This window comes from Bradyrhizobium sp. CCBAU 11434 (assembly GCF_028128895.1).
GTDB classification, from domain to species: Bacteria; Pseudomonadota; Alphaproteobacteria; order Rhizobiales; family Xanthobacteraceae; genus Bradyrhizobium; species Bradyrhizobium zhengyangense.
Map to the genome: position 1 here is coordinate 1 of NZ_LBJX01000072.1, position 42,843 is coordinate 42,843.

Genomic DNA, 42,843 nt, shown 5'->3' on the forward strand with positions numbered 1-42,843 from the left:
ATCTCCGAATCTTCTCTTCGGAGCCAATGAATCACCGTCACCGGTCGGCGGCGAGCGCCTTTTTTCAACAGCCTGCTAGGCCAGCAACACATCGGCACGTAAATCTGATAGATCATCATGGTCTCTCCCTCTGCCGAACCGACCGGTGCGTCACCCAACCTAACATAAGTTTGGAATTGCCAGATTTTCCCGGCATTCATCAGATTCTTGTTGGCAAAAGCGAATCATCTTGGCATGCTCTTATGACCGGGGCTGGCACGTTCCATCCGCATCTATTTTGATCCCGGGTTCTGAAGCAACGGCAACGCTGCGGCAGGCGTTTTATTACGAGTTTTTTAGCGCACCTTGATGAACTCTGGAGGCCGCCTTTAGGTGGCCTCTTTGTTGAGCATTCAATTCTGCGGGGACATTGCAATGGCAAAACCAGCCGTTTCCCGAGATGCTTTTCGTGGTTTATTCGCTCTCTACGCGGCGAAAGCTCATCACGACCATAAAGCCGAAGGCGAGGAATGCCTTTTGAGGTTGTTCGGGTCTGCAGAATACATTCCCGATCGCCTCTTGCAGCAATGGTCGGCAACGGCTGATCTAGTCGGTCCAGAAATCGTCGGTGCTGTAGTGGAGCCGCGCGCTCATGAACTAGCGAGCGGCGGCGCGCGGTACGACCATGCGAGTGATTTTCTGCACGCGCTCCTGAGAGACATCGCGCGAAAAGTGCAGTGATCAGAGCGCAGATTTCGGCGTGGCCGCGCCTCTGATCAACTTTGGCCTCCTAGGGCATCTTCTGCCGCTCACGCAGGTTCGTTAGACCGATGCGTTCGCCTATTAGCCTCTCGATTTCAAGCCGCGCTCCCTCTCTGGGTGTGGGGGAAGTGCGTAGCGCCTCACGCTTCGAGGCGAGCGAGACCAGGCCATCGGTGGAATTTGATTTCGATACGGTGCAGCCAATAACATCTGGAATATCTCCCTGCTGGCTTTGTAACGAGCTGCAGCCCTGCTGCGCTCACTCCCCTTCAACAAAGGGTTGCCTGACCGGTCAATGACGGCCCATCGCCAACCACGACCGCGCCTCTGTATCGAAACATCAAAGAGATCAAAATCGCCAGCGTTCATCCGAAACACCTTCAAAGGCGCACCTGGAAATAGAGATAGACTAGACACATAACAAATTTGACAGAAGAACCTTCGGGCCGGGGTAGAGTTCCACCTTAGATAAGCTTGTTGTTAGTCGAAGCTTAAAACGTTTGAGCTCCTCGACGATCTCCGGTAGCTATCCATATAGAATGCGACCCAGATTTCTGTGTCGCGAATTTCGCAATGCTTCAAACCGCGACTTGCTCACCGAAAGCCAGATAGATGTCTCATTCACCTTCGGACAAGATCGCGCTCTTCATCGACGGGGCCAATCTTTACGCAACGGCGAAAACTCTCGGCTTCGACATCGACTACAAGCGCCTTCTGAAGGAATTTCAGAGCCGCGGGACGCTGCTGCGGGCGTTCTACTACACAGCGATCATCGAGGATCAGGAATATTCGTCGATCCGTCCGCTGATCGACTGGCTCGATTACAACGGCTACACCGTCGTCACCAAGGCGACCAAGGAGTTCATCGACGCCTCCGGCCGCCGCAAGGTCAAGGGCAGGGGGGGGGGGGGGGGGGGGGGGGGGGGGGGGGGGGGGGGGGGGGGGGGGGGGGGGGGGGGGGGGGGGGGGGGGGGGGGGGGGGGGGGGGGGGGGGGGGGGGGGGGGGGGGGGGGGGGGGGGGGGGGGGGGGGGGGGGGGGGGGGGGGGGGGGGGGGGGGGGGGGGGGGGGGGGGGGGGGGGGGGGGGGGGGGGGGGGGGGGGGGGGGGGGGGGGGGGGGGGGGGGGGGGGGGGGGGGGGGGGGGGGGGGGGGGGGGGGGGGGGGGGGGGGGGGGGGGGGGGGGGGGGGGGGGGGGGGGGGGGGGGGGGGGGGGGGGGGGGGGCGATGCCATGGAGCTCGCCGAACACATCGACCAGATGGTGCTGTTCTCCGGTGACGGCGACTTCCGCTCGCTGGTCGAGGCCGTGCAGCGCCGCGGTGTCAGGGTCACCGTGATCTCCACCATCGCCAGCCAGCCGCCGATGATCGCCGACGAGCTGCGCCGCCAAGCCGACGTCTTCACCGACTTGATCGAGCTGCAGTCCAAGCTCGGCCGCGACCCGTCCGAACGCGCGACCCCGCGTGAACGCGGACACGCTCCCAAATTTCTGCAAGATCCAAAGGGAAACGATCCCCTCTACAAAACGACCTAGGCGGCCGTCTCATTGGTCAGCTCGTTCTTTGTAAGGTCTCAGAGAGAAGGCCCCAGCTTTGGGCAATGATCGACAGCCGGCGTCGCTCACCTCAAGCCTTGGAGCCGGCAGCACTTAACCCTCCTCTAAGTTTCATGTTCCTAATTCCCCAGACACGCTGCATAATTCTTCCGGAATTTGAGCTGGTCATTTTATACGAGGTCTTTGCCATGTCCCCAGGCGTCGAAGATCTTCAGATGCTCCGTCTAATCAAAGCCTTCCAGAAACTTACAGGTCAAGACGCGCGACGGTTGGTCCTGAGTTCTGCTCGGGGAGGGAAAAGCTAGGCCGGACGGAGCACTAGGCCCGGGGAGTACGCTTTTTCACCTGCACGTTGAAGGACCGCTCAGCAATTCCAGTGGGGGAGCAAATGTTGACTGGATTTCTGATCGGGGTGTTAGCTTGTAGCGCTGCTTTAATCGCAAGTCGCGCACGGAAGCGCGTGCAAGCAACAACAATGGAGCATCGCGAATTCAAGACGAATATCTGGTCGCGAGACGTGGCGGCCACGGTTAGTGGGGTTGGTTCACAAGCGCCTCGAAGGTTGCATTTTCGTTTGGCCAACGATGGCGGACGGCGTGATGCGGATGTCGCGGGAAGTAACTGCTTGCCGCCCTTCTTGTTCGCGTTCGCTGTTGACCAGCTTGCTCGGGGTGTGCCCATCCGGGCCCGGCGGCCGCGGCTCCTTCGTGGCTTCACTGCAACCGGAATTAGGGTCTCGTCGATCAATGCGCCCCGCACAGCGCCAATACTCGCTCTAGGTGCAGGATCTCGGCGAACAGCTTCTCGTCGAGACGGCCCGGTGCGACGCCTCACGGAAGCGCCAGATCGTCGTATGATCAGGGATCTCGTCGCTAAGCACAAAGCCGCAGAAATCGTGGACCGAGGCGCATCGAGCGCTTCTTCAAGCTCCGGATCGGACAGCCCGTACCATTGCTGCAGCAGCAGTCCCTTGAACATCCTAGCCGCGGATAGGGTCGGCGAGCCGCGCTCCAGTCCGGAAGACCGCCCTGCATGCGCTCCACAGAATCCAGTCAGCCAATTCGCAAATCAGTCTCAGCACCGGGTTTCCTTTCCACCGTTGACGCGACACCAACGCGTGGGCGAAGCTCGGTCGCCCAACCTGCCCATACCACTCCAAGTCCCCTCTAAAGCCTGGTCCTAGAGAATCGCAGATCCACTTTGTGCAACGATCTTTCAAGTGGGAGGGGCCTCACCCCCGTCATGCTCGGCGGCGTATTTCGGCTCGAGTTTGTATCTCGATGAGGGGCGCACCACCGCAGCGGCGGACCTCGCGCTCAGTATCACTATTGTGCTTCTGGTCCAATCCGTCTCCGCGCTCCCAATATCCCGGTTTCGGCATCGTCCCTGGGGTTGACCCACGCTGGGTGATATGGCCAAGAGAAGGCAGGAATGCGCTTCGTTCGGCCCTCTGTGCGCATCCAAAAATTTCGATGCTGCGGGAACAAGGTTGGCCATGACTCAACGCATTGCTCTCATCACCGGCGTGACCGGCCAGGACGGCGCTTATCTTGCGGAACATCTGCTGTCGCTCGGCTATGTCGTGCACGGCATCAAGCGGCGCTCGTCCTCATTCAACACCGCGCGCGTCGATCACCTCTACCAGGACCCGCATGTCGGCCACGTGCCGTTCCTGATGCATTACGGCGACATGACGGATTCCACCAACCTGATCCGCCTGGTGCAGCAGATCCGGCCGACCGAAATCTACAATCTCGCCGCCCAGAGCCACGTCGCCGTCAGCTTCGAGAGCCCGGAATACACCGCCAACGCCGATGCCATCGGCGTGCTGCGCCTTTTGGAGGCGATCCGCATCCTCGGCATGGAGAAGGAGACGCGGTTCTACCAGGCCTCGACCTCCGAGCTTTATGGCCTCGTGCAGGAGATCCCGCAGAAGGAAACCACGCCGTTCTATCCGCGCTCGCCTTATGGCGTCGCCAAGCTCTATGGCTACTGGATCACGGTGAACTACCGCGAAGCTTACGGCATGTTTGCCTCGAACGGCATCTTGTTCAACCATGAGAGCCCAATCCGCGGCGAGACCTTCGTCACCCGAAAGATCACCCGCGGCGTCGCGCGGATCGAGCTTGGGCTTGAGCAGACGCTCTATCTCGGCAATCTCGAAGCCAAGCGCGACTGGGGCCACGCCAAGGATTATGTCGAGGGCATGCACATGATCCTACAGGCCGACAAGCCCGACGACTTCGTACTCGCCACGGGTGAGATGCACTCGGTGCGCCAGATGGTCGAGCTGGCTTTCGCGCAGGTCAGCCGCCGCATAGAATGGCGCGGCGCAGGCGTGGACGAAACCGGCATCGACGCGAAGACTGGCAAGACCGTGGTGAAAATTGATCCTACCTATTTCCGCCCAACCGAGGTCGATCTCCTCGTCGGCGACGCCAGCAAGGCGCGCGAGGTGCTGGGCTGGAAGCCGAAACGCACCTTTGCGCAGCTCGTCGCCGAGATGATGTCTAGCGACCTGGTGGAGGCCAAGCGGGACCTCGCACATGGCAAGCGCGTTTGAGGCGAAGGACGGAAGCGTCGTCGGCCAACGTGGCGGTCGATATCTCCTGCCAGAGTTGGCGCAGGAGGAAGTCGAGCCCTTAAGCTAAAGGGTTGCTCTAGCCAGCTATCCAGCCTGCCGCGAGGATGACGCCGCGGCCCAAAATGTAAAGCCACGGCCATAGCGACGCTGACGCTCACAAAGAAGCCCACGACGACGATATGGTCGTGCACTGATTTGTGATTGTTACGTATTTCCGAGGCGACGAGATCGGCTTCACGTTGCATTTTCCACGCACTCCAGCGGAAGGGAGGTCTTCAAGAGTGTGTGGTCCCAATATTGCAAGCCATTGACAACAAGACGCGGACCTCGCGGCGGCATCAAGGCGCAAGGGTGATTTGGGAACAAAAGCGCCGATGATGCGCGGGAGCGCCATATCGGGGGCAAATGTGAACCCAATCTAGTAGCGGTGTATGGCGTTCGATCCCCAGCTTCGGACAACGAGTCCAAGTAGGTAGCCGCTGCCAATGAGGGCGGGTTCTGGCTACCTATCGATGAGAAATACGCTAGAGTTCCAATACTTCGCTCTCTTAGGTGCGTTGATCAGCAGCCTCATCCTTTGAGATATCCTTGAGGTGCTCGACAAGCAGTTCGTTGATCATGGCTGCAACAGACATGCGCCTAGCTTTAGCAGCCCTCTCTGCTGCAGCTTTAACGTCGTCGGGACTCGGAGAGACGTGGCTGAATGTTTCGGCATGTCGCCACAAGCTTGTTTTCCGACAGCTACCCCTCATGCCCCACAGGGATTTGCTGCACAACGGGAAAGTTGTGAAAATTATTTCGCCGCGGGCTGGGCCGCGGAGCAGTATGTTGACGGTTCTGCTGATCAGGCTCGCGCTAGGAAACGTCAATCTAGCTGGAGGTGGCGGTCTACGTCTCTTCTGGTACTACAGACAAGGAAGGCTTTTGATCCATCCTCAGATGTTCAAAGCCTCGCATGGCGTCTCCTGAAAATGCTCGGGCCACTCGATTGGATTGCAGAAGAGACCCCGGTGCTCGATCTCCCTAAGTAGATTGTCGGCGCGGCGCTTTGCGGGCGGGCCCACGAGCCGGGCGCCGGATAAGCTGTCAGCTTGGACCTCCTGCCGGATGAATTCGTACATCCGCAGAACAAAGTGATCGGATAGGCCACCAAATTCGCTCATTGCCGATACGCCTAACTAAAATACCAGGCGAGAAGAATGTGAAGGGGCTGCCAGGCGACCCAACCGATCGCCGCGAACCAAAGGGCTGTAAAGAGAATGGCAGCTACGCCGAAACAAGCGGGAAAGACCAAATCAAATAGACCAGGTCGCTCGCGCGGCTCGGAGGCTTGATCTGCAGTTAAATCGGACATTCGGGTCTCCCTCTCGCAAGGACATACCGAACCCATTGAGCGTCGCAAGCCGTCCTGAAGATTAACCTGAGCAGTAAACCTTAATCGCTTTACTTTACTCCTCCGAGCTGAGTGCTGCTTCCGTTCGCTGCTCTTGGGGCTGCAGAGCCCGCAAATTAGCGAGCAGCCGCTTCTCTAAGTTGAAGAGGCCGCCAATCGATGCGGCCTCTAAACTCGCGAGCAGTTCTGCTTGGCGAACTCAGAAGGGCGGCTGCCCCGGTCCCGAGCCCGGGCCGAACGGGCCGCGCAGGTTGCCCGGGCCCTGCAAGCCGCCGAAGATCAGTCCGCCGACCCACTCGGCGGCATCCCTGATGGCGCCGCCGATGGCACGGAAGGCGTCTCCGAGCCAGTTGCCGCCGACAACCGCTTCGAGGTCCGCATCATTCAGTTCGATGATTTCAGGGTTGGCACGTTTTGGGTTCAGCATGTTGGCCGCTCCTTTTCAAATGTTGATGTGATGAAGGGTTTGAACGCTTGGTCTTTTAGCGGTGGAAGATGCCACCTGGCAGCCAGGGATTCGGGCCCATGGGCTGATGGGTCGTGATCTTCCCATCCACAATCCACGGCCCAATGCAGCCTCCGTCATTGATGAAGCCGCCGGACACGGAGCTCAATTCGCGGTCGTCCAACTCTCTACGGTCTTGATTGCTACGCTCGGTCATTTGTGTCTCCCGTTGTAGTGGAGGGTCTATCCCCTCTCATCTCGTGGCCACAGGAGTACCCCGGCCCGCGTGGATAGACCGTGAGAGGGGTCACACAGGTGCAATTGAGTGAAATTAGGGGGGCACCGCGTCCGACCTTGAGAGGGTCTTGAATCTCGTCAGACCGGTGGTCCTTTCTAACAATGACTTGAGCCAGCCGGGTCGTTGCGCCCAGCAGCTCAAAGCCGGGAGCGAATGGAACTCAAAATCCCAGTCGTCGCATCAACAACCTGAAGGGCCTGCTGGGATTTTGCCACCGCAACAGCCGATCGGGTGCATTGATCGGGAAGTTGCGCAATCTTTTTACGCTGGCTGGACAGAATATTGGCCGACTGCTCAATGGCAAACTTGACCACATCGCGCGTGGGGTCATTCTCGCCGACGTTGGTCAGCTCCTTCTCGATCGTAATCAGATACTCGTAACTTGAGAGCTCCTGGGAAATCTCGACCAGATTTTGCACGGTGGCTTTGACGCAATCTGCGTCCACAGCAGGAATGTCGGTCCGTTTGGAGGTTTGGACGAGGTCCGCCATCAAGCCGGCGAACATTGGCCTGAGATCTTCGACGCGCTTCAAGTCGGCGGGACTCAAGACACCGGCCACGCACATTTTCGTTGCGACCAGCAACCCCAAGCATGGCCACGCCAGTCGGGTGGCTATCACACGAACCGGTCCGGCACGTTTCACGCTGTCCGCTTGCCATATCATCGAGACGCTCGAATTTTCTGCGTCAACAAGCCCGCCGTCCTCAAGGCCGACAATAGCGCCGCACAATGGAACCCTCAATCCTATTCTTTCCATAAGCCTTGCACGCGCGCCGGGAATTCGGAACCGTTGTAGGAAAATCGTCTCCTATGTATCATTGGCGCGTGCGCCGGTCTTTTCAGGCCCATCTTTGACGAACTGAAAGTTATTGCGCCGAGATCGTTGCGAGGGATTTGAACCGTGACCGACGGCCCCGAACGTATTTTCCGTGCAAGCGCGTTGCAACGCGCGGCATCTCCGGACGAACTCGACCATCTCGTCGCGATTACCAAGCCGGCCGACTGGATCCTGGCCGTCGTCGTAACGGTCGCTCTGATTGCGGCGCTTATCTGGGGGATCTACGGCCGGATTCCCTCGCGCGTGTCGGGGCAAGGAATTCTGGTCGGTAGCGGCCGCGTTGTCGATGCAGTCTCTGCCGCGGAAGGGCGGCTCGCTTCGCTCGGCATTTCCGTCGGGGACCATGTTGAGCGTGGTCAGATCATTGCGCAGATCTCGCAGACCGACATCGAGCAGAAATACGCAAACGCGGTCGAGGCCTACAAAGAGCGCCAGCGTGAGCATGATGACATGGCCGGCAAGGTGAGGTCGGAGCTCGCCGTCAAGGCCGCCAATCTCGATAAGCTCGAGGCGGCCTTCAACAAGGTCATCGAGGCAACCGGGCAGCGCGTTCAGTCCCTGGACATCGACGTGAAGAATCTCGAGCAGCTCATGGCCAAGGGCCTGACGACGCGGAAGACGCTGGAGGATCGTCGTCTCGAGTTGACCGAGGCGCAGCAGCGACGAACGGACTCGCAGAACGAGATCCTCAAATTGCATGCGCAGCAATCCGACCTCGAAACCCAGCGCGAGCACGAATTGCAGCAGGCCGAATTCGCGGCCAACAACGCGCGCCGCGAGATGCAGGCACTCGCCGGGACCCTGGGGCGCAATTCGCAGGTCATCAGCCCGATCACGGGTCGCGTGCTGGAGATCAAGATATCGACCGGTTCGGTCCTCGCCGTCGGCACGGCGGTCGTCGCGATTGAAGATGAGGGCTCGAAGCTCGAGGCGGTCATTTATATCCCCGCCGAGCAAGGCAAGAGCGTCAAGCCAGGCTCTCAAGTGCGCATCGCGCCCAGCACCGTCAAGCGCGAGGAGTTCGGCATGATGATCGGGACGGTCTCCAGCGTGTCGGAGTTTCCCGTGACACCGCAGGGAATGACCGCGGTGCTTCACAACGATCAATTGGTCAAGGTGTTCTCCCACGACGGCGCGCCCTATGCCGTCACCGTATCCCTGGAAAAGGACGACTCGACGGCGAGCGGCTATCGATGGGCTGTCGGTCAAGGACCTCCGGTGCACCTGACCAGCGGCACGCTGGCCCAGGCCGAGATCACCACCCGGAATCGGCGTCCGCTGGATCTCGTTGTTCCTCTCATCAGGAAGCTGACTGGGATCGATGGATAGTTCTGCCAAGCCTAGTCCGGGAGTCAAGAAAACACCCACCGTCCTGCAGATGGAGGCGGCGGAATGCGGCGCGGCCTGTCTCGCCATGGTGCTGGCGCATTATGGCAGGTGGGTGCCGCTCGAGCAGTTGCGTGTCGAATGCGGCGTGTCACGCGATGGCAGCAAGGCCAGCAACGTCGTCAGGGCCGCGCGGCGCTTCGGCCTGTCCGCCAAGGGATTCCGGCAGGAAATCGCGACGCTGCGCGCGACGCCGACGCCCTGCATCATCCACTGGAACTTCAATCATTTCGTTGTTCTCGATGGGATCGATGGAAAGTTCGCCTACATCAACGACCCGGCCTTCGGGCGCAGGCGAATTGGCCTCGACGAGCTGGACAGGAGTTTTACCGGCGTCGTGCTCACCATGGAGCCGACGGCGGCGTTCATCGCGCAGGGAAGCAAGCCCGGCGGACTGCGCCTGTTGGTCCGCGAGCTGCGCGGCTCAAAGGCGGCAGTGGGGTTGCTCATCCTGCTCAGCTTCGTCATGGTCCTTCCGGGCCTCGTCGCCGCGAGCTTCTCGAAAATCTTCATCGACGACGTCCTGATCCAGCATCTGGACGGGTGGCTGCGTCCGCTCCTGGTCGGCATGGCCGTCACCGCTCTGATCCGCACGATCCTGACGCTGCTTCAACAATCATTGCTGTTGCGGCTGCAGACGAAGCTCTCGGTGGTGATGATCAGTCGCTTTCTCTGGCGGGTGATGGCGCTACCGATGGAGTTCTTCACTCAGCGCCACGCCGGCGATATCGCAACGCGCGTTGCGGCCAACGAGCAGATTGCGCGGCTGCTTGCGGGCGGCATTGCGGCCAACGTACTCAACCTCACCTCGGTCGTGTTCTTTGCGTTTGCGATGGTGGTCTACGATCCGTGGCTTGCCACGATCTGCGTCGCCCTGTCGATGCTCAACGTCCTATCCTTGCGCCTGTCGCACCGGCGCCGGGAGGACCTCAGCCGAGGGCTCTCGCAAGAGCGTGGAAAGTCTTTGGGAGCGGTGGTCAGCATCGTCAGGACCATCGAGACGATCAAGGCAAGCGGTCTTGAAGACGAGGCTTTCGGACATTGGTCCGGTGTCCACGCCAAGCTTCTCAATGCCGAGCGCGAGCTCGCCTCGTCATCAATCCTGCTCGATATGATCCCGACCCTCATCTCCGGATTGAGCATGACGGCGATACTTATCCTCGGAGGGCTGCGGGTGATCGAGGGCTCGCTGACGCTTGGCAGCCTCGTCGCCTTCCAGTCGCTGATGGCAAGCTTCTCGGAGCCTGTCGCAACGCTGGTCAATCAGGCCAGCGGCTTTCAGTTGATCCGGGGCGCCCTCGATCGCCTCGAAGATGTCTACAACTATCCACTGGGCGACAAGCCGAGCCGGCACGGATCTGAAAGACGCTTTCCCGCCAAGCTTGCCGGGCGCATCGAACTCAGGAATGTGCAGTTCGGCTATTCACTGCTTGAACCTCCCCTCATCTCCGAGCTTTCGATCAACATCAGCCCGGGATCACGCGTTGCGATTGTGGGCTCGTCCGGAAGCGGTAAATCGACGCTGGGACGCCTGATTTGCGGCCTCAACAAGCCTTGGGCCGGAGAGATAATGATCGACGGGGCTCTGCTTTCGGACGTTCCTCCCGAAATCCTCGCCAACTCCATCGCCTATGTGGATCAGGATATCTTCCTGTTCGAGGGCACAGTGCGCGACAATCTTACGCTCTGGGACCGGACTACGCCGGATGCCGAGCTCACCAGAGCCCTGAAAGACGGGCAAATCCAGGACGAGATCGCCATCAGGGCTGGCAATTACGACTCCTATGTGAGCGAGGGTGGAACGAATTTCAGCGGCGGGCAGCGACAGCGCATCGAGATCGCGCGCGCCCTCGTCGGCCGTCCCTCCGTTGTCGTTCTCGACGAAGCCACGGCTGCGCTCGATCCGGTCACCGAAAAGGCAATCGACGAAAATCTGCGCCGTACCGGCTGCACCTGCATCATCATCGCACATCGCCTGAGCACGATCAGGGATTGCGACGAGATCATCGTGTTGAGGCAGGGCAAGATCGTGGAGCGGGGGACGCATGAGAGCCTGCTGGCGCACCAGGGCGAATATGCGAGGCTGGTGTCCCAGGAATGATCCGTCCGGCTGAAAACATTGTGTCTGGTGCGAGCCTCGTCAGGTCGGCGGAATTCCCGATTGATATGACGCTCGATGGTCGCTGCCCCATTTTGCTCGATCACCACGGCTACGTGTTCGAGGTCGTTGCCGGTCATCTCGATATCTTCGCGGTCGATACCGACGAGGGCGAATACGGGAAGAGACACCATCTCTTTCGGATCGAAAGCGGCGACATCGTTGCCGATCTCCCGGAGATCGCCGTCTCAACGGAACGTGGCGCAGGCTTCATTGCAGTGGGGACCGAAGCCACGCGTGCGTCTGCACGGTCCAGATCCGATCTGCCTCCCGCGCAGGTCATGCGCTGGATCGAACGGCTCGCGCGCTTCGTCGCGGGGCCAGCACCGCTGTGGCAAATGCCCGAGCTGCCGGAAGGCAAGGCCGAACTTGCAGCGAACGAAGCTGGCCGCGGTCTCATGCGTGGTCTGCTGTGGCTGACCGTCGAGCGCGGCGACCTCAGATTGATGGGCATTTCCCCGCCATACGCAGCCGGAAGCCAGCCTCTGCCGCTCACATCAGGCTTGTGGGTCGAGGCGGGCGCGGAGGGCTGCGGCGTGGTCGCAGACGGCGCAATGCCGGCCGCGATCTGGCCGGCGGTCGATCAGTTTCACCAAAGCTTCGCTGCCTGCGTCCAACGCATTCTGGTTCACGAGAGGCAAAGCGAGAGCGAGCGGCTGATGAGCCGGAATGCACTCGCGGCGTCGCAGTCCATGGAAGCCTTCGATCGCCTCTCCGGCATTATCGTGCGGCGCTTCGATCATGAGGCAGCCGATGCATCCTATTCCGATCGACTTGCGGGCGCCTGCCAGCTCGTCGGAAGCGCGATGCGTATGCCGATCGCGATCTCTGGGCGGGCGGATGGCAGCCGGCAGGAATTCGCTGGGCTGACGCAGATCGCGCTGGATTCTCGGCTGCGGCTCCGGCAGGTTCTGCTCAGGTCGGACTGGTGGAGAACCGATGCAGGCCCGCTGGTCGGCTGGTTCGGCGAGAAGCGCGAGCCGGTCGCCCTGGTCTATGAGCCACGCCGTGGCTACGTGATGATCGATCCGCTGACGAAGGCGCGCCTGTCGGTCAATCGCAGCGTGGCGGCACAAATTGCTCCGGAAGCGGCGATGTTGTATCCACCGCTGCCGTCAAGCTCGCTGAAGTTCAGGGAGCTTTTGCAATTTGCCCTGCGCTATGCGCGTGGCAGCGGACTGCGTATCGCCCTGGTGGTCGTGGTGATCGGGCTTCTGTCCTTGGTGACGCCCTTCGTCACCAATTTGCTGATCAGTTCGATCATCCCGAGATCCGAACTCGACCAGCTGGTCTTTTGTGGCCTCGCGCTAGGCTTGACGGCCCTTTCGGTCGCCGGCGTCCAGGTCATGCAGGGCCTTGTCATGCTCCGCATGGAAGCCTTGATCGACTGGCGATTACAGTCAGCGATGATCGATCGCATACTCAGGCTGCCAACTGCCGTCTTCCGAAAATTCACGACGGGCGAGCTGGTCGACCGCGCGACGGGCATCGACGCCGCACGTCGTGCCCTGACGGGCCACGCGGTCCGCGGCATGATCGCCGGCCTTTTCTGCATCTTCAGCCTCGGCTTGATGATCTACTATAGTCCGAAACTGGCGCTGCTCGCGATTGGGCTGACATTCGTCAGGGCGGCCGCCATCATCTCGACCAACCTGCTGCGGCTCTATTTCGAGAACAAGCACTTCAACCAGCAGGGCAAGGTCAGCGGATTCGTCCTCCAACTGCTGACGGGTGTCGGCAAATTGCGGGTGTCCGGGGCAACCGGGCGCGCCCTCGGGATCTGGTCGAGGCAGTTCGCGACGCAAAAACAGTATTTCGTGTCGTCGCAGCTCGCCAGCAACGGCCTTGGCGCGTTCGAGACGGCATTTCCGACGATCGCGACGCTGATCATCTTTGGTTATGCGTCCTATTCGAACAGCAATCTGCTGACGGATCTCGGCAGATTCTTCGCCTTCTTTTCCGCCTTCGGGCAATCCATGGGTGCCGTCGGCTCCTGGGCGGGCGGCGTCAGTGAAGCGCTGATCGCGATACCGCCACTGCTCCGGTTGCGTCCCCTCATCGCCAGCCCGACGGAGATCTCCGACGACAGAAAGGCGCCGGGAGAGCTGTCGGGTTCGGTCGAGCTTGCGCGCGTTTCGTTCCGGTATCTGTCCAGCGGCCCGCTGGTGCTCGATAATGTCTCATTGAAGATCGCACCGGGCGAATATGTTGCGATCGTCGGGCCGTCCGGAAGCGGCAAGTCGTCCTTGTTTCGACTGCTGCTCGGTTTCGAGTGGCCGGAGTCGGGTGCGGTGTTCTACGACGGAAAATCAATCGAGACGCTGGATGTGAGTGCTTTGCGGCGGCAGCTCGGCGTTGTCTTGCAGAGCGCGCGGCTCGCGAATGGCAACATCTACGAAAATATTTGTGGTGGACTTCGGCTTCCGCTCGACCAGGTGTGGGACGCCGCCCGACTTGCGGGAATTGAGGAAGACATCAAGGCCATGCCGATGGGCATGCTGACCCAGATATCCGAAGGTGTCAGTACTCTCTCCGGGGGACAACGGCAGCGCATCATGATCGCGCGCGCCATCGCGCGACGGCCGCGCGTCCTGCTGTTCGATGAGGCGACGAGCTCACTCGACAATCGATCCCAGGCCATCGTCAGTGATGCGCTGGAAAATTTGAACGTCACCCGAATCGTCATCGCTCACAGGCTGAGCACCGTCAGGAATGCCGACCGCATCATCGTGCTGGTTGACGGCAAGATCGTCGAAGCAGGGACGTTCGAGGAATTAACCGCCGCAGCTGGTGCCTTTGCAGCGTTCGCGCAGCGGCAGATGCTTTGATCCGCCGCAGAGCCACTCTCTCACTCCCCAGAAGCAAGTCGAACCAGTGTTTAGGCCTCAGAGCCTAACTCAACGCTGGCCTTCCGGACCTGTACCATAATGGCGCCCGCTGGAACTGCACTGCGGAACCGGGCCTTCGTTTGCCCAAAAAATCCAGTCTCTGGGCTCTGTGACCCGCCTCACGGTGTTAGCGCGCGGGCCGCGGTACTCCTGTGGCCACGAGATGAGAGGGGATGGACCCTCCACAACAGCGGGAGACACAAATGACCGAGCGTAGCAACCAAGACCGTAAAGAGTTGGACGAGCGCGAATTGAGCTCTGTGTGCGGCGGCTTCATCAATGACGGAGGCTGCATCGGGCCGTGGATTGTGGATGGGAAGATCACGACCCATCAGCCCATGGGTCCGAACCCCTGGCTGCCCGGTGGCATCTTCCACCGCTGAGAACCACGCATTCAAACAATCCATCACATCCATCATTTGAAGAGGAGCGACCAACATGCTGAACCCAAAACATGCAAAACCTGAAATCATCGAACTGAACGATGCGGAACTCGAAGCGGTCGTCGGCGGCAACTGGCTCGGTGACGCCTTCCGTGCCATCGGCGGCGCCATCAAGGACGCCGTCGAATGGGTCGGCGGACTGATCTTTGGCGGCTTGCAGGGCCCGGGCAACCAGCGCGGCCCGTTCGGCCCCGGCTCTGGCCCGGGACAGCCACCGTTCTGAGTTCGCCAGCGCAGAGTAGCTTGCAAATTTGGAGGCCGCCTCGTTAGCGGCCTCTTTCGCTTCGACGGACGGTTGCTTCCGCTCGCCACTCGACGAAAGGCCGTTACCCCAGCGGCGCTCCAGGATGAATGGGTCCGCAAGCAACCGCTTCCGGGACTTCGGCCCAGCCAATATCGAAGAGCCGCCTGTAGTTCGCTTGTGCGCGTTTATCACCCTGTCCTTCCCTGTAGGACGTCGAGAAATTCCTGGTTCTCTCGTGTCACCACCGCTATCGCGACTGGTGTTTATCGAGCATTTCGGGTCTTTCGAATTGGACACCTCCCGGCTGTGTGCCATGCTTTCGCTGTTCATTTCCCTGATTGCAGGGAATAAGATAGGCGCTGATCCGATTTTTCCAGGATGGCGGAGTTGTCAAAGCGAAACTGGGAGTGACTGCGGATCGTGACCAATGGCGACGATTTTCACTGCATCCGCAGCGGCTCCCTCGCCGCGACCATCAAGGCACAGGGCGCCGAGATGTGCTCGCTCAGGCACAAGGACGGTATCGAATTCGTGTGGCAGGCCGAACCGGTCTGGCCGCGCCATGCGCCCTTGCTATTTCCGATCGTCGGGCGTCTCGCCAATGACGAATTGCGCCATCGGGGCAAGACATACCGGATGACCCAGCACGGCTTTGCGCGCGACAGCCGATTTGTATGGGGGGCACGTGAAGAGAACAGGTGCACGCTGGTGCTCGAAGACAGCGAGACGACACGCGAGCGATATCCGTTCGCGTTCCGGCTGACCGCGACCTATGCGCTCGATGATGCCGGTCTCGATCTCACACTCGCGGTCGAGAACACCGGCAACGAGACGCTTCCGGTGTCGCTCGGTGGCCATCCCGCTTTCAACTGGCCGCTTCAGGCTGGGATGCCGAAGGAAAGCTATGCGCTGACGTTCACGCAGGAGGAGCCGTCTCCGATTTGCCGTGTCGAAGGCGGGCTCCTGCTTGCGGCTGCGGATCCTAGTCCGGTTCAGGGCACTGTGCTCCCTCTGTCGGAAGCCCTGTTCACCAATGACGCCGTCATCCTCAATCCCGTCAACAGCTCTGCGGTCCGCTATGCGGCCGGGCAGGGCGCCGGGCCTTGGCTCAAAATGTCATGGCGCGGCTTTCGCGAGCTCGGAATCTGGTCGAAGCCGTCGGGCGCGCCGTTCGTCTGCATCGAGCCCTGGCGCGGTTACGCGAGCCCCGTCGGCTTTGACGGTGAGTTCACCGACAAGCCGGGCCTGATGCACATGGCGCCCGGCGCGGAGGAGCAGCTCTCGTTCCGGATGGAGGTCGGAACGGCGTAAGCTCTCAAACCTCGATGCGCGTGAGGTCTTCGCCGAGTACGACGGGACCCGCATAGTCCTGCCTGACGTCCGCGAGCAGCGCGTTCAGCATGGCATCGTCGGTGCGGGGACGGTGATGGGTCAGCGCCAGCTTCTTGACGCCGGCCTTGGCTGCGACCTTGCCGACCGTGTCACCGCAGGCGATCGTGTATTTCGCCAGCCGCCGGAAATGCTCATTGTCGATCTCCGGCGTCGCCAGAACGCAGACCTGCACGAGCAAGTCGGCGCCCTCCGCCAGCCGCTCGAGGCCGGGGCAGGGGACGGTGTCGCCTGAAATGGCAATGACCTTGCCTTCCGCTTCGAAGCGATAGCCGAGGCACATCCAGCGCGCGAGAAACGCCGGCGACATGTCGAGCCCATCGCCATGTGAAACGAGCTCGGCGCTGATCTTCCAGCGGCCGGTGTCGAGGACGGGGCCGGGAATGATGTCGGTCGCAACGACCGGCTTCCACCCGCCGAAAGTCGGCTCGCCCTGATCGCGCCAGGCGATGTCCTTGTCGTACACCTGCGTCACCAGCGTGTTGACGAGCCGTTCGGTGTCCGGAGGCCCAAAGATCCGCAGATCGTCCTTGCGCCCATCCATCCACGAATTGAGCATCACATCGTAGAGGTCGCCGATGTGATCGAAATGATGATGTGTGAGAAAGACCGTGTTGATGGCGCCGAGCGGCACACCGGCCTTGCTGAGCTGCACCATGACGCCGCGGCCGGCGTCGAACAGGATGTTCTCCTCACCGAGCCTGATCAACGTGGTCGTTGCCATGCGGCGCGGGTCCGGGCGCGGGCCTCCGGTGCCGAGCAGAATGACTTCCATGGCGTCTGTTCCCGCGTGAGGTCGGTCGATTGGTCACACTAGGATCGAAGATAGCAGCGCGGCAAGCTGCATCGGCCCCCGGAGCGCAGCGCTCGGCGCATGCCGGGATCCTGTCCGGCCCGCTCGACCAAACGTCAGGTCGCGCGCGACGAGAGCGCGTAGTCCAAGACGAAGGCTGAGGTCGAAGCCTTCCCGCGCGCTAGTCAGTGGTTGGATAGAAATTCGAATAAGCAGAATTTGTCGGTGCCGGAACCCGCCGAGTTGTTCTACTGGGATATCGATGCGCTGAATGAGAAGTGTGGGGCAATTCATAGTAAATACTTCAGTACCGTGACCTATATTGTTTGCGCGGCACAACACGCCTAGTATTCGGCAGTCAATTTCGGGGGCTCGAACAAGCCGTGAATGTTCGTTCACAGGACAGCGCATCACGCGGCCACTTGAATTTTCAAGCCCAGTCGCAGGCACACAGGACATCCAGCACCGTGGCTGATTCCACACTTCAGGAATTGCGGCCGGTCGGGCGCGAGCGGCTGATCGTCGTCGAAGACGATCCCGTGACGCGAACGATGCTGGTCGGTTACTTCAGCGAAAATAATTTCGATGTGGTCGGCGCGGGCACCTGCGCCGAATGCCGCCAGGCGCTACGCGCGCACACCGACCTCGTCTTCCTCGACCTGCAATTGCCCGACGGCGATGGCTTCGAGCTCGCCAAGGAGATCCAGGCGACCAGCAACGCCGGCGTCATCTTCGTGACCCGCCGCGACACCGACGTCGATCGCATCCTCGGCCTCGAGATCGCGGGTGATCATTACGTCACCAAGCCGATCAACCTGCGCGATCTCCTCGCGCGTGCGCGCAGCGTGCTGCGGCGGCGCTCGATCGACCGCAAGGCGGCGCGCAGCCACAATTCGATCGCCTTCGGCGACTGGATCATCGACCTGACGCGGCGCGAGCTGCTCGGCAGCGACGGCAAGCCGGTGGCGCTGACCCGTGCCGAGTTCGACCTGCTCGCTGCTCTTGTCGGCGCCGACGGACGGCCTCTCAGCCGCGACTATCTGATCGAGGTCGTCAGCAACCGTCAGGCCGAGGTCGACATCCGCACGGTCGATGCGCTGGTGGCGCGGCTGCGCCGCAAGCTCGTGGGCAGCGGCACGCCTGTCATCGCCACAGTCACCGGCGTCGGCTACAAGCTCGCTCTCAGCGAGCGCCTCTAGGCACGAGTGATCAAGGGCGCGTCGTGCCGGCCAAGGGCCGGCCGGCACCGTTTGCTTCAGCCGCTGAACCCGACCAAAAACCGGATGGCGATGAAGGTCGAGGTGGCCACGGCCGCCGTTGCGAAGATCGCAAACAAAACTCTCAAACTGCTGTGCATGGTCTTTATTCGGGTTACGCAAAAAACTGTTGGCTTAATCGCTGCAGCTGCCCCGAAAAGGGGAGCATCCGTAGTATTCCATCGACCATGACGGTCTCGTCAAGAGCCGGGTCCGCTTTGTGACGAACGACCGTTAACGCGAGGCCGTCCGCTTCCACCTTGCCTCGATCCGGGCCTTGATGCGGCTGACCCTGGCCTCATGCGCGGCCCAATAGGCCCGGCTTGCGGCGGCCGTGCCCCTGATGTAGCGGGCATAGACGTCCTTCGGCCGTGCCGCCCTGGGCTGCGTCCGCGGCTTTTCAGTTTTGGCTGATGTTGTTGCCGGTACGGGGTCCGCCGCGGGTGCCAGCGGTGTAACGGCCGCAGCCGGGGTGATCGCTGCCGTCGAGCCCATCGCGAGCAGCCGGTTGCGGGCGCGATTGCAGTAGACCTGCGAACGAGGGGTCATCTCTTCCTCGTCGTGGCTGGCTCGATATTTCATCAGCGTGCGGCAGAGGTCACCGCCGGCGAGGCGCCATGCACGGCTGAGATGAAGCACACCGTAGTGGATGTTGATGTCAGGCTCGGCGAGCTCGGCGGCGTTTCCTTTGAACCCGAGCGTCGCCGCGGTCTCGAGCCGCAGCTGCATCAGGCCGAGCTCGCCGGCGCTGCCGACGACCGCCGAGTTGTAGCCGCTCTCGACGAAGACGACCGCCTCCGCAATGTCGGCGGGCAGATTGGTCCTCGCCGTCTCGCGCTCGATGATCTTGCGGATCTCGGCGCGCGACGTCACGGTTTCGCCGGCGCCGAGGTCGGCATCTTGAGCCCGCGCGCAGGTCGAGGCGGACAACAGCAACGCGGCCACGACGTGCGTCCACGTCGCGCTCGGATTTCGTCGTGCCGGGCCCCTCAGCATGGAGCCCGTCCTACATCTTTCGAGTTAACAACCGATGTGCCCGCCGACGCTCCCTGCGCGCCACGAGGGCTATCGCGCACGCGAGACCTGGTCCGTGGCCGTTCCCTGCGCGCTGCCGGAGGCGAGTTGGTCGTCGACCGCATAGAGCGTGCAGGTCGGCGACCATTTCATGCAGGCCGCGAGCGAATCGCGTTGCGCATCGTCCACGGTGTTGCGCCCCGAACGCCAGCCGTAGCCGCCATTCGGCGACACCGCGAAAGCCTTGTGCGGCATGGTGCTGGCGAGATAGCGCGCGAACTCGGCTTTCGCCGCGTCGTTGAAATGGTCCGGCGGCGGCAGCGGATCGGGCGCGCTCAGCGCGTCGTGGCCGAGCCCGCGCTCGCGCAGGAAGGCGTCGATGTAGGGCGTCCATTGCGGGCGGGCCACCACGGAATAGAGATAATGGCCGTCATCGCCGTAGGCCGGCGCCGCAATGAATTTCGCGTTGCCGCCGCCGGAGCGAAATCCGTCATAGAACCGGCGCGCCAGATCGGGCCCGAAATACAGGTCGTTGGTGGCGTAGACCCACAGCATCGGCACGCGCGAGGTCTTGCCGAAGGTGGCGATGGCCTGCACGAGCCCGTCCGGATTGCAGACGTCGTCATCGTCGCGCGAGCCGCGGCCGCCGGCGAAGCTGATCGCGGCGACGAGGCCGCTCGGTGCCTGCGCGGTCAGCGCAACGGTGGCGAGCCCTCCGGCGGAATGGCCGGCCGCGATCATGCCTGACGTGGTGACGTCGGTCCGCCGGGCCATCGCATCGATCGTCGCGCGCAAATCCGCAACCGCGACCGCGGCCGCCGGCAGATAGGCGGCGTTGGTGCAGCCACCGACGCTGTCGACGCGTCCGCCGGGCGAGGTGCCATAACCGCGCCGCATCACGATCAGCGCGGCAAAACCGCGCCGGGCATATTCCAGCGCGATGCCGTAATATTTGTGCGCCGACATCGTGGCGCGGTCCTCGAAGCTGCGTGGTGAGCCGTGGCTGAGCAGCGCCAGCGGATAGCGCTTGGTCCCCGCGGGGCGGACCAGGAACGCTTCCAGCCCCTGCGGTCCGGCCTCCGCCATCGGGATGCGCAGGTCCTCGGTGTAGAACTGGGCGGCGCGCGCCGGTGTGCCGGCCAGGGTAAGGCCCAAGCCAAGGTCCAACACGCCAAGGCCCAACACGCCAAGACCCAACACGCCAAGGCTGGCGATCAGCAAGGACAGTAGCTTGCGCGAAAGAGCCATGGGACGATTCGAGGCGGTCGGAACACGCGAACCATAGCATGTTCCCAAGACCGCCGGCGCGGTCGGAGCTGGGAAAGACGCCGCCGATTGCCGTCAGCGCGTGATGGCAGGAGGGGAGGACGCTGCTGTGCTGTCCGATGCGGAGCTGTGGAGCGCCCGCTCGATCCGCCGCTTCACCTTGGCGAGGTCGTGATCCACCGCCGCATAGCCCAGCATCGGGTTGCGCTCGACGTCGGCCGCCCTGACATGGTCTGGCGACGGGGATGCCAAGGAACTGGCGAGCAGTACGGCCGCTGCGAAAATGATCATGCCTGCATTGACGGACCAAAATGCGGCCATTTGTTGCCGTGGTTGACCCCAAGGGCTTTTGGTGGCGTAGACCCACAGAATCGGCACGCGCGAGGTCGTTCGGATCGGTCTACCGTCCGCCCCGATCGTTCACTTCAGCGTCTGAAGATAAGCGATGACATTGGCCCGATCTGCGGGGTTCGGTAGCCCCTTGAAGAACATCTTGACGCCATGGACGTCGCCTCGGGGATCGGCGAGATAGGCCTCCAGCGCTGTCGGCGTCCAGGCTTCCTTGTTGGCCTTCATGGCATCAGAATAGGCGAAGTCCGGAACGGCGGCAGGCTTGCGGCCGACGACATTCCAGAGACTTGGGCCGACCTTGTTCACCCCGATCACGGCCGCGTGGCAGTTCTCGCAGGTTCGCTGGAATACGGCCTTCCCCGCGGCCGGATCGCCCTCCGCGGCGGAGGCGGACGATGCGGCGCCGGCCAGCATTAGCGTGAAAATCAAACGTCCAATCATGGTGATCGCCCCACTCACGGGATCTGCCGGTGAATCCTGCAAGTCCCCGCGTTCCGTCATCAAACGGGCAGCATCGTGCTCCACGCCAGGCAACGACGTCCTTGTCCTGCATCAACCGAGACTCGGCACCAAAGTACGAGATCGCCCTGTGCAATTTCCGATGGATCGCTCCGTGGAGGATCGGCGTTGTCGATTGATCGTTGACCGGGGCGTGGCATCTGACCGGTCCGCCAATTGGCTTGGCGGCGGGACGGCCGATGCTATGGTGGGGCTGCAATCTGTTCAGGACAGGACGAGGATATCCAGTGGCTGATGTTCATCCCGCGGCGGGCAAGCTGGTTTCGCCGGACGCGCTCGCCAACATTCCGCGGCTCGTGACCGCCTATTTCGCCGGCAAGCCGGACGCGGCCGATCCGGCGCAGCGGGTGGCGTTCGGCACGTCGGGCCATCGCGGCACCTCGTTCAAGAACACCTTCAATGAAGGCCACATCCTGGCGACCACGCAGGCCATCTGCGACTACAGGAAAGAGAAGGGGCTGACCGGTCCGCTCTTCATCGGCATCGACACCCATGCACTGGCCGAGCCGGCGCTCGCGAGCGCGGTGGAGGTGTTCGCGGCGAACGGCGTCGAGGTCATGATCGACAAGGATCACGGCTACACGCCGACGCCCGTCATCTCGCATGCGATCCTGACCTACAACAAGGGCCGCGCCAGCGGCCTCGCCGACGGCGTCGTCGTCACGCCCTCGCACAATCCGCCCGAAGACGGCGGCTACAAATACAATCCGCCGCACGGCGGGCCGGCCGATACCGACGCGACCTCGGTCATCGAGAAGCGCGCCAACGCCTATCTCGCCGATGGCCTCAAGGGCATCAAGCGGATCGACTATGCCAGGGCGCTGAAATCATCGACCGTTCATGGCTATGACTACATCACGCCCTACGTCGCCGATCTCGGCAACGTCGTCGACCTCGAGCTGATCAAATCCGCGGGGGTCAACATCGGCATCGATCCGCTCGGCGGCGCCGCCGTGCATTACTGGCATTCGATCATCGCGCGCTACGGGTTGAAGGCGACCGTGGTGAACGAGGCGATCGACCCGACCTTCCGCTTCATGACGGTGGACTGGGACGGCAAGATCCGCATGGACTGCTCCTCGCCTTACGCGATGGCGAGCCTGATCGCGATGCGGGACCGTTTCGACGTCGCCTTCGCCAACGACACCGATGCCGACCGACACGGCATCGTCACCCGCACCGGCGGGCTGATGAACCCGAACCATTATCTGGCGACCGCGATCTCCTATTTGTTCGCGCATCGCCCCAATTGGGGCAAGGATGCCGCGATCGGCAAGACCGTGGTGTCGAGCTCGATCATCGACCGCGTCGCCAAGAAGCTCGGCCGCAAGCTGGTCGAGACGCCGGTCGGCTTCAAATGGTTCGTCGATGGTCTCCTCACGGGCGGCTTCGGCTTCGGCGGCGAGGAGAGCGCAGGGGCCTCGTTCCTGCGCCGCGACGGCACGGTGTGGACCACCGACAAGGACGGCATCATCCTCGGTCTGCTTGCCGCCGAGATCATGGCCAAGACCGGCCGCGATCCGAGCCAGCTGTTTGGCGATCTCACCGCCGAGTTCGGCATGCCCCATTACGCCCGCATCGATGTCGCCGCGACCGGGCCGCAGAAGAACATCCTGAAGTCAGTCACGCCCGAGCAGCTCGGCCTCAAGGACCTCGCCGGCGATCCGGTTCGCTCCACGCTGAGCAAGGCGCCCGGCAACGGCCAACCCTTCGGCGGCATCAAGGTCGAAACGGACCATGGCTGGTTCGCGGCGCGCCCCTCGGGGACGGAGGACGTCTACAAGATCTACGCCGAGAGTTTCCGCAGCACCGAGCACCTGAAGCGGATTCAGGAAGAGGCGCAGGCCGGGCTCGCGAAGGTGTTCGGGGCTTAACTGCCGACGCGCAGCGCTGACGCTTCTCCTCCAAGGAGGCTTGCCGTATCGATAGGTGTCATCGCCTGCCTTGTGCGCGCTTGCGTACTGGATTCCCCGCTTTCGCGGGAATGACAGCGAGTCCATACTGTATACATTTTAGCACAATTGGGTATTATGGTAAGCTAATTTTAGCCTTGATGGTCGTCCATCTCGTCTGTATTGTATACATAACGCATACAGCAGCCTGGGAGACCGCCCATGACAAAACCCCTCCCCATGAACGCCTGGTACGCCGCCGCTTGGGACGCCGAGGTGAAGCCGGCGCTGTTGCCGCGGACGATCTGCGGCAAGCACGTCGTGATGTATCGCAAGGCCGATGGTTCGGTGGCCGCGCTGGAGGATGCCTGCTGGCACCGCCTGGTGCCGCTCTCCAAGGGCCGGCTCGAAGGCGACACCGTCGTCTGCGGCTATCACGGCCTGAAATACAATGCGCAGGGCCGCTGCACCTTCATGCCCTCGCAGGAGACCATCAACCCGTCCGCCTGCGTGCGCGCCTATCCCGTCGTCGAGCGTCACCGCTACATCTGGCTCTGGATGGGCGATCCTGCCTTGGCCGATCCGGCGCTGGTGCCCGACATGCACTGGAATCACGATCCGGCCTGGGCCGGTGACGGCAAGACCATCCGCGTGAACTGCGACTACCGTCTCGTGCTCGACAATCTCATGGACCTCACCCACGAGACTTTCGTGCACGGCTCCTCCATCGGCAACGATGCGGTGGCCGAAGCGCCGTTCGACGTCACCCATGGCGAGAAGACGGTCACCGTGACGCGCTGGATGTGCGGCATCGAGGCGCCGCCATTCTGGGCGAAGCAGCTCGGCAAGCCCGGTCTCGTCGACCGCTGGCAGATCATCCGCTTCGAGGCGCCGTGCACCATCGCCATCGACGTCGGCGTGGCGCCCACAGGCACCGGCGCGCCTGAGGGCGACCGCTCGCAGGGCGTCAACGGCTTCGTGCTCAACACCATCACGCCGGAGACCGAGAAGACCTGCCATTATTTCTGGGCCTTCGTCCGCAACTACCAGATCGGCGAGCAGCGTATCACCACCGAGATCCGCGAGGGCGTCTCCGGCATCTTCCGCGAGGACGAGCTCATCCTCGAGGCACAGCAGCGCGCGATGGACGAGAACCCGGATCGCATCTTCTACAATCTCAACATCGACGCCGGCGCGATGTGGATGCGCAAGCTGATCGACAAGATGGTGGCGAAGGAAAACGGACCGCAGCATCTGCAGGCCGCGGAGTAGGGGCATGGCCGAGGTCGACCGCTCCGTCTCGCAGACCGTGAAGGCGCAGCTCGCGCTGCGCGACCAGATATTGTCCGGATCGTTGCGTCCGGGCGAGCGCATCTCCGAGCTTCAGGCGGTGGAAACCACAGGCGCCTCGCGGACGCCGGTGCGCATGGCGCTGGTGCGGCTGGAGGAGGAGGGCCTCCTGGAGGCGATCCCCTCTGGCGGCTTCATGGTGAAGGCGTTCTCCGAGCGCGACATCTCCGATTCCATCGAGCTGCGCGGCACGCTGGAAGGCCTCGCCGCGCGCTTTGCCGCCGAGCGCGGCGTTTCCGCGCGCGAGCTCGAGCCGCTCAAGGAGTGTCTCGCGGCGATCGACGAATTGCTGCGGCAGGTGCCGATCTCGATCGAAGCCTTCTCGTCCTATGTCGCGCTGAATGCGCGCTTCCATGCGCTGCTCACCGAAATCTCGCGCAGCCCGCCGCTGGTCCGCCAGATCGACCGTGCCTCGGCGCTGCCGTTTGCCTCGCCGAGCGGCTTCGTGATGGCGCAGTCGGCGCTGCCCGAGGCGCAGCAGATCCTGATCATCGGGCAGGAACACCATCGCGTCGTGATCGATGCCATCGAGAACCGCGAGGGCGCGCGGGCCGAAGCGATCATGCGCGAGCACGCCCGGCTTGCCGTGCGCAATCTCCGCCTCGCGCTGCGCAATCGCACCCATCTCGACCTCTTGCCGGCGCTCGCGCTGATCAAGACCGCAACCGATTGAGGGCACCATGCGCTTCATCGAAACCTGGATTCCCGCAACGCTGGTCGCGACGCGCGATCTGTCGCCTGATATCCGCGAATTCCTGATCAGGCCCGACCAGTTCGATGGTGCCGCCTATCCGGTCGGCAGCCACATCAATGTCAGCGTCACCATCGACGGCCAGCCGGAGACGCGGTCCTATTCGCTGGTCGGTGAAGCGACCTCGCAAGGCTTCAGGATCGCGGTGCGCCGCGCCGAAGATTCCCGTGGCGGCTCGCGCTACATGTGGCAGTTGGCACCGGGCGCGCGGCTCGACATCACGCGGCCGGCTTCGCTCGTCGCGGTCGACTGGGAGCGCGAAAACTATTGCCTGATCGCCGGCGGCATCGGCATCACCCCGATCCTCGGCGCCGCGCAGGCGCTGGCGCGCCGCGGCGCTGATGTCAGGCTGCACTACGCCGTGCGCGGGCGCGCGGATGCCGCCTATCTCGATGACCTCGCAAGCCTGCTGGGCGACCGGCTGGTCGTCCATGCCAGCGATGAGAGCAAACGGCTCGATCTCGACGCCCTGTTCGCCTCGCTGCCGAAGGGCACGCTGACACTGTTCTGCGGCCCGATGCGCATGCTCGATGCCGCCCGCCACGCCTGGATCGGCGCCGGCCATCCGCTCGCCGATCTTCGCTACGAGACGTTCGGCTCCAGCGGCACGCTGCCGACCGAAACCTTTCGCGTGCGCCTGAAGGATTCTGACATCGAGCTCGAAATCCCGCGGGAGCGATCGATGCTCGATGTCCTCAACGCCAGCGGCTTTGAGGTGATAGCCGACTGCAAGCGCGGCGAATGCGGCCTCTGCGCCATCGACGTCGTCGCCGTCGACGGCGAGATCGACCACCGCGACGTCTTTTTCAGCGACCATCAGAAGCAGAGCAACGCGAAGATCTGCACCTGCGTCTCCCGCGCGCGGGGCACGATCACGGTGGATACGCTGCTGCGGGCGGATGCGGTCTGAGGATGTCTACGCCGCAAAAATCGCCCGAAGCTTCCTCGTATCCAACAGCGCCCGCACGGCATCGGCCGACACCGGTCGGCCGATCAGATAGCCCTGCACTTCGTCGCAAGCGATCTGCCTGAGATAGTCGAGCTGGTCGGCGGTCTCGACGCCTTCGGCGACGACCTCGATGTTGAGGTCGCGCGCCAGCGAGACCACCGATTTCACGATTGCGGCGCAGTCCGGCTGCACCAGCATGTCGCGGATGAAGGATTGGTCGATCTTGATGCGGCTGAACGGCAGCTTGCGCAAATAGGTCAGCGACGAGAAGCCGGTGCCGAAATCGTCCAGCGCCACGGTGGCACCCAGCTCCAGCAGCGCATTCAGGATCGAGGCGGCCGAGCCGTATTTCGACAGCAGCATCGATTCCGTGATCTCGATCTCGAGTCTATCAGGGGCGACCTTCGCATCGGCCAGCGCCTGCACGATGGTCTGGAGAATGCCGTTGTTTTGAAACTGCGCCGCCGAGAAGTTCACGGCGACGCGGATGTCCTCCGGCCACTCCTTCAGCGTCGCGCAGGCGCGCCTGATCACCCATTCGCCGATCTCGTGGATCAGTCCGGTTTCTTCAGCGATCGGAATGAACTCGCTCGGCGGCACCAGGCCGCGCGAGGGATGCTGCCAGCGCAGCAGCGCCTCAAAACCGGTGATGCGGTTTTCGTCGAGATCGAGGAACGGCTGGAACACCAAAAACAGCTCGTCGCGCGCGATGGCGCCGGCGAGGTCCGCCTGCAGCGCCTTGCGGTCGCGCGAGACCTTGTCGTCCGCCTCCTCGAAGAAGCGGACCGTGCCGGGTCCGGCCTTCTTGGCGCGATAGAGCGCGGCGTCGGCGTTCTTCATGATATCGAGCGCCGTATTGCCGTCGCGCGGCACGAGCACGATGCCGACGCTGGTGGCACCAACGAACTCGCAGCCCTCGATCAGGAACGGTTCCGTGAAGGCCGCGACGAAGCGCTCGGCGATCTCGAGCGCATCCTCGGGCCGCGTCAGATTGGCCATCACCAGTGCGAATTCGTCGCCGCCGATACGCGCGACGTGTTCGGCCGCGCGGGTGCAGCGTTGCAGCCGGCTTGCGACCTGCACCAGGAATTCGTCGCCGGCAGGGTGGCCGAAGCGGTCGTTGACCTCCTTGAAACGGTCGAGGTCGAGCAGCAGCACGGCGAATTCCTCGCCTGATAGCGTGAGCCGCCTCAAGGCGGCATCGAGCGTCTCGTTGAAGGCGAAGCGGTTGGGCAGATGCGTGAGCGGATCCTGCCGTACCGTGCGCTCGGCCTCGATCTGCCGGATGACGCGCCGGGCGAAGTTGAACGAATTGACGAACACGCCGCGCAGCAGCACGCTGCCATAGACCACGACGAGGAAGGCGATCAGCAGGAAGGCGAGGTCGCCGTTTCTGCCGAGGCAAATCGCGATGCCGACGAAGATGGGAGCGGTGAAGGCGATGGCCGCGATCGGGATGGTGGCAAAGGCGAGCGCGCCGCCGGCCAGCATGCCCGAGCACAGGCAGGTGATGACGAGCTGACCGCCGGTCGAGGCGTCCGCGAAGAAGGCGACAGGGACGATACCCCAGGCGATTCCGAGCACGAAGGCGTTGCGGACCAGCCGATGGATGGCCCGGCGGGAGACGAATTGCGGCTTCGTGATCCGGCGGGAGGCATGGGACTGCACGCCGAACGCGATCGCGGCGCCGGCGACGATGATCGCCCAGATCGCGGCGAAGGTCCGGTCGGGCGACTGCCACAGCGCGATCGCGAGCACCGTGGCATTGCAGGCATTGGCCAGCATGATGCCGACCGAATAGCCGAGCACCAGCGACATCTGTTCGGCGCGAATATGTCCGGCGACGGTTTCGTCGGTTGCGGGACCGCGAAAGGCTGACAGATCGCCGGCAAACAGCCGCGCGAAATAATTGGTCAGTTGAATCCGCATTCCAGAGCCTGCAGCAGCATCGGCCGTTTGTCCGGCTCGATCGGGAGAATTCGCCGCAAATCTTTGACGAACTATGAATTATCCCCGATTGCTGCTGTCGCCGCGACCACTTCTGCGTGTTCGATCGCGTATATCGATAACAAATCGATATAAATGCGGCGCCGTGCGTTACGGCTGTAACGGCGCGAAGAATGTACACCACTCATTCGGCTGTTATGCCGGGCGATGACAGCGGTGCGTTTGGCGCATCACCGCCCAAGCTGCTTCGGGTCGTAAAAGAACCTCTCCTCGATCAGCTTGTCGCCTTGCCAGGTCTGCCAGGCGATCTCCTCCAGCGTTCGTGTCACGCCTTCGGCGTTGGTGAAGCTGAAGATCCAGCGCGAGGCGACGTTATCGCCTTCGATCAGGCTCGGCCCGACGCGCACGGCCTTGACCTCTTTGGAAGCCGCCAGCACGCCACGCTCCTTGGCGACGAGATTGTCGCGGCCGACCGTTGGCGCGGCGTTGTTCTCATAGGTCGCGGCATCGGGCGTGTAGTACTGCTCGATCGCTTCGACGAACTCCCCGTCCTCCAGCCGCCTTGCAAAGGCTTCAACGACGTCACGGCTCGGCATGGACCACCTCGCATTAAAACCGACTGCTAGTCGGTAAATACCGACCGATAGTCGAAAAGTCAACTGGTGGCGCGGAGTGAATTCGATTAGACCAAATTCATGGCCAAACAAGCGGAGCGGCGAGCAGCAACAACAGAGGCGATTCTGACGGCGGCGCGCCGGCTGTTCGGGACGCAGGGCTTTGCCGCCACCACCATGGACGAGATCGCCGAAGGCGCCGGCATCGCCAAGGGCGCGGTCTATCATCATTTCAAGACCAAGGAAGCCGTGTTCGAGGCGGTGTTCGACCTGGTCTCGCGCCATCTCGTCGTCGAGATCGACAGCGCCGCGCGGGCCGAGAAGGACGTGCTGGCCGCCATGGTCGCCGGCACGCAGCATTACTTTGCCGCGACCGCCAAGGGTCCGGCCGGCCAGATCATCTTGCGCGACGGACCTGCCGTGCTCGGCTGGGAGCGCTGGCGCGAGATCGATGCAAAGCACTTTGGCGGCAAGATGCCGCGTGCGATTGCCGCTGCCATGGAGGCCGGCCTGATCGCAAAGCAGCCGGTCGAGCCGCTGGCGCGGTTGCTGCTCGGCGCAGTGACGGAGGCCGCGGTCGCCTGCGCCGGTCGAACCGATATCGCAAGGGCGGGCGCGGAATATGCCCGTGCGTTCAAGTCGCTGGTCGAGGCGCTGCGTCTGCGCGCATGATTGTGCTAGTCATACAGCGGGAACGCTCACACCAAGAAAAAGAACCATAGCGCATGAACGCAAATTCCGCCCTCGCACCGTCAGATCCCGAATTCGATTACATCATCGTCGGCGCCGGCTCTGCCGGCTGCGTGCTCGCGAACCGGCTCTCGGCGAGCGGCAAGCACAGCGTGCTGCTGCTCGAGGCGGGCCCGAAGGATTCCAACATCTGGATCCACGTGCCGCTCGGCTATGGAAAGCTGTTCAAGGAGAAGTCCGTCAACTGGATGTACCAGACCGAGCCGGAGCCCGAGCTGAAGGGCCGGCAGGTCTTCCAGCCGCGCGGCAAGACGCTGGGCGGATCGAGCTCGATCAACGGCCTGCTGTATGTGCGCGGCCAGCACGAGGATTACGACCGCTGGCGCCAGCACGGCAATGCCGGCTGGGGTTATGACGACGTGTTGCCCTATTTCAAGAAAGCCGAGAACCAGGCGCGCGGCGCCGATCAATATCACGGCACCGGCGGGCCGCTGCCTGTCTCCAACATGGTCGTGACCGATCCGCTGTCGAAGGCCTTTATGGATGCCGCAGTCGAAACCGGTCTGCCCTACAATCCTGATTTCAACGGCGCCACCCAGGAAGGCGTCGGCCTGTTCCAGACCACCACCCGCAACGGCCGTCGTGCTTCGACGGCGGTCGCCTATCTCGGCCCTGCGAAGACCCGCGGCAATCTCAAGGTCGAGACCGAGGCGCTGGGCCAGCGCGTGCTGTTCGAGGGCCGCCGCGCCGTCGGCGTCGAATATCGGCAGGGTGCAACCGTGCGCCGAGCCCGCGCGCGCAAGGAGGTCGTGCTGTCGAGCGGTGCCTACAACTCGCCGCAGCTGTTGCAGCTCTCCGGCGTCGGCCCCGCCGATCTCTTGCGCAAGCACGGCATCGATGTGGTGCTCGATGCGCCGGGCGTCGGCCACGATCTCCAGGACCACATGCAGGTCCGCATCGTGATGAAATGCTCGCAGAAGATCACGCTCAACGACACCGTCAACAATCCGCTCCGCCGAACGCTGGCCGGTGCGCGCTATGCGCTGTTCCGCAAGGGCTGGCTGACGATTGCGGCCGGCACCGCAGGCGCGTTCTTCAAGACCAATCCGCGGCTCGCTTCGCCCGACATCCAGGTGCACTTCCTGCCGTTCTCGACCGACAAGATGGGTGAGAAGCTCCACGACTTCTCCGGCTTCACGGCGTCGGTGTGCCAGCTCCGGCCCGAAAGCCGGGGCTCTTTGCGCATCCGAAGCGCGGACCCGACCGTGCCGCCGGAAATCCGCATCAACTACATGTCGACCGAGACCGACCGCACCACCAATGTCGAAGCCATCAAGATCCTGCGCAGGATCCTGAATGCGCCGGCATTGAAGCCGTTCGTGGTCAGCGAGTACGATCCCGGCACGAAGGTATCCACGGACGCCGAAATCCTGGATTATTGCCGGGAGCGCGGCAGCACCATCTACCATCCGACCTCGACCTGTCGTATGGGCAACGACGCGCTCGCGGTGGTGGACCAGCGGCTGAAGGTGAAGGGGCTCGAGGGCCTTCGCGTCGTCGACGGCTCGATCATGCCGGACCTCGTGTCGGGGAACACCAACGCGCCGATCATCATGATCGCGGAGAAGGCGTCCGATATGATATTGCAGGACGCGCGTTAATTCGCGGCTCGAAAGGACAATGGCTTGGCTACGCGACTGAAGATCGGCACCCGCAAGAGCGCGATGGCGCTGGCGCAGACAGAAGAGATTGCGCGCCGCCTGACTGCGGCCGTGCCCGGTCTCGACGTCGAGATCATCAAGTTCGACACCACGGGCGATCTCGACCAGACCAGCAAGCTGTTGCCGCACGGCGGCAAGGGCGGCGCCTTCGTCGCGCAGATCCGCGCTGCCGTGCTCGCGGGCGAATTGCAGGCCGCGATGCATTCGCTGAAGGACATGCCCGGCAACGAGGACACGCCGGGCCTCGTCATCGGCGCGACCTTGTCGCGCGATCCGCCCGGCGATGCGCTGGTGTTGCGCGCCGGTGTGACGCTGGAGGCGCTGCGCCAGTCCCGCGGCAAAGGCTTCAAGATCGGCACCAACGCCGTTCGTCGCGCGGCTTATGCGCGGCGTCTGTTTCCGGATGTCGAAGTGATCCACTTCCGCGGCGCCGCCGACACGCGCGTGCGAAAGCTCGATCATCGCGAGATGCAGAAGCTGCCCGACGGCGGCGCGGTCGGGCCGGCCGATGCGTTGATCATGGCGCGCTCCGGCCTCGATCGCGTCGGGCTCGCCGATCGTATCGCCTACGAGTTCACCGCGGCGGAGATGCTGCCCGCCGCAGGGCAGGGCATCGTGGCGGTCGAATGCGCAGCGCAGGACTGGCCAACGCGACAAATCCTGTCATCGATCGACGACCCCGCCGCGCACGCCTCTGCCGATGCCGAGCGCGAGGTGCTGTGGGTGCTGAACGGTCACTGCAATTCGCCGGTGGCCGGTTTCTCGACCATCTCAGGCGATCAGATGTCGCTGACCGCTTCGGTGCTGGATCTTTCCGGCAACACCATCATCGAAGCCTCGCGCACAGGTCCTGCGAACCGGCCGCGCGAGCTCGGCCGTGCCGTGGGACTGGATCTGCTCGGCAAGGGCGCCGCCGAGATCATCGAGCGCAGCCGGCCGCGCTAGGCCATGTGCCCATGAGTTCAAGGGCATGTGAGATACGCGGATAGCGCGCTAGCGCGATATCAGCTCAGGGTCGCAAGCTGACGAATGGCGCAATGGGCCGTAGGCCAGACATTCGGGCGTGTCGTCAGCCGTACGGATGTTCGCCCTTGGCTACCATCAGGTGATGCTGCTGGTGATGCATCCCGCGTGTCATGGTGCCAATGAAGCCAAGCGCCTTCAACTTATCCATATCCTGCGGCGGCACGCGGACTTCAAAGATGGAACCCTCGTCAGTGTCCTTCGCGACGAAGTGCCAGCCACCCACGCCGTCCATGGTTGCCGCGTGTGCTGACGTCATTCGCCGGATGGAATCGCGGACAGCACCGTTACCTGTGACGACAAATTTCATCCCACCATCGATTGCTTCGTTGCTGACATGGGCTGCCAGAGTGACGTTATTCATGTCGATCAGGTGCTGGCGTAGGGCTTCGATGTTGACCTTCGACCAATCCGTTTGCGGATCATCTTCCAGAATTTGAACGATCTCCTGAATTGCTGCGAAGGCGGACTGTCCCGGCTCGGTCGGCCCTCGGGTGCCTTTGTGCGCATCCGTTTCGTTGATGCTCCCACTGTGCATCATCTGCATATGGTTCATCATTTGCGTCTGGCCCATCGGCATGGGCTTACCGGACATACTCTCGCCGCGCATCGAATGTTGGTGCTGTTGCTCAGGCTGCTGGGCCAGTGCTGCCATTGGAAGGAGCAAAAGTGCGAATGCGAGCAGGCGCATGGAGGACTCTCCTGTTAAGGCATCTTGCCACAGCGGTCGTTTCAAGAACATGATTGCTATCATGTTCTCCGATCTTGCCCCGCTACTGAACGGCCTCGACCGACGCCAATTAGGCTTTCAGCCCGGCGAGACTGTATTCCGCCAGGGGGACCCGGTCCGGTATATCTTCATTGTGACCGGCGGGGCTATCGATCTGGTGCGACATCAGGCGTCCGGAGCCTCACTTGTGCTCCAGCACGCTGGACCGGGGACAATGCTCGCGGAGGCGTCAATCGATTCCCCGACATATCACTGTGCCGCAGTCGCGGTTTCGAGTTCAACAGCTTGGGCCGTCTCGAAGAGAGAGTTCCTGAACCGCCTCGCGCAAGACCCCACACTTGCATTGGCTCTCATCCGACACTTCGCTCATGAGCTTCAAAATGCGCGCTTCCACGCGGAGATCTTGTCCATGAAAACCGTTGCCGAGCGCCTCGATGCATGGATTGCGTGGCGCGGTCCTCTCCCATCCAAGGGGCAGTGGGTGCGCCTTGCTGCCGAACTGGGTGTTAGCCCCGAGTCGCTGTATCGCGAAATCGCCAAGCGCAACTAGCCATACCCCTCTTGGCGGCTGCGAGGACCAGCGGCCGAAGGTCCGCAACGAGGTCAGAGGCTGCCCTCGGCAGCCGCCATGGTGCGGAGAACGCATCTGAGACGATTAAGGCCGCCTCAGTTGGCGGCCTCTTTCGTATGTCCAATACGTATTGCGTCCCGAAAATCCTGCGAACGTGAAACTCGTACTCATTCTTATCGCGCGATACTTGAGCGATGCCTTTATAATGAATGGTATCGCCTCTCTGCTGAACTAAGCATTTTGACCACCTAATCGACGACTGGTCCTCCTGATTTAACGGGATCATCGCTGGTACGCCGCGCCAGCGAGCGATGACTCTCGTCCGCGGCTAATCTAAAGGAACGGAACAATGCCCACGATCACGACGACAGACGGCGTAAACATCTTCTACAAGGACTGGGGCTCAGGCCAGCCGATTGTTTTCAGCCACGGCTGGCCGCTGACAGCGGACGACTGGGACGCCCAGATGAGCTTCTTCCTTCGCCACGGCTACCGGGTGATCGCCCACGACCGGCGCGGCCACGGCAGGTCCGACCAGCCCGGCACCGGCAACGACATGGACCACTGGGTTGCCGACCTCGCGGCCCTGACTGAGCACCTCAACCTGCGCGGCGCGATCCATATCGGCCACTCCACAGGTGGCGGTGAGGTGGCTCGCTATGTCGCTCGCCATCAGGAGCGCGTTGCGAAGGCGGTGCTGGTCGCTTCACTGACGCCGAACATGTACCGGAGCGAAGGCAACCCATCCGGTCAGCCGCCGGAGTGGTTCGAGGCGATCCGGGCAGGCGTGCTGGGCAACCGGTCGGAGTTCTATCGTTTCGTCCCCGAGAATCCGTTCTACGGCTACAACCGAGAAGGGGCGAAGCCTTCGGAGGCGATCATTGCGAACTGGTGGCGCCAAGGCATGGCCGGCGGTGCCCTCGCTCATTATGCAACCGTCGACTCCTGGCTCGAAGATTATACCGAAGACCTCAAGAAGATCACCGTGCCGGTGCTGGTGATGCATGGCGAGGCTGATCAAGTCGTCCCGTTCGCAAGTTCAGTGCCGCGTGCGGTCAACCTGCTCAAGAACGGGTCGCTGAAGACCTATCCGGGCTATCCCCATGGCATGCTCACCACGCATGCGGATGTCCTCAACCCCGACCTGCTCTCGTTCATCAGGTCTTGACGACATCTCTCATGCATTATCGCCGATGGTAGACATTTATGGGCGTATATTGAGGAGGGGTCCGCGTTTCGCCGTAGTGACGAAGGAACGAACAGAAGCTCAAACCCTCCTCAAGAATTCATCGGCCAAGGTCTCGATCGAAGCGGCGGCCTTGGCAGCGTTGCTCGGCCTCGAGGTCACTCCGCGTTTGCTCATGGGCGAGATGGACTCGCTGAGACTGAGCCACCTCGTGCTCTCTTGGACGTCCGCTATGGGGCACTTCAAGAGATCGCCCGCTGGGTATAGAGAGGACCATCGTCCACCCGGAGAACAGCAAGTGGGCCGAATAGCAGCCTTCCTATGCATCCTAACGACTTTCACAATCATTGTGGTCGCCGCTCCACTCCGGGCTCAGGCAACACCGGAATCGTCAGCGTGCGGATACCTCGCTGGTCTGATCGACAAGGCAGCGCCGTCAGGGCCGTTATTCCTGCCCAGCTATCCGACCGTCGAATCGGGGCCTCTCCATGGCGCCGCCTACCTCTATGATAATGCGGTAGCCGCCATCGCATTGGTCGGTTGCGGCGAGCGAGACAAGGCGCATCGAATTGGCTCGGCGATTCTCTCGGCCATCGATAACGACCGCACCTGGCATGATGGGCGGCTCCGGAACGCATACGCCGCGGGTGCGGTGGCCAGTGGCTCCGCCAAACTTCCGGGTTGGTGGGACAATACGCAGAACAAGTGGTTGGAAGATCGATATCAGGTGGGCAGCGATGTCGGTAACATGGCATGGGCCATGTTGGCGTTGCTGTCGATTGATGATGTGAACACCGGCTCTCGGTTCCGCGAGGGTGCGGCACGGCTGGGCACCTGGGTCGCGCAATGGGCCGACGCGCGCGGCACTGGCGGTTTCACGGGCGGTACGTTTGGGCACGAACCGACGCCCGAGTTGCGGACATGGAAATCAACCGAGCACAATACTGACCTCGCCGCCGCGTTTGGCCTTCTTGCAACCCGCACCGGCGATCCGCGCTGGCGTGATATGGCGACAGCTGCTGAGCGCTTCGTCGATACGATGTGGGATCCGGCATGCGCCTGTTTCGCCGCAGGGACCGCTGAAGACGGCGTCACGCGCAATCCGATTTTGGCCCTTGATGCTCAAGTCTGGCCGTTAACGGCGCTCCCCGGAGCGGCCGAGAAATTTGCACCGGCAATTACGACCGCCGAACAGCGAATGAGTGTCGACAAGGGCTTTTCCTACGGTGAAGACCGCGACGGCGTGTGGACCGAGGGGACGAGCCAGATGGCTCTCTTGTTGAAATTGCTCGGCAGGACTGGGAGGGCAGAGTCGTTGATCGCGGTCATAGAATCCCAGAGGTCGCCGGATGGCGGGTTCTTTGCCACAAGTGTCCGCGCGCTACCGACTGGGTTCATGTTGGATACCGATCCGGCCAGGCCACGCCTCTATTTCCGATTGCCACATCTTGGCGCAGCTTCGTGGGCTGCCCTCGCGGAACGTGGGTTCAATCCCTTTACGGCGACAAAAGGACTTCCGTAGTTGAGGCCGCGCTGCGTTTCTCGGCCTCTCCGATCTTCTTGATTTCGATATGTCGGCTACAGGTCTTGGGTGTGTGCAAACGGATAGGTCGGCACGCTGCCGTGGTCGCTAATCGTTGCAGGCGGCCGATGTCTCGCGTCGGAGCGTCCAATGACCGGCCAAAGTGGGGTACCGCGACGCGATATTGCGCTTTTGGAGGCACTTTCCGGCCTTCAGGCGGCGCGGATGGCTGCAATCAGGCGCGGTTTGCCGACGATGTTCATCACCCGTGTGAGGTTATAGGCCAGAACATGCAGCGCCATCTCGGCGGCGACATTCCGTAGGCGCTTCATCAAGAAGTGGGTCGCACCCATACGGGCTTTGATCGTGCCGAAGGGATGCTCGACCGTCTCGCGCCGCGTCCGCATGGCGTCGGGATTGGAATCGAGCCGTCTCTGGACCTCCTCGACCACATGCTCTTGCTCCCAGCGCGTGATGCGGCGCTCCTTTGACGGCGTGCATTGGCTCTTGATCGCGCAGCCTTGGCACGCTGCTGTCGACCAGTAACGGCGCAGCGTCATTCCGTGCTCGATGTTGGTGTAGTGATAGGGCAGCAGCTGGCCGGACGGGCAGCGGTAAACGTCCTCATCAGGCAGGTAGGCGAAGTCCTGCTTGCCGAACCGACCCTCCGCCTTGGCGTTCGACGTCATGGGCTTGGGCAGCGTGACTGCCACGCCAGCCTCTTTGCAAGCCAATATCTCCTCTCCGTCGAAGTAGCCACGGTCAGCGACCGCCTCGAGTTTGTCCACTTCGAGCACTTCTTTGGCTTGCTTCGACGTCCGAGCAAGCTGCCCACGGTCGTTGCCGACGTTTATGACCTCATGCGTAACAATCAGATGGTGTTCGGTGTCCACCGCGGGGGACCTGGACATTGTAGCCGACGACACCCGATCCGCGTCCGCTGGTGGCCATCGAACGGGCATCCGGGTCGGTCAGCGATATCTGTTGATCCGGCGTGTTGCGCATCTGCGCATCAAGCACTTCCAGGCGGCTCATCTCCTGCTTCAGCCGAGCGATCTTTTTCTTGATCCTCGTCGTCTTGATGCTGATCGCTTCCGATGGCTCCTGCCGATCGGCGCTATCGAGTTGGCGCAGATACCGCAGATGAATTCTTGCGTTACCTTCAGGACCTCGCTGATGGGGCGCCGGATTCAGTCAAAGCCTGTGCTAGTCGCATTTATGGAATTTTGTAAGTCGTTAAGATTCAATCGTACCAATCTTTTCGGTCACGCGGCAGCACGCGACCACGCGCGTAGCCTGGCGAAGCAAGCTCCTCTAGCCGCCGCTCAAGAAATTCGTTGGCAACGATCAAGGCTTTGACAGCTTCACGCGCGTCTCCGCCGCAAGCTTCTATCGCCTGATCGGCCGCGGCTTCGAGGTGGTCGGAATCGGGCTGGCTCGAAGCGGAAACAGGCATCCGAGGAGTGTACCAGTTTTGTTCATGTTCGCAATATGTTCTTATGAGAGGTGGGGCGCTGGCCTATTTCCGAGCGCAGTGATCTGCCTCACGGCACGTTGCGCGGTGGGGCATCTAGTCTCCTCAACCGAACGAGGCGGGTGGTCGCTTCGTTGAACAACAGGAGACAGAGACATGGAACGCGAAATCAATCTGCTTTCGTGCGACGAACTGGAAATGATTTCGGGCGGGGAACCGAATCTTCTCCTCCAGATCCATATTCCTGGGTTTGATTTCAAGTACTATGATAACGGGTCAGGAATAGGCTATTCGTGGGGGCATGTGTGCGCCACCAACGGATCAAGCATAAGATGCGATTAGCAGATAAATGGGCGCTGAAAGAGGCCGCCTCAGTTGGCGGCCTCTTTCACTTAAAGACGACTGATTTATCCGCGCGCAAAACAAAGGCCCCGGTACTCGCGATAGCCGGGGCCTTATCCGCGAGTGGGGGTTGAGAGCATCCCACCCGTCCCCGGACAGCCTGAGGCTAGCCGTCGTCTCCTAATTTCAGGTTATGAATGCTGCGTGGTCGAAGGACGAGAGGGTGTTGGCGCGAAGAATCTGCGTCTTACTACGGATTGCGCGTCTGTCTACGAGCGGTTCATCGTTTGCTTTTTTCATGGCAACTGGATTGCGCCATATGAGCGTGAAGGCGATGCTGGCCAAACTTCTTGAAAGCGAGCTTGCCGCACGTGGCGTGAATTCGCTCGCTCCATCTGATTGCGAAGAAATTGTAGAGCGGCTGATCGAACGGCTAACCGATTTGGAGCTAAGTCTGGCGGCCAACAAAATCAACGGCGAGTCGTGACCTGATGTCGGCATCCAACTCGCGAGCATTTGCAGGAAATACAACTAACGGATAAATGACGAAAATTTGTGCGCCAATGCTGTGAATTGCTTCACAGCGACTTGGCAGACCAAACCTAAAATGGTGTGGCGCAACGAAGCGCCATTTCAGACAGGGAATTTGGTCATGGCAATTGCACACACCATTCCGTCTTCTGTTCGCAGCCACGATGGCTTGATTATTCGTAAGCGCTCAGCCGGAACCCTTGCTTCGGGATCTGGATATCTATGCGAAGAAGCCTCCGGCTTGGGACGGAGGTTTGGCCTTGATCCTCGTCGTCTTGATGCTGATCGCTTCCGATGGCTCCTGCCGATCGGCGCTATCGAGTTGGCGCAGATATCGACCCACGCTTTCCTCGATCTGCGCCATCCGCCTCGCCATCTTGGCATGCGTGAAGTTGCGATCGCGGTTGTTCACTGCCTTGAACTTGCTGCCATCGATTGCGACGCTTGGGGTCTGCAACAGGCCCATTTGCCGGCATAGCGCAACGAACTTCGCACAAACCTTCCGGATCGCCGCGCCATTATCCTTCCGGAAATCGGCGATCGTCTTGTGATCGGGAGCCAGGCGCCCGATCAGCCACATCACCTCGACATTGCGGCACGCATCACGTTCCAGGCGGCGACTGGATTGCACCCGATTGAGATAACCGTAGATGTAAAGCTTCAGAAGGACTGCTGGATGATAGGAGGGCCGGCCCGTCTCCTTGGCGATCACACGCTCAAATCCAATTCCATGCAGGTCGAGCGCCTCGACAAACACATCGATCACATGGACCGCGTTGCCCTCGTCTACCCAATCCTCCAGACATTCCGGCAAGAGCGTCAGCTGGGATCTGTCCGCGCCTTCAACGAAGCGTCCCATCCGTATCCCCCATCAGGAAACGGAGGAATCGTAACCGACTCGTGGCTTTTCACACAGCCAGGGTCAAAAGCGGCCGTCGTGCACCATGCCGTGATTGGTCCGCTAAGGGGCCAAAAAGCGACATGGCCGTTTAGTGGGTAAGGGCGCGAAGAGACGAAGCCCTTCAAACGGTTGGGGAGGCCGGCGGCGCGGCGTTCAGCAGGTTGGAAAGGGCGGTGACAAGCTGCGCGGGCGCGAACGGCTTCGCCAACATTATGCTGTTAGGGACACCCTGTGACGCCCAGTCGTCAGCGTCCTTTCCGCTCATATAAACGATGGGAAAGTTGGGGTCGATTTTTCTAGCGTGGCGTGCGACATGCCACCCGTCTGCCTTTCCGGCACGCAGATTGATGTCTGTGACAAGCGCCCGGTATTTGCCTTCGGCGATATCAAGCAGTTCGATGGCACGCTCGCCAGACGAAGTTACGACGGCTTCAAATCCTCCGTCGCTGAGGCTTTCCTGGACGATGTTTTGAACATCCTGGTCGTCTTCAACGACCAGGATAAGCAGTTGGCTTGTCATTTGGCGACCCCACGCGCGCCGCCATGACAGCAGCGGGGGTATACGCGGTCAGGGGATCATCGTTCCGAAGAAAGTGCGCAAAAGTGCACATAAATGGAAATCGGCAGTTCGAATTCGACTTGGGCTGACGCGGGTTAGATGCGGATGCCGAATTGGAGCATTCGGCGAGGCTCAGAACACCCTTCGAACGAAGCATGTCTGTTGACGTAACGCCCCGGGACGTCCCTTTTTCGCCGACGAGCGGACATCTCAGCGAGCCGTTGCCAAGTCGGGTGAGGGCCCATGTGTGGAACGGCTCCGGGTTGGCAAGGAGAATCTTCACTTTGCGGCGTTGGTCGGAGCGGCCATGTGTTCGGCCTGTTTGCGCGGTTCACGTGACCGCTGGCCATAATGCCCTCCGCAGATCAGGTCCCGATCAAAAGCACGCATTCGAAGATGCCATGGCCCATGTGGGTTGTCCTGATCGCCGGATCGACCGGCGCTGCATTAAGTGCTGTTCGCCCTTCCAACCGTTACGTCACACCCGAATGTCCGGCTGTGATCTCGTTCACGCCGTGAGAGCGGCGGGTTCCCTGTAGCATTCGTTCCTGGCCATCATCGCCCATGCCATCCTGGCGAGCTTGTTGGCGAGCGCGATCGCGGCGACCTTGGTGGGACGCCGCGTCAACAACGCTGTGAGCCAGGGCCGATGCCGCGCGCCATGGATCTTGGCATAGCGGATCACGGCGAGTGCACCTGCCGTGAACAGGCTGCGTAAGTAGCGATCGCCTTGCTTACTAATACCGCCAAGCCTGTCCTTGCCCCCACTGGAGTTCTGCTTCGGCACGAGCCCGACCCAGGCCGAGAAGTCCCGCCCCGATCGGAAGGCATTGGCATCGGCAACGCTCGCGACACGACTAGCGCCGTTGCCAGTGCTGGACCGACGCCGGGGATCGCATCCAGTCGCTTGCTCATCGCGTTTGATCGATGCCAGGCGATAATGCGCCGGTCGAACTCCAGGATCTGAGCCTTCAGTGCCCGCAACTGACTGCCGAGAGCCGCAAGACACGCACGGGCCGTCTCCGGAAGGCGGCGTTCAGCTGGATCGGCGACGACTTCCAAGAGCTGTTCGACACCCCTGCGCCCGACAGGGGCGACGATCCCGAACTCGGCCAGATAAGCGCGAATTGAGTTAATGACGGCAGTCTGCTGGCGAATGAAGAGATGGCGCACGCGATGAAGCATCAGACAGCTCTGTTGCTCGATCGTTTTGATCGGCACGAACCGCATGTTGGGTCTCGTGACCGCCTCGCAAATCGCCTCCGCGTCGGTGCTGTCGTTCTTCTGCCGCTTGACGTAGGGCTTCACATAGGCCGGAGGCATCAATCGCACCGTATGCCCCAACGCCCGCAGCTCGCGGGACCAATAATGGGATGACGCGCAAGCCTCGATTCCCACCAGGCACGGCGGCAACTTCTCAAAGAAGGACAGCACGAAACGGCGCTTGAGCTGACGGCGTATGACCACCTGGCCGGCTGCATCGACGCCATGCACTTGAAAGACCCACTTCGCGATATCCAGACCAATCGTTGAAATTGACTGCATAGGCTGCTCCTCCGAATCGTGGGAGCTTCAAGCGGCGCCCACTCCTTGGCACTCTCGTGCCCTTGGAGGAGCCGTCCACAGCATCAGAAGCGGACTAAGCATCCGCACGCGAGCGACGATGTGCCAGCCAATAGTCAATCTGCCAGCCCTCGTAGCCAAGCAATTCGCAAGAGCGCCGTTCATGATCTTCGGACCATGCGTCGAGTTCGTTTGGGAGCGCGAGCATGGCGTCTATCCGCCACTGGTGGTCAGGTAACGCGTAGAGCAGCCTTCGGTGTGGCAGTTCAACGAATTCGCGTCTTATCAACCGACCCGCAGCCAGGTGTCTGTCGAACGTCGGAATATTGACGTCGAACTCGCGGGGGACAAAATTCAGGAAATAGGCAAGAGGCTTGATGCCCCTCAGCATCAGGCAAAGTTCTCTGCCGTTATGTCCCAAGTAGGGCAGTTCAGGAGGTTGCTCTGAACCCATGCCGAGCATGTCGGTCGCTTGCGTGAGGCTACTCACAGTAGAACCAACAGAATTCGTGATAAGGATGCCGCACATCTCAACAGGAGGCTCACGATGTCGACGAACGCCAAGACTGACTTTACGCCGCTGCGCGATGACGAAATGGCCGCCGTCTCCGGCGGACGATGCCCGATTACGAATGGCGACGACCCACGTTTTCAGCTGACCATGCAAGTCATGCAGTACACGTATCGGCAGGCGACCTACTTCGGCAACGGAACCTGCCCGTAAGCAAGGGCGCGAAAACTCAAGCTGTCGCGCACAGCCCCCTAGAGCATGATCCGGAAAAGTGTGCAGAGGTTTTCCGAAAAGATCATGTTAAAAAAACAACCTAAAGCGCGATGACGATTCATCCCAATCTCATCGCGCTTTAGTTGTTTTGGCTGGATCTTGGCGAACTCGCGATGCGAAGGTTCTGGTCCGCCTCCGACAACGGACATTGTAAGACCCTGCCGGCATGTCTCGAACGGGCCAG

General features: G+C 61.8%; 39 protein-coding genes and 5 pseudogenes. 23 read left to right on the forward strand and 21 right to left on the reverse strand.

The genetic code is table 11. The features are described from left to right. Positions 1-414: 414 nt before the first annotated feature. The 3 genes and pseudogenes from XI06_RS15265 to XI06_RS15275 all read left to right on the forward strand — a co-directional run bounded on the left by XI06_RS15265 (position 415) and on the right by XI06_RS15275 (position 2,272). Complete coding sequence (locus XI06_RS15265) at positions 415-720, forward strand: hypothetical protein (protein WP_237874452.1); 306 nt, start codon at positions 415-417, stop codon at positions 718-720. 633 nt (positions 721-1,353) lie between these two features. Next, positions 1,354-1,638: pseudogene (locus XI06_RS15270) on the forward strand (NYN domain-containing protein); the annotation flags it as partial. A gap of 331 nt (positions 1,639-1,969) precedes the next feature. Next, complete coding sequence (locus XI06_RS15275) at positions 1,970-2,272, forward strand: NYN domain-containing protein (RefSeq protein WP_442869446.1); 303 nt, start codon at positions 1,970-1,972, stop codon at positions 2,270-2,272. Between the two features lie 796 nt (positions 2,273-3,068). Here XI06_RS15275 and XI06_RS15280 read toward each other — a convergent pair. After that, positions 3,069-3,182, reverse strand: a pseudogene (locus XI06_RS15280) (transposase); the annotation flags it as partial. A 606-nt stretch (positions 3,183-3,788) separates the two neighbouring features. Here XI06_RS15280 and gmd point away from each other — a divergent pair. Then, positions 3,789-4,856, forward strand: a complete 1,068-nt coding sequence (gene gmd / locus XI06_RS15285) for a GDP-mannose 4,6-dehydratase (RefSeq protein WP_237874144.1) — start codon at positions 3,789-3,791, stop codon at positions 4,854-4,856. Positions 4,857-5,812: 956 nt separating this feature from the next. Here gmd and XI06_RS15290 read toward each other — a convergent pair. From XI06_RS15290 to XI06_RS15310, 5 genes are all read right to left on the reverse strand, one after another. Continuing rightward, positions 5,813-6,040: a hypothetical protein gene (locus XI06_RS15290; protein ID WP_237874146.1), complete on the reverse strand. Its 228-nt coding sequence runs from the start codon at positions 6,038-6,040 to the stop codon at positions 5,813-5,815. An 11-nt stretch (positions 6,041-6,051) separates the two neighbouring features. Next, the gene (locus tag XI06_RS15295) at positions 6,052-6,231 is read right to left on the reverse strand and encodes a hypothetical protein (protein ID WP_237874147.1); all 180 of its coding nucleotides are present in this window, start codon (positions 6,229-6,231) and stop codon (positions 6,052-6,054) included. A 238-nt stretch (positions 6,232-6,469) separates the two neighbouring features. Next, on the reverse strand, positions 6,470-6,697 hold the full coding sequence (locus XI06_RS15300) for a hypothetical protein (protein ID WP_237874150.1): 228 nt from the start codon (positions 6,695-6,697) through the stop codon (positions 6,470-6,472). 55 nt (positions 6,698-6,752) lie between these two features. After that, positions 6,753-6,932, reverse strand: coding sequence for a hypothetical protein (locus tag XI06_RS15305; RefSeq protein WP_237874152.1), 180 nt, complete (start codon positions 6,930-6,932; stop codon positions 6,753-6,755). 218 nt (positions 6,933-7,150) lie between these two features. Beyond that, entirely contained in the window at positions 7,151-7,756 is a 606-nt protein-coding gene (locus tag XI06_RS15310; RefSeq protein ID WP_237874154.1) for a hypothetical protein, read from the reverse strand. A gap of 159 nt (positions 7,757-7,915) precedes the next feature. Between XI06_RS15310 and XI06_RS15315 the strand changes: the two genes are divergently transcribed. Together XI06_RS15315 and XI06_RS15320 are read left to right on the forward strand one after the other, a co-directional pair. Next, entirely contained in the window at positions 7,916-9,181 is a 1,266-nt protein-coding gene (locus XI06_RS15315) for an NHLP bacteriocin system secretion protein (RefSeq protein WP_237874156.1), read from the forward strand. Next, positions 9,174-11,339 carry an NHLP family bacteriocin export ABC transporter peptidase/permease/ATPase subunit gene (locus XI06_RS15320; protein ID WP_237874157.1) on the forward strand — a complete coding sequence of 722 codons (2,166 nt, stop codon included), beginning with the start codon at positions 9,174-9,176 and terminating at the stop codon, positions 11,337-11,339. Before XI06_RS15315 ends, XI06_RS15320 begins: the two co-directional genes overlap by 8 nt. Before the next feature lie 554 nt (positions 11,340-11,893). On the opposite strand, the gene XI06_RS15325 is transcribed toward XI06_RS15320, so the two are convergent. Then, positions 11,894-12,139: a hypothetical protein gene (locus XI06_RS15325; RefSeq protein ID WP_271605772.1), complete on the reverse strand. Its 246-nt coding sequence runs from the start codon at positions 12,137-12,139 to the stop codon at positions 11,894-11,896. Here XI06_RS15325 and XI06_RS15330 point away from each other — a divergent pair. From XI06_RS15330 to XI06_RS15345, 4 genes are all read left to right on the forward strand, one after another. After that, positions 12,089-14,224, forward strand: a complete 2,136-nt coding sequence (locus XI06_RS15330) for an NHLP bacteriocin export ABC transporter permease/ATPase subunit (protein WP_271605771.1) — start codon at positions 12,089-12,091, stop codon at positions 14,222-14,224. The genes XI06_RS15325 and XI06_RS15330 overlap by 51 nt on opposite strands. A gap of 263 nt (positions 14,225-14,487) precedes the next feature. Further along, positions 14,488-14,667, forward strand: coding sequence for a hypothetical protein (locus tag XI06_RS15335; protein ID WP_237874159.1), 180 nt, complete (start codon positions 14,488-14,490; stop codon positions 14,665-14,667). Positions 14,668-14,722: 55 nt separating this feature from the next. Then, on the forward strand, positions 14,723-14,950 hold the full coding sequence (locus XI06_RS15340; RefSeq protein WP_237874160.1) for a hypothetical protein: 228 nt from the start codon (positions 14,723-14,725) through the stop codon (positions 14,948-14,950). Between the two features lie 441 nt (positions 14,951-15,391). Next, positions 15,392-16,282: an aldose 1-epimerase family protein gene (locus XI06_RS15345; protein ID WP_237874161.1), complete on the forward strand. Its 891-nt coding sequence runs from the start codon at positions 15,392-15,394 to the stop codon at positions 16,280-16,282. Between the two features lie 4 nt (positions 16,283-16,286). On the opposite strand, the gene XI06_RS15350 is transcribed toward XI06_RS15345, so the two are convergent. Continuing rightward, on the reverse strand, positions 16,287-17,135 hold the full coding sequence (locus XI06_RS15350) for an MBL fold metallo-hydrolase (RefSeq protein ID WP_237874162.1): 849 nt from the start codon (positions 17,133-17,135) through the stop codon (positions 16,287-16,289). A 401-nt stretch (positions 17,136-17,536) separates the two neighbouring features. Between XI06_RS15350 and XI06_RS15355 the strand changes: the two genes are divergently transcribed. Beyond that, positions 17,537-18,352 carry a response regulator transcription factor gene (locus XI06_RS15355; protein WP_237874163.1) on the forward strand — a complete coding sequence of 272 codons (816 nt, stop codon included), beginning with the start codon at positions 17,537-17,539 and terminating at the stop codon, positions 18,350-18,352. 291 nt (positions 18,353-18,643) lie between these two features. Here XI06_RS15355 and XI06_RS15360 read toward each other — a convergent pair whose 3' ends face one another. From XI06_RS15360 to XI06_RS15375, 4 genes are all read right to left on the reverse strand, one after another. Then, positions 18,644-19,405, reverse strand: coding sequence for a transglycosylase SLT domain-containing protein (locus XI06_RS15360; RefSeq protein ID WP_249803746.1), 762 nt, complete (start codon positions 19,403-19,405; stop codon positions 18,644-18,646). Between the two features lie 69 nt (positions 19,406-19,474). Next, complete coding sequence (locus XI06_RS15365; protein ID WP_271605758.1) at positions 19,475-20,671, reverse strand: alpha/beta hydrolase family protein; 1,197 nt, start codon at positions 20,669-20,671, stop codon at positions 19,475-19,477. A gap of 93 nt (positions 20,672-20,764) precedes the next feature. Continuing rightward, positions 20,765-20,980, reverse strand: coding sequence for a hypothetical protein (locus XI06_RS15370; protein ID WP_237892083.1), 216 nt, complete (start codon positions 20,978-20,980; stop codon positions 20,765-20,767). A gap of 129 nt (positions 20,981-21,109) precedes the next feature. Beyond that, positions 21,110-21,481: a c-type cytochrome gene (locus XI06_RS15375; protein ID WP_237874167.1), complete on the reverse strand. Its 372-nt coding sequence runs from the start codon at positions 21,479-21,481 to the stop codon at positions 21,110-21,112. A gap of 305 nt (positions 21,482-21,786) precedes the next feature. Between XI06_RS15375 and pgm the strand changes: the two genes are divergently transcribed. From pgm to XI06_RS15395, 4 genes are all read left to right on the forward strand, one after another. After that, positions 21,787-23,433: a phosphoglucomutase (alpha-D-glucose-1,6-bisphosphate-dependent) gene (pgm, locus tag XI06_RS15380; protein WP_237892084.1), complete on the forward strand. Its 1,647-nt coding sequence runs from the start codon at positions 21,787-21,789 to the stop codon at positions 23,431-23,433. A 240-nt stretch (positions 23,434-23,673) separates the two neighbouring features. Beyond that, a complete protein-coding gene (locus XI06_RS15385; protein ID WP_271605759.1) occupies positions 23,674-24,723 on the forward strand; it encodes an aromatic ring-hydroxylating dioxygenase subunit alpha in 1,050 nt (349 codons plus the stop codon). Positions 24,724-24,727: 4 nt separating this feature from the next. After that, positions 24,728-25,474 (forward strand): GntR family transcriptional regulator, encoded by a 747-nt coding sequence (locus tag XI06_RS15390; protein ID WP_237892085.1) that lies wholly within the window; start codon positions 24,728-24,730, stop codon positions 25,472-25,474. 7 nt (positions 25,475-25,481) lie between these two features. Then, positions 25,482-26,462: a PDR/VanB family oxidoreductase gene (locus XI06_RS15395; RefSeq protein ID WP_237874169.1), complete on the forward strand. Its 981-nt coding sequence runs from the start codon at positions 25,482-25,484 to the stop codon at positions 26,460-26,462. A 6-nt stretch (positions 26,463-26,468) separates the two neighbouring features. On the opposite strand, the gene XI06_RS15400 is transcribed toward XI06_RS15395, so the two are convergent. Further along, positions 26,469-28,430 carry a putative bifunctional diguanylate cyclase/phosphodiesterase gene (locus XI06_RS15400; RefSeq protein ID WP_271605760.1) on the reverse strand — a complete coding sequence of 654 codons (1,962 nt, stop codon included), beginning with the start codon at positions 28,428-28,430 and terminating at the stop codon, positions 26,469-26,471. A 248-nt stretch (positions 28,431-28,678) separates the two neighbouring features. Continuing rightward, positions 28,679-29,044: a nuclear transport factor 2 family protein gene (locus tag XI06_RS15405; RefSeq protein ID WP_237867100.1), complete on the reverse strand. Its 366-nt coding sequence runs from the start codon at positions 29,042-29,044 to the stop codon at positions 28,679-28,681. A gap of 99 nt (positions 29,045-29,143) precedes the next feature. Here XI06_RS15405 and XI06_RS15410 point away from each other — a divergent pair, with 99 nt between their 5' ends. The 3 genes from XI06_RS15410 to hemC are packed head-to-tail and all read left to right on the forward strand — an operon-like array spanning position 29,144 to position 32,418. Next, entirely contained in the window at positions 29,144-29,734 is a 591-nt protein-coding gene (locus XI06_RS15410) for a TetR/AcrR family transcriptional regulator (RefSeq protein WP_271605761.1), read from the forward strand. A 53-nt stretch (positions 29,735-29,787) separates the two neighbouring features. After that, on the forward strand, positions 29,788-31,413 hold the full coding sequence (locus XI06_RS15415; RefSeq protein ID WP_271605762.1) for a GMC family oxidoreductase: 1,626 nt from the start codon (positions 29,788-29,790) through the stop codon (positions 31,411-31,413). A 24-nt stretch (positions 31,414-31,437) separates the two neighbouring features. After that, on the forward strand, positions 31,438-32,418 hold the full coding sequence (gene hemC, locus XI06_RS15420) for a hydroxymethylbilane synthase (RefSeq protein ID WP_271605763.1): 981 nt from the start codon (positions 31,438-31,440) through the stop codon (positions 32,416-32,418). Between the two features lie 124 nt (positions 32,419-32,542). Here the strand turns inward: hemC and XI06_RS15425 are convergent, their stop codons facing one another. Then, positions 32,543-33,187, reverse strand: coding sequence for a hypothetical protein (locus XI06_RS15425; protein ID WP_271605764.1), 645 nt, complete (start codon positions 33,185-33,187; stop codon positions 32,543-32,545). Between XI06_RS15425 and XI06_RS15430 the strand changes: the two genes are divergently transcribed. The 3 genes from XI06_RS15430 (at position 33,186) to XI06_RS15440 (ending at position 36,505) form a co-directional block, all read left to right on the forward strand. After that, positions 33,186-33,776 carry a Crp/Fnr family transcriptional regulator gene (locus XI06_RS15430; protein WP_271605765.1) on the forward strand — a complete coding sequence of 197 codons (591 nt, stop codon included), beginning with the start codon at positions 33,186-33,188 and terminating at the stop codon, positions 33,774-33,776. The two genes, XI06_RS15425 and XI06_RS15430, sit on opposite strands and share 2 nt — an antisense overlap. Before the next feature lie 370 nt (positions 33,777-34,146). Next, positions 34,147-34,965, forward strand: coding sequence for an alpha/beta fold hydrolase (locus XI06_RS15435; protein WP_271605766.1), 819 nt, complete (start codon positions 34,147-34,149; stop codon positions 34,963-34,965). Positions 34,966-35,041: 76 nt separating this feature from the next. Beyond that, positions 35,042-36,505, forward strand: a complete 1,464-nt coding sequence (locus XI06_RS15440) for a hypothetical protein (RefSeq protein WP_271605767.1) — start codon at positions 35,042-35,044, stop codon at positions 36,503-36,505. A gap of 212 nt (positions 36,506-36,717) precedes the next feature. On the opposite strand, the pseudogene XI06_RS15445 reads toward XI06_RS15440, so the two are convergent. Beyond that, positions 36,718-37,645, reverse strand: a pseudogene (locus XI06_RS15445) (transposase); the annotation flags it as partial. A 995-nt stretch (positions 37,646-38,640) separates the two neighbouring features. On the opposite strand from XI06_RS15445, the gene XI06_RS15455 reads away from it, so the two are divergent. Further along, positions 38,641-38,808: a hypothetical protein gene (locus XI06_RS15455; protein WP_237861325.1), complete on the forward strand. Its 168-nt coding sequence runs from the start codon at positions 38,641-38,643 to the stop codon at positions 38,806-38,808. A 297-nt stretch (positions 38,809-39,105) separates the two neighbouring features. On the opposite strand, the pseudogene XI06_RS15460 reads toward XI06_RS15455, so the two are convergent. The 4 genes and pseudogenes from XI06_RS15460 to XI06_RS15475 all read right to left on the reverse strand — a co-directional run. Beyond that, positions 39,106-39,711, reverse strand: a pseudogene (locus tag XI06_RS15460) (transposase); the annotation flags it as partial. 163 nt (positions 39,712-39,874) lie between these two features. Further along, positions 39,875-40,273, reverse strand: a complete 399-nt coding sequence (locus XI06_RS15465; RefSeq protein ID WP_271605768.1) for a response regulator — start codon at positions 40,271-40,273, stop codon at positions 39,875-39,877. A 547-nt stretch (positions 40,274-40,820) separates the two neighbouring features. After that, positions 40,821-41,857, reverse strand: a pseudogene (locus XI06_RS15470) (IS110 family transposase). Positions 41,858-41,951: 94 nt separating this feature from the next. After that, positions 41,952-42,338 carry a hypothetical protein gene (locus tag XI06_RS15475; RefSeq protein WP_271605769.1) on the reverse strand — a complete coding sequence of 129 codons (387 nt, stop codon included), beginning with the start codon at positions 42,336-42,338 and terminating at the stop codon, positions 41,952-41,954. Positions 42,339-42,422: 84 nt separating this feature from the next. Between XI06_RS15475 and XI06_RS15480 the strand changes: the two genes are divergently transcribed. Then, positions 42,423-42,599: a hypothetical protein gene (locus tag XI06_RS15480; RefSeq protein ID WP_237867341.1), complete on the forward strand. Its 177-nt coding sequence runs from the start codon at positions 42,423-42,425 to the stop codon at positions 42,597-42,599. A gap of 38 nt (positions 42,600-42,637) precedes the next feature. Here the strand turns inward: XI06_RS15480 and XI06_RS15485 are convergent. After that, the coding region (locus tag XI06_RS15485; protein WP_271605770.1) for a hypothetical protein at positions 42,638-42,843 on the reverse strand (206 nt) is incomplete at its 5' end.

Coding starts and splice junctions, on each gene's coding strand:
- XI06_RS15325 (WP_271605772.1), bottom strand. CDS start 12,139: ATGATCGAAGCGCCGCACGATAATGCCGGAGAGGCGATCGAAGGCTTC.
- XI06_RS15455 (WP_237861325.1), top strand. CDS start 38,641: ATGAGCGTGAAGGCGATGCTGGCCAAACTTCTTGAAAGCGAGCTTGCC.
- XI06_RS15410 (WP_271605761.1), top strand. CDS start 29,144: ATGGCCAAACAAGCGGAGCGGCGAGCAGCAACAACAGAGGCGATTCTG.
- XI06_RS15370 (WP_237892083.1), bottom strand. CDS start 20,980: ATGATCATTTTCGCAGCGGCCGTACTGCTCGCCAGTTCCTTGGCATCC.
- XI06_RS15335 (WP_237874159.1), top strand. CDS start 14,488: ATGACCGAGCGTAGCAACCAAGACCGTAAAGAGTTGGACGAGCGCGAA.
- gmd (WP_237874144.1), top strand. CDS start 3,789: ATGACTCAACGCATTGCTCTCATCACCGGCGTGACCGGCCAGGACGGC.
- XI06_RS15275 (WP_442869446.1), top strand. CDS start 1,970: ATGGAGCTCGCCGAACACATCGACCAGATGGTGCTGTTCTCCGGTGAC.
- XI06_RS15265 (WP_237874452.1), top strand. CDS start 415: ATGGCAAAACCAGCCGTTTCCCGAGATGCTTTTCGTGGTTTATTCGCT.
- XI06_RS15390 (WP_237892085.1), top strand. CDS start 24,728: ATGGCCGAGGTCGACCGCTCCGTCTCGCAGACCGTGAAGGCGCAGCTC.
- XI06_RS15395 (WP_237874169.1), top strand. CDS start 25,482: ATGCGCTTCATCGAAACCTGGATTCCCGCAACGCTGGTCGCGACGCGC.
- XI06_RS15480 (WP_237867341.1), top strand. CDS start 42,423: ATGTCGACGAACGCCAAGACTGACTTTACGCCGCTGCGCGATGACGAA.
- XI06_RS15350 (WP_237874162.1), bottom strand. CDS start 17,135: ATGGAAGTCATTCTGCTCGGCACCGGAGGCCCGCGCCCGGACCCGCGC.
- XI06_RS15475 (WP_271605769.1), bottom strand. CDS start 42,338: ATGCTCGGCATGGGTTCAGAGCAACCTCCTGAACTGCCCTACTTGGGA.
- XI06_RS15360 (WP_249803746.1), bottom strand. CDS start 19,405: ATGCTGAGGGGCCCGGCACGACGAAATCCGAGCGCGACGTGGACGCAC.
- XI06_RS15300 (WP_237874150.1), bottom strand. CDS start 6,697: ATGCTGAACCCAAAACGTGCCAACCCTGAAATCATCGAACTGAATGAT.
- XI06_RS15385 (WP_271605759.1), top strand. CDS start 23,674: ATGACAAAACCCCTCCCCATGAACGCCTGGTACGCCGCCGCTTGGGAC.
- XI06_RS15295 (WP_237874147.1), bottom strand. CDS start 6,231: ATGTCCGATTTAACTGCAGATCAAGCCTCCGAGCCGCGCGAGCGACCT.
- XI06_RS15330 (WP_271605771.1), top strand. CDS start 12,089: ATGGAAGCCTTCGATCGCCTCTCCGGCATTATCGTGCGGCGCTTCGAT.
- XI06_RS15320 (WP_237874157.1), top strand. CDS start 9,174: ATGGATAGTTCTGCCAAGCCTAGTCCGGGAGTCAAGAAAACACCCACC.
- XI06_RS15430 (WP_271605765.1), top strand. CDS start 33,186: ATGGAGGACTCTCCTGTTAAGGCATCTTGCCACAGCGGTCGTTTCAAG.
- XI06_RS15425 (WP_271605764.1), bottom strand. CDS start 33,187: ATGCGCCTGCTCGCATTCGCACTTTTGCTCCTTCCAATGGCAGCACTG.
- XI06_RS15400 (WP_271605760.1), bottom strand. CDS start 28,430: ATGCGGATTCAACTGACCAATTATTTCGCGCGGCTGTTTGCCGGCGAT.
- XI06_RS15415 (WP_271605762.1), top strand. CDS start 29,788: ATGAACGCAAATTCCGCCCTCGCACCGTCAGATCCCGAATTCGATTAC.
- XI06_RS15365 (WP_271605758.1), bottom strand. CDS start 20,671: ATGGCTCTTTCGCGCAAGCTACTGTCCTTGCTGATCGCCAGCCTTGGC.
- XI06_RS15405 (WP_237867100.1), bottom strand. CDS start 29,044: ATGCCGAGCCGTGACGTCGTTGAAGCCTTTGCAAGGCGGCTGGAGGAC.
- XI06_RS15465 (WP_271605768.1), bottom strand. CDS start 40,273: ATGACAAGCCAACTGCTTATCCTGGTCGTTGAAGACGACCAGGATGTT.
- XI06_RS15435 (WP_271605766.1), top strand. CDS start 34,147: ATGCCCACGATCACGACGACAGACGGCGTAAACATCTTCTACAAGGAC.
- XI06_RS15290 (WP_237874146.1), bottom strand. CDS start 6,040: ATGAGCGAATTTGGTGGCCTATCCGATCACTTTGTTCTGCGGATGTAC.
- XI06_RS15305 (WP_237874152.1), bottom strand. CDS start 6,932: ATGACCGAGCGTAGCAATCAAGACCGTAGAGAGTTGGACGACCGCGAA.
- XI06_RS15340 (WP_237874160.1), top strand. CDS start 14,723: ATGCTGAACCCAAAACATGCAAAACCTGAAATCATCGAACTGAACGAT.
- XI06_RS15375 (WP_237874167.1), bottom strand. CDS start 21,481: ATGATTGGACGTTTGATTTTCACGCTAATGCTGGCCGGCGCCGCATCG.